The following is a 54,647-nucleotide window of genomic DNA, read 5'->3' as shown; positions in this document are numbered from 1 at the left end:
TAGCTCTCGACGTGAAAAAAGCCCTGCGCCTTGTGAGGCCGGGCTTTGCCGTGTCGTAAAGGATCAACCACTGTGAGGCAAGGAGACAAAGGGCCCCTTGCTTTGGGCCCATTTGGCGGGCACGAACCCGGCGATGAGCACCCCGCCCCGTTCGCCGGCCGGAATCTTCGACCGCCCTTATCTGCTTCTCGTCCTCACCCAATTGCTCTGGGCCGGCAATATCGTGCTCGGACGTGTCGCCGCCGGCGAGATTCCGCCGTTGATGCTCGCCTTCCTGCGCTGGTCGATCGCTGCGGCGATCATCCTTCCGATCGCCTGGCCGCGCATCCGGCGGGACTGGCCGGTCATCAAGGCGAACGCTCCTCTATTGCTGCTTCTGTCGGCCACGGGCATCGCCGCCTACAACACGCTCGCCTATTGGGGCCTCAATTACACGACGGCGCTCAACATCCTGCTGCTGCAGTCGATCGGTCCGCTGATCGTCGCGCTCTGGAGCTTCGCGCTCTTTCGCGAACGCCTGACCAACGGCCAGCTCTTCGGCATCCTCACCTCGCTGTTCGGCGTGGTGACCATCATCTGCCACGGCGACTTCACCCATCTCGCGTCGCTGACGTTCAATGTCGGCGATCTGATGAATCTCGTCGCCCTGTCGATATACGGCGTCTACACCGTGATGCTGCGCAAGCGGCCGAAGATGGACCATGTCGGCTTCCTGGCGATCACGGTCGCCGGCGGCGCGCTGATGCTGGCCCCGATCGCCGCTCTCGAATTCGCCTCGGGCGCGCGCATGGACGTCAATCCCGGCACGCTATCGATCGTCTTCTATGTCGGCATTTTCCCGTCGCTCGTCGCCTATACGATGTTCGTCCGGGCGGTCGATCTCGTTGGCGCCAATCGCGCCAGCCCGTTCTTCCACCTGATCCCGGTGTTCGGGGCGATCCTGGCGATCGTCTTTCTGGGAGAGGATTTCCAGCTATTCCACGCGATCGGATTCGCGCTGGTGATCAGCGGTGTCGTGATCGCGACGCTGAAAGCCAAAAGGCCTTTGGCAGACCAGCCAGTCTGAGAACGGCGTTCGCTGGCGGGTTGCAGACTTGATCAGAAAACCAGCGGCCTCGCCTGGCGCACCTGCGGCAGCGCCCTCACCTGCTCCATGACCGAGTCCGGCACGTCGCCGTCGATCTGAACGAGGGCGATCGCGTCTCCGCCCGGCGAGTAGCGGCCGAGCGCGAAGGTCGCGATGTTGACGCCCGCCTCTCCGAGCAGGCTCGCGAAGCGGCCGACGAAACCCGGCTTGTCCTCGTTCGCGACGTAGATCATCGACGGCGCGAATTCGGCATCGATTTTTATGCCCTTGATGTCGATGATGCGCGGCTTTCCGTCGGCGAACACGGTGCCCGAGATCGAGCGCTCCATGTTCTCGGTCACGACCGTCAGGGTCATCAGCGCATCGTAATCGCTGTCCGCCTCGCTCGTCGTTTCCTCGATGACGATGCCGCGTTCCTTGGCGACGACTGGCGCCGAAACGACGTTGATGTCGGCCAGCATCGGCCGCAGCAGTCCGGCGATCGCGGCGGAGGTCAGCGCCTTGGTGTTCATCGCCGCGACCTCACCCTGATAGGTGATCCGGACGCTGCTGATCCCGGTATCGGTCAATTGCCCGGCGAACGAGCCGAGCTTCTCCGCCAGCAGGATGAAGGGCCGGAGCTTCGGCGCCTCTTCGGCCGAGATCGAGGGGAAGTTCACCGCATTGGTGATCGCGCCGCGCACCAGATAGTCCGACATCTGCTCGGCAATCTGCAGCGCGACGTTCTCCTGCGCCTCCATGGTAGAGGCGCCGAGATGCGGCGTGCAGATCACGTGCGGATGGCCGAACAGCGGGTTCTCGGTCGCAGGCTCGGTCGAGAACACGTCGAATGCCGCGCCCGCGACATGGCCGCTGTCGAGCGCCTTGCGCAGAGCCGCCTCGTCGACGAGGCCGCCGCGCGCGCAATTGATGACACGCACGCCCTTCTTCGTCAGCGCGAGATTGTCGACCGAGAGGATGTTCTTGGTGCGATCGGTCAGCGGCGTGTGCAGGCTGATGAAGTCGGCGCGGCTGAGGAGCTCCTCGAGCTCGACCTTCTCGACGCCGAGATCCTCCGCCCGTTCGAACGACAGGAACGGATCGAAGGCGATCACCTTCATCTTCAGCCCGATCGCGCGATCCGAAACGATCGAGCCGATATTGCCGCAACCGATGATACCGAGCGTCTTGCCGGTGATTTCGACGCCGAGGAAGCGCGTCTTCTCCCATTTGCCGGCCTGGGTCGACTGGTCGGCGGCGGGAATCTCGCGTGCGATGGCGAGCAGCAGCGCGATCGCATGCTCGGCGGTCGTGATCGAATTGCCGAACGGCGTGTTCATAACGATCACGCCGCGCGCGGTCGCGGTCGGAATGTCGACATTGTCGACGCCGATGCCGGCGCGGCCGATCACCTTGAGCTGGCCAGCCTGGGCCAGCACCTTGGACGTGACCTTGGTCGCCGAGCGGATGGCGAGGCCATCGTAATTGCCGATGATCGCGGCGAGCGCGTCGCGATCCTTGCCGAGGTCCGGCTGGTAATCGACCTCGACGCCCCGGTCCTTGAATATCTGGACCGAGGCCGGAGAGATTTTGTCGGAGATCAGAACCCGGGGCATGAGCGCGCCTTCAAGCGGCGCGGCTCAGCGCCGCCTTTGCCGAAACGAACGCCCAGTCGAGCCAGGGCAGCAGAGCTTCCAGATCGGCCGTCTCGACCGTCGAACCGCTCCACAGACGAAGACCGGCCGGCGCATCCTTGTAGGAGCCGATGTCGTAGGCGACCTGCTCGACCTCGAGGATCGAGACGATCTCCTTGCAGAAGGCGGCCTGCGCCTCCGGCGGAAGGCTCGTCACCTGCGGATCGACGACCATCAGGCAGAGCGCCGTGTTGGAACGATTGGCCGTCTCGGCACCAAGGAAGTCGATCCACGGGGTACGTTCCACCCAATCGGTGACGACCTTGCAGTTCGCGTCGGCGCGGGCCCGCAGCCCCGCGAGACCGCCGATCGACTTCGCCCAGTGCAGCGCGTCGATATAATCTTCGGTCGCCATCAGGCTGGGCGTGTTGATCGTCTCGCCCTCGAACAAGGCCTCGATCAGTCTGCCGTTCTTCGTCATGCGGAAGATCTTCGGCAGCGGCCAGGCCGGCTTGTAGCTCTCGAGACGAGCGACGGCGCGCGGCGACAGGACGAGCATGCCGTGCGCGGCCTCGCCGCCCATCACCTTCTGCCAGGAGAAGGTCGTGGCATCGAGCTTGGCCCAGTCGAGTTTCTGCGCGAAGGCGGCCGAGGTGGCATCGCAGATCGTCAGACCCTTGCGGTCGGCGGCGATCCAGTCCGCATCCGGGACGCGAACGCCGGAGGTCGTGCCGTTCCACGCGAAGACGACGTCGCGGTCGCAATCGACCTTGGAGAGGTCGGGTAGCTCGCCGTAGGGCGCGGTCATCACGCGCACATCGTCGATCGGAAGCTGTTCGACGACGTCGGTGACCCAATCGGCGCTGAATGCCTCCCAGGCCAGCACGTCGACGCCGCGCTCGCCGAGCATCGACCACAGCGACATCTCGACGGCGCCCGTGTCGGACGCCGGAACGATCGCAATGCGGTAGTCGGCGGGAATTTCGAGAATTTCTCGCGTCAGATCGATCGCCTGTTTCAGGCGGGATTTACCGATCTTCGAGCGATGGGAGCGCCCAAACGGCGCATTTTGGAGAACGTCAACGCTCCAGCCGGGGCGTTTAGTGCAGGGTCCGCAAGAAAAACGCGGATTAGCCGGCCGACGGCCGGGTACATCATTTATCATCACCCTATCCTTCCAGATAGATGCCCTTCGTTGGGGAAGGGTGTCCCGCTGAACAAACTGAAGCGGGGGATGACGAAAGTCAAGAATACTTCTGAACTGTCCCGGAAACGAAGAAAGCCCGGCACAAGGCCGGGCTTTTCGGAACAGTGATCGACCGCTCAGTCGAAGGTGTAGCGCACGCCGAGCTTGATGTCGTGCGAAGCGATGTCGTTCCAGTGGAACGAGTTCCCGGGCGTGGGGTTGCTGCCGTCCGGAGCCAGGAGGTCTTCAGTCTGGGCATCGCCCATGTAGAGGAAGCGATAGGCCAGATCGACAGTCCAGTTCTGGCTGAGTTCAAACGCCAGGCCGGCATGCAGGGCCCAGGCGAAATTCCAGGTCGCGGTGTCGTCGCTGAGCCCAATCGCGCCGTTGATCGGATTGTAATCGACGAAATCCGAAATCTCGATTCGGGCGGCGCCGATACCGGCACCGAGATACGGCGTCATGATTCCGTACGACGGGAGATCAACATAGGCGTTCGCGAGCAGTACCCACTCGCTCTTGTCGCCGGTGAAGGTGTTCGCGCCTTCGCTGCCGGGATTGGTCGTCGTATCGAAGTCGTAGCTATCGGTGCCGAAGAAATCGGACTTGCCGCGATATTCCGCCGTGAAGTCGGTCCGGAACCATTCGTTGAACTGATAACCGAAACCGATGCTGATAAACCAGGACGGGTCCCACTGGCTATCGTGAAGGTCGACGAATGACGTCGGGCTGGTAACGGTGTCCCAGTAAGGACTGTCGATATCGTCCGAAACCTGATGGCTGGCGCCGATATCACCGCGTAGATACCAGCCGCCCGCGGCGACTTCGATCGGTGCCGGCTCGATATATTCAGGCATGTCGGCGGCGTGCACCACCGGGCTCAGCAGAACGACGCCGAGCGCCGCTCCCGCGAAGATTTTGGACTTTGACATAGCTCCCGTTCCCTTTCCCGAGCCGCGGATGTCCCGCGAGCGGCCGGATCGACTTGAAAGGGAATATCAACGCTAAGTCTTAAAAGCCGATTAACCTTAACGACGGCCGCAAATTCATAGGTTAACGATAGTTAACTATATAAGCGGTAGAAAGTATTGGACGTCCAGTTCAGGCGGCAACGCTGGAAAGCGCGCCGATGACATCATCGACAACGGTCTCGACGAGATCTCGATCGTCGCCTTCGGCCATCACGCGAATCACCGGCTCGGTGCCGGACGGACGGATGACCAGGCGCCCCTCGGTGCCGAGCCGCCGCGTCGCCGCCTCGATGGCGGAGACGACATGCGCCTGCTCCAGTGGCTTACCGGAGCGGTAGCGGACGTTCTTCAGGATCTGCGGCAGCGCTTCGAAAAGATGGCAGGACTCGGAAGCTGGCTTGCCCGTCTTCTTGACCATCGCGAGCGTCTGCAGCGCCGCCAGAAGGCCGTCACCGGTCGTTGTGTAATCGGACAGGATGATGTGACCGGACTGCTCGCCGCCAAGATTGTAGCCCTGCTCGCGCATGGCCTCGGAGACATAGCGGTCGCCGACCGGCGTGCGCACAAGATTGAGGCCCAGGCCGTGCAGGTAGCGCTCGAGCCCGAGATTGGACATCACGGTCGCGACGATACCGGGCTTCGACAGCCGGCCGTCCTCGGCCCAGCTCGTGGCGATCACCGCCATCAGCTGATCGCCGTCGATCACATGGCCCTTTTCGTCGACGAGGATCAAACGGTCGGCGTCGCCATCCAGCGCGATGCCGATATCGGCGCGAACCTCCCTCACCTTCTGGCAGAGAGCGGCAGGTGCGGTCGAGCCAACATCGCGATTGATGTTGAAGCCGTCAGGATCCGCACCGATCGTCACGACGTCGGCGCCAAGCTCCCAGAAGGCAGCGGGCGTGACTTTGTAACCTGCGCCATTGGCACAATCGACGACGACACGCATGCCCTCAAAGCTGATGTCGCGCGACAGAGTGCGCTTGGCGAATTCGATATAGCGGTCGTGCACACCCTCGATACGGCGGGCACGGCCGAGGTCCGCGGACTTGGCGAGACGCGGGCCGAGATCGGCGTCGAGCAGGGCCTCGATCTCGAGTTCGATCTCGTCGGAGAGCTTGTAGCCGTCGGGGCCAAACAGCTTGATGCCGTTATCGTCGTAAGGATTGTGCGAGGCGGAGATCATCACGCCGAGATCGGCGCGCATCGACCGCGTCAGCATCGCGATCGCCGGGGTCGGCATCGGGCCGACCTGAAGAACGTCCATGCCGACGGCGGTGAAACCGGACACCATCGCAGTCTCGATCATGTACCCCGACAGACGGGTATCCTTGCCGATGACGACGCGGTGGCGATACTCGCCGCGATTGAAGATCAGGCCGGCGGCCATGCCGACCCTCAGTGCGAGATCGGGCGTGATCGGCGGGGTGTTCGCGCGACCGCGAATGCCGTCGGTACCGAAATATTTGCGGGTCATCCCTGTCTCTCAACCGTCATGATTTGACGCCGGTATAGCCCATTATGAGGGGGTCATGGTTCAAGAATCGTGAGCGTTCGTTACGGCAGGGAGAGTTGCGTGGATAAAAGGACCGAGAAGGAGAAGATGCTTGCGGGCGATTTCTATCGTACCGACAGCGCGTTGTTCGCCGAGCAGATGAAGAGCCGCGCGGCGATGGACCGTTATAACGCCACCCCTGCTCAGGAAGGGGAACTGCGCTGTGCCCGGCTGGCTGAACTGATGGGCACTTCGAACGGCGCGACCGTCCGCGCGCCGGTCTATGTCGACTATGGCTGGAACGTGCATCTCGGCGAAGGCGTCTTCCTCAATTTCAATTGCGTCCTGCTGGACGTCGCCGAAATCCGCATCGGCGCGAAGACCCAGATCGGCCCGAACGTCCAGATTCTGACTGCCGATCACCCGCGCGATCCCCAACAGCGCCGACAGGACCTCGAATTCGGCCGGCCGATCACGATCGGTGCCAATGTCTGGATCGGCGGCGGGGCGATCATCCTCCCGGGTATCACCGTCGGTGACGACGCGATCATCGGCGCCGGCGCCGTCGTGACCCGTGACGTGCCGAAAGGCGCGACGGTCGCGGGCAATCCGGCACGGGTGTTGCGTAAAGCATGACGATGCATGTGAGAGCCGCTTTGCCTGGCGAAATCCCCGCGCTGGCCAAGCTCTGGTACAACGGCTGGCAGGATGCCCATGCGGCGCTGATGCCGGCCGAACTGACACGTCTCCGCACCGAACAAAGCTTCGCGGAGAGATTGGCCGCGGCCCTGCCCCGCATCCGCGTCGTCGGCCCGGAAGGCGCGCCGATCGGCTTCGCGATCGTCAAGGACGACGAGCTTTATCAGCTCTTCGTCGCGGCCGATGCGCGGGGAAAGGGCGTCGCCGTCACGCTGATCGAAGACGCCGAGACACGGTTGGCCGCAAGCGGCGTAGAAACGGCTTGGCTTGCCTGCGCCATCGGAAACGAACGCGCGGCTCGCTTCTACGAGAAACGCGGCTGGCGGCGGATCGGGACATTTTCCAACGAGATCGAAACGTCTGAAGGACCATTCAATCTGGATGTCTGTCGCTACGAGAAGCGGCTCGGCACCCTTTCCTCAGGGGAAAGGGCCGACACACACCGGCAGGTGTGAGCGGGGTGAGGGGTACACCCTCTCGATAGGCCCAACCCCTCACCCGGCCAAAGCTGCCGCTTTGCGCCGACCTCTCCCACTGGGAGAGGCGACCCCCCAAAAAACAAAAAGCCCGGCCGAAGCCGGGCTTTTCTCATTTCTACCGCGTCAGGCCTGCGGCTGCGGCTCGAGACCCGTATCGGGCTTCGGCCGCGGCCGGCTCTTGCCGACGGTCGGCACGGCTGAACCGCGCGGGGTCGGCGGCTCGTCCGCGGCATCGCGCACCGGCGGCTTGCCACCAATCAGGCCGACAATCTCGTCGCCGCTGAGGGTCTCGTATTCGAGCAGGCCCTTGGCGAGGATTTCGAGCTGGTCGCCCTTTTCGGTCAGCACCTGGCGAGCCGTCGCATAGCCCTCTTCGACGAGGCGCTTCACCTCGGCGTCGATCTTGCGGGAGGTCTCTTCCGAGATGTGCTGCTGCTTGCCCATGCTGTAGCCGAGGAAGACCTCCTCGTTGTTGTCGCCGTACATGACGGTGCCGAGCTCGTCCGAGAAGCCCCACTGCGTGACCATCGCGCGGGCGAGCTTGGTCGCCTGCTGGATGTCCGAAGCGGCGCCCGAGGTCACCTTGTCGTGGCCGAAGATGATCTCTTCCGCCACGCGGCCGCCCATCAGGATAGCCAGGCGCGAGGTCATCTGCTCGTAGCTCATCGACAGCTTGTCGCGCTCCGGCAGCTGCATGACCATGCCGAGCGCACGGCCGCGCGGAATGATCGTCGCCTTGTGGACGGGATCGGTCGCCGGCACGTTCAGCGCCACGATGGCGTGGCCGCCCTCGTGATAGGCCGTCAGCATCTTTTCCTGCTCGGTCATGACCAGGGTGCGGCGCTCGGCGCCCATCATGATCTTGTCCTTGGCGTCCTCGAACTCCTGATGCGTGACCATTCGCTTCGACCGGCGGGCCGCCATCAGGGCTGCCTCGTTGACGAGGTTCATCAGGTCGGCGCCCGAGAAGCCCGGAGTGCCGCGCGCGACCGTCTTGAGGTCGACGTCCGGCGCCAGCGGCACCTTGCGGACATGCACTTTCAGGATCTTCTCGCGGCCCATCACGTCCGGGTTCGGCACGACAACCTGGCGGTCGAAGCGGCCCGGACGCAGCAGCGCCGGGTCGAGAACGTCCGGACGGTTGGTCGCGGCGATGATGATGATGCCTTCGTTGGCCTCGAAGCCGTCCATCTCGACAAGGAGCTGGTTGAGGGTCTGCTCGCGCTCATCGTTGCCGCCGCCGAGGCCGGCGCCGCGATGGCGGCCGACCGCGTCGATCTCATCGATGAAGATGATGCACGGGGCGTTCTTCTTCGCCTGTTCGAACATGTCGCGGACGCGGGACGCACCTACGCCGACGAACATCTCGACGAAGTCCGAGCCCGAGATCGTGAAGAACGGCACGTTCGCCTCGCCGGCGACGGCACGCGCGATGAGCGTCTTACCGGTACCGGGAGGGCCGACGAGCAGCACGCCACGCGGAATACGGCCGCCGAGACGCTGGAACTTCTGCGGGTCGCGCAGGAAGTCGACGATCTCGTGCAGGTCTTCCTTGGCTTCATCCACGCCCGCGACGTCCTCGAACGTCACGCGGCCATGCGCCTCGGTCAGGAGCTTCGCCTTCGACTTGCCGAAGCCCATGGCCTTCCCGCCCGCGCCTTGCATCTGGCGCGACAGAAAGACCCAGACGCCGATCAGCGCGATGAACGGCAGCCAGTTCAGGAGGAGCGCCAGGAACCACGGCATGCTCTCCTGCGGCGGACGCGCGGTCACCCCGACGCCCTTGTTGTAAAGGCGGTCGACGAGGCCCGGATCGCTCGGGGCGTAGGTCTGGAAGCTCCGGCCATCCGTATAGGTGCCGGTGATGTTCGGCCCTTCGATCACCACGTCGCGAACACGCGAATTATCTACTTCGGTGAGAAGCTGGCTGAACGAAATCTCATTGGTCGCAGAGCGCTGTCCGGGATTCTGGAACAGCGTGAACAAAGCGAGCAGCAGCAGAACGATGATCACCCAGAGGGCGAAGTTCCGGTAATTCGGATTCATCATGAGCCTTTCGGGGCGGCGCTCCCTAGAGCGTCCGGGCGGGACAGTCCCGACCGGAAATGTAAGGTTCCTCTCCGTCCTTCACAAGAACAGATAGAGCCGGCCGGTTTTCCGGCTACTGATATCCATCAAACCACAAAATGGTTTCCTGAAGGCTCACACAGTTTCTCGACGTGGCGGCGCTGTGGAAATCACCAGTTGACCTTTGCTGACTGCGACGCGCGCTCCGCCGAGCGTCCGCCCCAGGGATTTCCCCGCCTGGAGAGCATCACGAACGGCGTCGAACAGCGCTTCGCCCCGTTTCAGGCGCTCGGACGTCCCGTCGCCGTGCTTCCCGACCGCCCTCAGCATCATCCGCAGTCCGATCTCCTCCGGCAGAGCGAGGAATGACGCGCCGTCGATCCGCGTCTGCGCCGGCCCGCTCATCGCCAAACCGGCCCAGACATTATCGACGGCCTGCTCGATCGCGACATCGGCCCGCGCCATCCGGCGCGCCAGCACCGCCAGCCGCTCGGCGGTCAATCCCTCGCGGTCGAGTACGTCGCGGCCCGCTCTCAGGCGGGCGCGCGCGAACCTCGGATCGGCATTGCTGGCATCCTCGCTCCAGGACACGCCCGCCGCGTCGCAGGTCGCGATCAACCGCGTTTTCGGAACGCCGAGCAGCGGCCGGACATGGATCAGATCGCCGCGCGCGCTCACCGGCCGCATCCCGGCCAGCCCGGCGGGGCCCGACCCAGCAGCCAGCCGCATCAGCACGGTCTCCGCCTGATCGTCGAGCGTATGAGCGGTTACGAGATGCAGGGCGCCGATCTCGGCGGCGTATTCCATCAGCAATCGATATCGCGCGGTGCGGGCCGCTTTCTCGATAGAGGAAACGGGCTTGGCGCCCGTCCAGCGCAGCGTCCGATGGTCGATGCCGAGTAATCTTGCGAGCGCCGCGACCTTTTCCGCTTCGTCTCCGGACTCCGGCCGCAGCCCGTGATCGATAGTTGCGGCGCAAAGTCGCAACCCCCGATTGCTGGACCATCTGGCGAGGAGAAGCAGGAGGGCGGTCGAGTCCGCGCCGCCCGAGACTGCGGCGAGCACGCCGACGGACCCTTCGAGCGGCTGAAAAAGCGCAGCCGCCTCCTCTTCGGTCACCGGTCCGCCGGGGCGCGGCACTGCGCCTCCTTCGGAATCAGGCAAGGCCATGCTGTTGGTCACGGAATTGCCGCTGTCGCCCCGACACAGTCATCAGGCACATCCCTTACTTTTATCTGTTGCCGGAAAAAGTTGCGCATGACCTTTCAGTGGAGTGGAACCGGCGGCATGGCCCCTCATTATACGTTCGGCGCTGCGAGAGTACGGGCCGCTCGCAGTCTTATGCCCTGTTTCGGAAAGTAAGTCCTTTGCGTCGTCGCGACCTCATCCTCGGAGCCGCTGCGCTCCCATTTGGTGCGGGCCTTTTCGCACAACTCGCCGAAATCCCGCTCGCGCAGACGGGAGACGCCGCGCCGTTCAACGCCTCCCAGGTTCGCCAGATCGCGCGCGACATGGCGTCGAAGCCCTACAAGGCGCCCGATACCGGCCTGCCGGACGAACTCAAGGACCTGCCCTACGACCGCTATCGCGATCTCCGCTTCGTTCCGGAGCGGGCGATCTGGCGCGGCGAGGGCCTGCCTTTCGAGGTCCAGCTCTTTCACCGCGGCTTCCTCTATTCGAACCGGGTCGACATCTTCGTCGTCGCGGAGGGGCAGGCTCGCCCGCTCGTTTATTCGCGCGACCTGTTCACCTTCGGCCAGGTCACCCCGCCGCCGCCGAACGTCAATCTCGGCTTCGCCGGCTTCCGTCTGCATGGCCCGATCAACCGGCCGGACTATTACGACGAGATCGCCGCTTTCCTCGGCGCGAGCTATTTCCGTTCGCTCGCCAAGGGCCAGGGCTACGGCCTGTCCGCGCGCGGCCTCGCCATCAACACGGCGAGTCCCGAAGGCGAGGAATTCCCGGTCTTCCGCAGCTTCTGGATCGAGCGCCCGGCGAAGGGCACCTCGTCCATCGTCGTGCACGCTTTGCTGGATTCCAAGTCGGCGTCTGCCTCCTACCGCTTCACCATCCGCCCGGGCGACACCACGATTTTCGACGTCGAGATGGCGATCTATCCTCGCCAGGACGTCGAACAGGCCGGCCTCGGTCCGCTGACCAGCATGTTCTTCTTCGGTCCGAACGATCGTTCGGACGTCGACGACTTCCGTTCGGCCGTGCACGATTCCGACGGCTTAGCGCTCTGGAACGGCCGCGGCGAACGCCTCTGGCGGCCGCTGACTAATCCGAACCAGCTGCAGATCAGCGTCTTCGGCGACGCCAATCCGCGTGGCTTCGGGCTGATGCAGCGCCACCGCAATTTCTGGGATTTCGACGACCTCGAAGCCCGCTACGAAAAGCGGCCGTCGCTCTGGATCGAGCCGATCGGCGACTGGGGCGAAGGCGCGGTCTACCTCGTCGAGATTCCCACCAAGGAAGAGATCCACGACAACATCGCCGCGTTCTGGAGGCCCAAGGAACCGCTCCGCAAAGGGGCGGAATACCTCTACAACTACCGCATGCACTGGTGCGGACCCAATCCGTTCGACCAATCGGATCTCCTGACCTTCCACGACACGCGCATGGGTGCCGCGGGAGACAACCGCCTGTTCGTGATCGACATCGCGGGCGCCAGGATCAAGGACCTCCAGCTCGACGATCAGGTGAAGCCGGTCATCTCCGCAAACCCCGGCAAACTCAGCAATGTCGTGTTGCAGCCGAATTCCGAAACCGGCGGCTGGCGGCTGAGCTTCCAGCTCGATCCCGACGACGAGCCGCTGGTTGAAATGCGCGCCCAGCTTTTCCGCGCCGATCAACCGCTCTCGGAAGTCTGGATCTATCGATGGACGGCGTAGCCGAGACACAGACCGCATTGCCGGTCGGCTTCCGCGCACTTCCGGACGAAACCAATCTGGAAATGCCGGTTCAGTCGCTTTGGCAGCGGCCGCCCCGCAACGGAAAGCCGGCATCCTGGCCGCGGCTCGCCGGCCTGCGCCGCTTATTCGTGATAACGACGGCGCTCATCCTGTCGGCGGCGGGCGCCTACGAGATGTATCTCGTTCTTAGCGTCGCCGGACTGACCTTCCTCGAGCACCTCGTCCTCGTCACCTTCGTGATCTTGTTCTCCTGGATTGCGTTCTCGTTCGCGAGCGCACTGCCCGGCTTCTTTTCGCTGCTCAGGCGTGGCGGCTGGCGTCTCGGCATCAATCCTGATGCTCCGCTCCCCGAACTGACGGCGAAGATCGCCCTTCTCCTGCCGACCTACAACGAGGACCCGTCCCGCACGATGGCTGGCCTGCAGGCGATCTACGAGGATCTCCAGGCCGCCGGCCGGCTCGAACACTTCGACATGTTCATCCTCAGCGACACGACCGACGCAAACGTCTGGGTCGAGGAGGAGGCCGCGTTCCTCGCACTTCGCGACCGCACCGGCGGGCACGGACGCATCTTCTACCGCCGGCGCCACAAAAACGTGGAGCGCAAGGCCGGCAACATATCGGACTGGGTGAAGCGCTTCGGCGGCGCCTACGAGACGATGATCATCCTCGACGCCGACAGCGTCATGACCGCCGACGCGCTGGTCCGGATGGCCTCCGCGATGGAAAACCACTCGGATGTCGGCCTGATCCAGACCCTGCCGATCATCGTCAACGGCTCGACTTTGTTCGCCCGCCTCCAGCAATTCGCCGGCCGTGTCTACGGCCCGCTGATCGCCCACGGCATCGCCTGGTGGCACGGTTCGGAAGGCAATTACTGGGGCCATAACGCCGCGATCCGGACGAAGGCTTTCGCCGAACAGGCCGGCCTGCCGCACCTGAGCGGCCGCACGCCGTTTGGCGGCCATATCCTCAGCCACGACTTCATCGAGGCGGCTCTGATGCGCCGGGCGGGATGGGCGATCCACATGATCCCGGGCCTCAAGGGCTCATACGAGGAGAGTCCGCCCTCGCTTACCGACGTCGCGATCCGCGACCGGCGCTGGTGCCAGGGCAATCTGCAGCATATCGGCGTTCTGCCGGCACGCGGCCTGCACTGGGTCTCGCGCCTGCATCTTCTCGTCGGCATCGGCTCCTACATCACCGCGCCGCTCTGGTTCCTGTTTCTCGCCACCGGCATCCTGATCTCGCTGCAGGCGCGCTTCATCCAGCCCGACTATTTCGGCGAGGGCTTCACGCTCTTTCCGAACTGGCCGGCCCAGGACCCCGTGCGAGCAGCGTGGGTGTTCGTCGGCACAATGGCGATCCTGCTCCTGCCAAAGCTCATGAGCTATTTCACGCTGCTCACCCGGCCGGACGATCTGAGAGGCTCGGGCGGCGCCGTCCGCTCCTTCTTCAGCATGCTGCTGGAGACGCTCATTTCCGGCCTGATCGCGCCGGTGATGATGCTGATCCAGTCGGTCGCCGTGGTCGAAATCCTGATCGGCAGGGACGCCGGCTGGAAGCCGCAGCGCCGCGACGACGGCTCGATCTCGTTCCGCGAGGTCGTCCGGTCCTATGTCTGGCACACCCTCTTCGGCATCCTGACCGCCGTCGGCGCCTACGCGGTCGCGCCGTCCCTCTTCCTCTGGATGACGCCGGTCATTGTCGGCATGGTCCTGGCGATCCCGCTTGCGGCACTGACCGCCACGCGCGGCATCGGCATCGGCCTTCGAAAGGCCGGCCTGTTCCTGATCCCGGAAGAAACCCAGCCACCGCGGGCGCTCGTCCGCGCGCGGGAACTGAGCGCTCAGCTGCAAGGCGCGGAAAACCCCGGCGCCGTGCGCCTTCTGGCCGCTGACGAACGCCTTCTCGAAGCCCATCGCGCGATGCTGCCGCCGCGCAGCACGCGCAAGACCGGCGGCATCAGCGGCGATCTCGCGATCGGCCTCGCAAAGCTCGACGAGGCCGAGGGCGAAGGGCTGGACGTTGCGCTCAGTGACCTGACGGCGAAGGAATTCGCGGCGCTGCTCGCGGATTCGCGGGGCGTCGACCGGCTGGTTGCGCTGGCGCGGGGGTGAAATGCCTCTCCCGTTTACGGGAGAGGTCGACTCGCGAAGCGAGCGGGTGAGGGCATGTGTGAGGCAACGAGCATCGTGCTGGCCCTCACCCCGGTCGTCTGACGACGACTCGACCCTCTCCCGCTTCGCAGGAGAGGACTAGCATCCCAATTTCTGCATTTCCCTGTCGGACTGCCCCTTCGCGCCCGACCGCGGATATTTCCGACCGAGCTCCATCAGGGTCGCGCAGGCCTGTTCCTTCTGGTTGATCGCGCCGAGCGTCTGGCCGAGGCGCAGCATGCTATCGGCAGCACGCGAAGCCTGCGGGTAGTCGGTCACGACCTTCAGGTACGGCTCGATCGCATCGTTGTGCTGGTTGCGCTGGTAATAGCTTTCGCCGAGACCATAGAGCGCGTCGGGCACGCGCTTGTCGTTCGGAAATGTCTGCAGGAAGGAGCGGAACTGGGTTTCCGCGAACTCGTAGTCCTTGCGCTGCAGAAAACCCGCTCCGAGCGAGTATTCCTCGTCCGGGCTGCCGCTCGCCGTCAGCGAAGCGATCGACCCGCCCGGCCCGCCTCCCGGTCCGGCCGGCGGCTGTTGCGGTGCGCCGCCCGGTTGGAAATCGGGCGCGAGCACCATCGGCGCGCCCGGTTCCTGCGCCAGTGGGCCGGGCTGGCCCGTGACGGGACCACCCGTCGGACCGGTCGGGAGTTGGCCGAGATTCTGCGGGCCGGGAGCAGGCTGGCTCGGATCGGCGGCGCCCATCTGCACGCCGGCGCTCGGCCGGGTTCCGGCCGGAGGGCCGAGCGGCTGTTGCGGCGGGCGGGCATCGGTCTGGCGCGGCGGCTGGCCGGCCTGCGCACGCCCGGGAACTCCCGGTCCGCCCTGCAATGCCTTCACCTGATCCTGAAGCTGGCGGATCTGGAACTGATATTCCTCGTTCCGTCCGGTCAGCTGGCGCACCTGCTCCTCGAGCCGGTTGATGCGCAGCGACATGTCGGACGCGTTCTGGGCGAACGAGCCTTGCGGCAAGACAAACGAAAAGCCGGCAATGCCTGCTGCGAGAAGAAGGGAACGGGCGCGGATCATATGCGGACGGTCTCTGACGAGGATTGCCTGATTAAGCAGTCAGTTCGGGCTGAATTACGATTTAGTGTTCATGCTCTCGTTCAGCAAACGAGAACGGCGCGCCGATGGTTCGGCGCGCCGCAAACTCACCCAGCCAAGGTCGAGTTCGGATCAGCTCGACGGGCCGCCGAGGACGGTTACGGCGCGACGGTTCTGCGACCAGCAGGAGATGTCGTCGCAGACCGCGACCGGGCGCTCCTTGCCGTAGGACAACGTACGCATGCGGCCCGGGTTCACGCCGCGCGAAGCGAGATAGTCGCGGGCAACCTGACCACGGCGTGCGCCAAGCGCGAGGTTGTACTCACGCGTGCCGCGCTCGTCAGCATGTCCTTCGACCGTGATCTGATATTTCGGATAGCGCTGCAGCCACTGGGCCTGCTTGTCGAGCGTCGCCTGGGCGGTCGAGGTCAGGTCCGTGGAATCGGTTTCGAAGAATACGCGGTCGCCGACATTGACTACGAAGTCCTGCTGGCTGCCCGGAGGGCCACCGGCGCCGCCGCCGGCTAGATCCTGGTTGGTCTTCGATGCGCACGCCGAGGCGAGAAGCCCCAGTGCGATGACGGCGGCGATTGAAACGCCGCGGGAGGTACGCTGAAAACGCCACATAGCGGAAAACTCCTCACGTCCTTGGCCGGACTGACCATGCATAACCTTTGAGTGGTTAAGCGAAGGTTCCGTTAAGTGCATTTCTTCAATCCCGCTTCACCCTGTCCGTCCTGATTGACGGCCCGCCGTTAGCCGCACGGAGTGAGCGCCAAAAGTGGCGGGAAGGCGACAAAACTGATGCCTTTCGGCAACACTTCACGCGAACCCCCATCGCGGAACACGCAGAAACGCCGGGCATCGGATCAATCGCCGCGACTTTGCCGGGCAGGCAACGGGCCTGCCCGGGCAAGTGATCAGCGGCCCGCCTCGATGATAAGATTGAACGGCGTCTCGATCGCTCGACGCACCCTTCCAAGCCCTGCCGCCTTCAGCACGTCTTCGAGCTGACGCGGCCCTGCCTGCGCGCCCAGAACATGGGTGCCGTTCTCCGAAATGGCGTGGGCGCAGCACAGCGTGGTCGAAGCAGCATAATAGAGGCGACCGATCGGATTGATGTTGTCCTCGACACCATCCCGCGCAAAGGGCTCGACAAGCATGAGTTTGCCATCCTCCGCCAGGGCGCTTGCCGCGTGCCGCACCGCATGGACTGGCCGGCCCATGTCGTGCAAGCAGTCGAAAAAGCAGATCAAATCGTAGTCCCGCTTGGCGTAGCCGTCGGCCGGTGCGGTTTCGAAGCTCACGCGATCCCCGACGCCGCTATCGTGCGCGACTTTCCGGGCGGTCGCGATCGACTCCTCATGAACATCGAAGCCCCAGAATCGACTTTTCGGGAAGGCCTTGGCCATCAGAACGGTCGAATGGCCATGCCCGCATCCGACATCGGCCACTTTGGCACCCCGTTCGAGCTTCTCGGTAACACCGGTCAGCGCTGGCAGCCATTCCTTGACGAGGCTGGCGCCATAGGCATTGCGGTAGAAAGCGGCGACGCCGCAGAAGAGCCGCTCGTCATGCTCCCCCCAGCTCACGCCGCGCCCCGCCTTGAAGGCTCCGCGCGACTTCGCCTCATCGGCCCACATTGAGGCAACCACCTCCCAGGCGTGCGGCAGGAAGACCGGGCTCGAATTGTCGGCGAGGATAGCTGCCTGCTCGGGAGTCAGCTCGTAGGTAGCCGAGGTCGGATGGTAATCGACATACCCGCCGGCCACTTGCGAATTGAGCCATTCGCGGACGTACCGCTCCGCGCAGGCGCTTCGCCGGGCGACCTCCACGGAACTCAGGGGCCCTGCGCCTGCCATGACTTTGTAAAGCCCGAGCTTGTCGCCGAGACTCACCATGACGCCGCCGTATCCGGCCGAAAGATCCCCGAAAAGACGCTCGACAAGAGTGTTGAGCTTCTGCTGATTGATAGTCATTGCATTCTCCGTCTTCGCACGGCGCCCCGAGCGCCGAACTCGACGGGAAGATGCTCGCTTGCCATTCGTCTCGTGAGTGCGAGACTGGTCAAAAGCAGTTCTTTCGTGCCAAGGGGCGCGCACTATGCCGGGTCAGACGCGGCCGTTGCATGTCAGCCTCGTGGCCATACCCGATGCCGTCATATCGACGCTCACCGGCATCTATGACGTACTGGGCTCGTTTCGCATGCTGGACGGCGAGCCATCGATCCCGGTCGAGCCGCCCTTCACGATCGAGATCGTCGCAACCCGAAGCGGCAGCGTGCCCCTGGCGAGCGGGATACCTGTGGAGGCCCATCGCGCGGCCTCGGATGTCGACGCGACCGACATCATCATCGTGCCCTCGGTCCTGCTCGGGGTCGAGGGCTGGAAGGTCGGCCGCTATCCGGAACTCATCCAGTGGGTTCGGCAAAGGCATGCGCACGGTGCGCTGCTATGCTCGGCCTGTTCGGGCGTGTTCCTACTCGCCGAGACCGGTCTGTTCGATGGCCAGGACGCGACGGTCCACTGGGGCTATGCCGACGCGTTCGCAAGGACGTTTCCGAACATCCCCGTTCATCCTGAGCGCGTTCTGGTCGTCTCCGGAGCGCGCGAGGAACTCATCACATCTGGCGCCTCGATGACCTGGCACGACCTTATCGTGTATCTGATCGCACGGCATGTCGGCGCGACTGCCGCGCAGACCGTGGCGCGGTTCTTCGCGCTGCAATGGCACCATGACGGACTCGCGCCCTACATCGTTTTCCAGGGCCGAACGGATCATGGCGATGCCGCCATCGCGAATGCGCAATCCTGGCTCTCGACGCACTTTTCGGTCGCGAGTCCGGTCGAGGAAATGGTGCGCTGCTCTGGAATCGCCGGTCGCACGTTCAAACGGCGGTTCAAGGAAGCGACGGGTTTTGCCCCCATCGACTATGTTCAGCGACTGCGTATCGAGGACGCCAAGCGCCGACTCGAACGTACAAATGCACCTGCCGACGAGATCAGCTGGCAGGTCGGTTACGAGGATGCGGCGTTCTTCCGGCGGCTCTTCAAGCGAATGACCGGACTGACGCCAGGTGCGTATCGCCGGCGCTTCCAGGTCCCTGTATTTGCCCGGACTCCCGGCACCTGAATATCCGTCTCAAAGCGGAGCGGTCCGTTCGCGCGGGCAGCCCGCGGCGGTTGGCTCCTTTAGTTCAGCGGCGGCGACCATGCCGGGTCGGATGCGAAGGCCTGCGTCTGTACCGCCTGCTCGTTATAGCCGGTGAGGTCGATCGAATAGAGCTTCGGACCGCCGCCCTGGTCGCGGAAGAACATCAGCACGCGGCCGTTCGGCGCCCAGGTCGGGCCCTCGTTGTGGAAGCCTTCCGTCAGCAGACGTTCGCCCGAGCCGTCCGGACGCATGACGCCGATGGCGAAGCGGCCCTGATACTGCTTGGTGAAGGCGATGTAGTCGCCGCGCGGCGACCAGACCGGCGTCGAATACGAGCCCTCGCCGAACGAGATGCGGTTGGCGCCGCCGCCGCCCGCGCTCATCACGTAAAGCTGCTGCCTGCCGCCGCGATCGGATTCGAAAACGATCTGGGAGCCGTCCGGCGAAAAGCTCGGGCTGGTGTCGATCGCCGCATCGTCTGTCAGTCGCGTTGTCTGCTTCGAACGCAGGTCCATCGAATAGATGTTCGAATTGCCCTGGTTTTGCAGGCTCAGCACGACACGCGAGCCGTCCGGCGAGAAGCGCGGCGCGAACGTCATCCCGGGGAAATTGCCGACCAGCGAGCGCTGCCCGTTTTCCAGATTCAGAAGGTAGACCTGCGGATTGCCGCCGGCGAAAGACATGTAGGTGATCTGCTGCGACGACGGGCTGAAGCGCGGTGTCAGCACGAGATCGTCGCCGCGCGAGAGATAGCGCAGGCCGTAGCCGTCCTGGTCCATGATCGCGAGGCGCTTGATCCGCTTGTTCTTCGGTCCGCTCTCCTCGACGAAGACGATGCGGGTGTCGAAATAGCCCTTCTCGCCGGTCATGCGCTCATAAATGGCGTCGGCGATCTTGTGCGCGATGCGGCGCCAGTTATTGGGGTCGGCTCCGAATTGCTGGCCGATCATCTGCTGGCCGCCGAACACGTCCCACAGGCGGAATTCGGCACGGATATTGTTGCCGCTGCGGCTGACGCCGCCGGTCACCAGCGCCTGCGCATTGATAATGCGCCAGTCGCCGAAGCGGGGCGGCTGGTTCATGTTGGTGATCTGCTCGATGAAGGCCTGCTTGGCGATCGGCGCGAACAGGCCCGAGCGCTTGAGGTCCGCCTCGACCAGATTCGAGATGTCCTGCGCCATCTGGTCGCCGAGGAAGTTCGTGACCGCGATCGGGATTGGCTGCAGCTGACCCTGATTGATGTCGACGCGAACCTGCGCCTGCGCCGCCCCGACGGGCAGAAGCGCCAGACCGGCTAGAGCGAGACATCTCAGTAGTTGAGCGGCAAAGGGCATGAGTGGACCTGATCGAGATTGAAAGGGGGCGAACCGTCGGGGCCCGCCATTACGCATCCGGCAGCTTGAAGTCGAGGATCACGCTCTTCCAGAGGTTATAGTCCTCCGGCGGCAGCCGCAGGGGCCGCGTCGGCTGGGTGCAGCTGTTCACCGCGCGCATCGCACTTTCCGCGAATGCCTGGAACGCCGGGTTGGCCGAGCTTCCCTGAAGTGAAGGCTGGCCGATCAGGACGCCCTGCGGCGTGAGTTCGAACTGGATCGTCGCCATCAGGTCGCGCATGCCCTGCGTACCGACCGGCGGGCTCCAGCACTGATAGAGCTGTTCGCGGATCATGTTGCCGAGCATGGTGGCGCGCGTCAGCGCGAGCTGCGAGGCCTGGCCGTTCGAAATGCCGGCCGTGGTAATGCTCGCCATCTGCGGCGCGGCCTGGGCGACGCGGCCCGGATCGCGCTTGTCGATCATGGTCGCGATCTTCGACGGATCGAATTTCGGCTGCGGCTTGGGATCGGGCTTCTTCTCGACCTTCTTCGGCGGGTCGGGCTTCTTCTCGACTTCCTTCTTGATCAGGTCGTCGAGCTTGGCTTGGCTCTTCTCGTCGACCTTCTTCTCCGGCTTCGGCGTCTCAGCCGGCTTGGGAGCGGGCGTCGGCACCGGAGGTGTCTCGGCCTTCTTCGGCTCTTCCTTCGGCGGCTCCGGCGGCGGCGTTTCGGCCTTCTTGGGCTCGGGCTTCGGTTCGGGCGTCTCGACCTTGGCCGCATCCGGAGGAGGAGGCGGAGCGTCGACGTTTTCCTTGGCTTCCGGCGCGGCAGGACGCGGCTCGGGCGTCACGGCGGCGATCTTCTTGGCCTCGACCTTCGGCGTGTTCTCGACCTTCTTGGAGGTCCGGTCGCCCTTGGTCAGCGCATCGTATTCGGAGGGGCTCAGGACCTCGACGGCAACCGATTCGAGCGTCGGATCGAAGGGCTTCGCGGTCGTGAAGCCGATGACGGCATAGGCGATCACCCCCGCATGCGCGACGGACGACACGACCATCCCTGTCCGCTGCTTCGTCACCCCCGTCAGCTCCCCTGCTCTACCTCGGTCACCAGTGCCACGCGACGGAACCCGGCGGCGGAGATGGTCCCCATCACCTTCATCACCTGTCCGTAATTCACGTTGCGGTCGCCCCGCACATAGATACGTTCTTCATACCCCTGCTTCGTGATCGCATTGAGGCGAGGCACGATATCGTCGATCGCAACCTTGGTTTCCTGCAGGAATATCTCGCCGTTGTTGTTCACCGTGATGGTGAGAGGCTCCTTTTCCTCGTTCAGCGAGGGAGCCTGGGTCTGCGGCAAATCGATCGGCACGCCGACGGTCAACAGCGGCGCCGAGACCATGAAGATGATCAGAAGCACGAGCATCACGTCGACGAGCGGCGTGACGTTGATCTCGCTCATCACCGCCGCGCGACGTCCGCCGCGCCGGCCTCGCCTGCGCCCGCCTCCGCCGCCCTTTGGGAGTGCGCCCGCGCCCATTCAGCTACCCGTCCGTTCGTCGATCTGGCGCGACAGGATCGCGGAGAATTCGTCCGCGAAGCCTTCGAGCCGGTTGGCCTGCTTCGAAACTTCGGACGAGAACTTGTTGTAGAAAATCGTTGCCGGAATGGCGGCCACGAGGCCGAGCGCGGTGGCGAACAGCGCTTCCGCGATACCGGGCGCCACCACCGCAAGCGAGGTGTTCTTCGAGGCCGCGATCGACTGGAAGCTGGTCATGATACCCCAGACCGTGCCGAAAAGACCGACGAACGGGCCGGCGGAACCGACCGTCGCGAGAACCAGCAGCCTCGCCTCGAGCCGCTCCAGCTCGCGCTGGATGGTGACGTCGAGCACCTTCTCGATGCGCATCTGCAGGCTCGCGACCGCCTTGCCGCCACCCTCGAAGCTGCGCTTCCATTCCCGCATCGCCGCCACGAACAGAGCCGGCATCGAGCTCGTCGGCCGCGGCGCGAGGTTGCGATAAAGCTCCTCGAGGCTCTGGCCGGACCAGAACACCTTCTCGAAACGGTCCATCTGCCGGCGCGTGCGGGCGTAGAGCACAGTCTTGTCGACGATGATCGCCCAGCACCAGACCGACGACACGACAAGGCCGATCATGATCAGCTTCACGACCAGAGCCGCCTGAATGAACAGGCCCCACAAAGACAGGTCGTGAGCCGTGACTGCGGCTACTCCCTGCTGGGCGATAGCTGGGTCCATGAACGACATACCCTCCCGGGACCAGGCTCCGGCCCGGTCGCAACGCAGACAAAATCCGAACGGCTTTGCCGTCCGACGCGGCCCCCGGCGGCAGGCGCCGCCTTCCCGCGCACTCGAAGGGCGCGGCTTGGTCGCTCTTTAATGCGGCCGAACCGTGACAACGGACGCGAAAGCCCCAAGACCTTCATCACTTGTTAAGGTTAATGATCGGTTACCGCGCCAAGATGACTGCGTGCAAACGCAAAAAGGCCGCCTCAAGGCGGCCTTTTGTCGTCATTGTCCGGGAGAACTGGTTTAGGCGTGCTCGCCCGCCTCGTTGGTCGGCGTCTGCCGGCCGCGGCGATCGGCCATGAACTGGTCGAACTCCTGCTTGTCCTTGGCCTGACGTAGGCGCTCGAGGAAATCGCGGAACTCCTGCTCCTCATCCTCCAGGCGCTTCAGCGTCTCGTTGCGGTATTCGTCGAATGCCGCATTGCCGCTGGAGCGATGCCAGTGCCGGGCATTGCGCTTCCAGTCGCCACAGCCGCCCTTCCAGCGGGGAAAGCCCGCAAATTGTCCGCGTCCCATTCGTCCGCTCCCGAAGGCAAAGGCCAGGGTCATCAGACCGATTGGCCACCAAACCATGAACCCAAGCACGACCGCCGCAATCCAGGCGGGCTTGCCAAATTCGTCGAGTTTTGCCGCGATCGGCATCGTGTGATCCTCGTGAATGTTAATCACATTCACATTAATAGGTTTGGACAGGCTGAGCGTCAAGGAGACCCGGGAGGATTATCTTTTGCGCTCGATGCCGAGGCCCTGGAGGTAGACCAGCATCCCAGCCTCCAGCAGATCCTCCGCCGACATTGGGACTTTTCGGCGACCGCCATCCGCGCGCCCGAACAGTGAGGCTATGCCGTGCGTCATCGACCAGATGTGGAGCGCCACCATCAGGGCCGGGGGCCGGCTGTCCTTGGGCGCCAGTTCGACGAGCCGCTCCGCGGCCGAGCGCAGAACGGCGAACGCACGGTCGCCGACCTCGCGAAGCTCGGGCGACCCATCGGTCGGCGTCCCTGCCTCGAACATGGCCGAATAATAGGCAGGCTCGCTCCTCGCGAAGTCCAGATACGCCCTGCCCAGTCGCTCCATCGCCTCGAACGGCTCCGGCTTTCCATCGTTCCAGGCACGCGATAGCGCCGCCTCGAACGTCTCGAAGCCGCGTTTCGCCACATCGGACAGGAGTTCATCGCGGTCGCGGTAATGGCGGTAAGGCGCGGCCGGGCTGACGCCCGCCATCCGCGCCGCGTCCGCGAAGGTGAAACCGCCGACGCCCTTCTCCCCGATCAGGTCGAGCGCCGCGCGCACCAGCGCTTCCTTCAGGTTACCGTGATGATATCCGCGTCCCATGTGAAGGGCTATTACATGAGTCTGGCCCCCGTGTCCCGGGTCGCGAAAGCGAGCCCGGGACCCATACTCCGCAGGATCTCGGCTCCATCATAAGCACCGGGGTTATGGATTCCTGGCTCGGCTTCGCCGCCCCGGAAAACGCTTCTGCAATGCTTGCCTCCGTCATGCTTTCCGGGGATACGCCTCCCATGCGCCCCTTCCTCATCGCCCTCGCCCTCCTCGTCCCGCTGCCCGCATCCGCCCTCGACGGCGGAACGCCTCTGGCCGCCGGTACGTCCCTCTCCCGCGCATCGGTCGCGATCCAGGCCGTCGCCCCGCAGCCGGACGGCAAGGCTCGCTTCTCCGAATGCACCGGCGCGCTCATCGCACCCGATCTCGTCCTCACCGCCGCGCATTGCGTCGACGAGGCAGCGAGCCCCGAGCATGTCGCGGTCTTCTTTTTCGAGGGCTCGAAGGCCGTCCCGCCCTTTGCTCCCGTCGCCGCCATCGTCCGCCATCCGGGCCACACGCGCGGCTGGGCCTTGAGGCCGGGCGACATCGAACAGCGCCAGACCGAGATCGCCGCTGATATGGCGATCCTGCGCCTCCGCGCCCCGGCGCCCCCCGGCCATCCGGCACTCGGCTTCGACACGGCCGGCAAGCCCTCGGCGCTCTCCATTTCCGGCGCCGGCCTCGCTGGTCCAAAGGGCAAATCGGGGACGCTCAAGGGCGTCGCGCTCTCCAACATCAAGCACACCCAGACCGGCGCGGCGCTCGCCTTCGCGACGCCTGACGCGGGTCAGGTCTGCCGGGGCGACAGCGGCGGACCGGTCGTCACCCCGTCCGGAGGCATCTGGGGCGTCTCCGGCGCCATCCTCCGTCCGAAGGAGGGCTGTTCTACGCGGATGGTCGTCGTCCCGGTCGATCCGGCCTCGCCGGGCTTCGTCGCAATGATGCGGATGGCGCGCGGTGGCTAGAGTTCGTGTCCCGGGGCCGCGCAGCGGAGCCCGGGACCCATACTTCGCAGCGCTGCGCTCCGTCTCCAGCACAGGGGTTATGGGTTCCGGACAGCGGCTTCGCCGCTTCCGGAACACACACGCGTGACGAAACCGGCAAATCCTCCTATACGACCGCAAAACAACGAGGAAACGCCACACGATGCCGACCGAATTGCCGGAAGATGCCACGCCCACTCCGACGCCTGCCGAGCTTCCGGACACGCTCTTTCTCGCACCGTCCAGAATGCGCTGGATCTTCACGCTGATCGTCAGCGCGCTCATCATCGCGCTCGACGTCTTTCTGTTGGTCACGCGTGACGCGCAACTCGTCTGGGTCCTGATCGTGCTGTTCGGGATCATGGGTGCCATGGCCGCTGCCCAGCTCATTCCCGGCGGCGCCGGTCTCTGGCTCGACCGCGACGGCTTCACCTATCGCGTCCTGTTCTTCGACCGCCGCCGTCGCTGGTCCGAGATCACAGCCATCGGCTCAGGCTCGGCCGGTCTCCTGCAGATGGTCGGCTATCACAAGGTCGGCGAACCGACGACCAAGCCGCGCGAAGTCCTGCCGGACACCTACGGCATGCAGGCCTACGACCTGGCCATGCTGATGAACCGCTTCCGCGAGCGGGCTTTGGGGTAAATCGGATCCCTCTCCCGAGGGGAGAGGGTCGACTCGCCGGCAGGCGAGCGGGGTGAGGGGTACGCCCTCTCGATAGGTCCAACCCCTCACCCGGCCAAAGCTACGGCTTTGTGCCGACCTCTCCCATTGGGAGAGGCAAAATCACCCCACCCGGTCCCCAACCGAGATCGTCCCGCCCCCGATCACCTCCACGAACACGCCGAGATCGGTGTGCCCGAAGTTCTGCATGATTGCCTTCGGTAGATTGGCATCCCGCTCGGCGGTCTCGGGATTGACGTTCACCGCCCCGCAGCGCGGTGTCCGCGCCAGCCCCCGGAACTTGACGTCGCCGATCGAGAATTCGCGGTCGACCCAGCCGAACTCCTCCCAGGGCTCGAGCCCTTCGAGATAGATGTTTCCCCTGAAGCGCAGAGGATGCAGCGAACGTCCGGTCGCCTCTTCCAGCGCCCTGACCGACGCCATGTTGATGATCGAGATCGACCGCATGAACACCGGCGAAACCACGCTCGCATCGGTGAATTTGTGCGCCTCCGCCTGCACCAGCTTCGGCCTCCCTTTGGTCGCGAGCCCGATATAGCGCTCGAAGAAGGTCTCGACCTCGTCGCGCCCCTCCGCCGTCCCGAGATCGGCCTCGAGCAAAACCGAGCCGTCCTTCTTGATCGTCAGCATGCGCGTGTCGGGATCGAACGAGGTCGCGAGCGCGGCAAGCTCCTCGTTGTTCCGCAGCATCAGGAAATAGCCCTTGTCGAGCGGTTCCGGATGGGCCGGATCGAACTCGGTCGTCCCGAGAGCGATCGCGTAATCGCGGTCGCAAGCGAGGCCGTGATCCGACGTCAGTTCCATCTCGCTCAGTCGCTCGGGCGACAATCCCTTCACGGGATAGCGGAAAAGTTCGGCAACCTTGGCCATGTCAGCCCTCCAGCTCCGCCGCACCTTTCACTGGAGGACGCGGAAGTCGCCATAAGCGCTTTGACGTATTGCGGGATCGGCTATGCCACCTGAGGCCGCCACGCGATCACACCTTCCGTCCGAGCCCGTACCTCGGGCGAAGCCAGGCAGGTGGCGACCGCCTCATAGCCCGGCGCACCCGGATAGGGAGTGACGAGGGTCGGCGGGCTGTGATTGGCCGGGCAGAAGATGATCGCCTCGTCGGGACCGACCACCGCCAGATCGAGGATCGCCGAGGAGCGCGTCATCAGGAAAAGCGAACGGGCGCCGTGTCCACGACGGCGCAGATGGGCGATCAGGGCCTCCTGCGTGGCCTGATCCAGTCCCTGCTCCACCATGTCAACGACCAGAATGGCTGGTCCCTCGGATTCCAGTCCGGCAAGCAAGGCGATCAGAGCCTCCGACACCACGGCGCCGTCCTCGACGAGCCACGCCGATGTCCGCTCGACCCGCGACTTGAGGCCCGGGTCAGCGTCCAGTCGCATCCGAGCCGCCGCGCCGCCGTCAGCCAACCGCTCCAGGCCAAGGAAAGCGGCGTTGGGCAGCGTCTCGGCCAGACGCTGGGCCAGCCGTGTCTTGCCGCTGCCCAGCGGACCGATGATGAAGTTCAGCGCCCGGATGTCCCTCAGTTCGAACCATTCCCCGCCCCACGGCCAGGGAAGGTCGAAGGCAACACGGATTTCGGCGGTCGGGTGCAGCAGGCGAGCCAATTCTCCGGCGGCCGGCGCTCTGCCCTCGGCGAGGTCCGCCCGGAGCTTCCGAACCTTCTCCACCATAGCGACAAGATCGCGGCCCCGCTCTTCCAGCATCGTCTGGTGTACGGCGAGAGCCCGCTCCAGATCCTCCGCGTCGCCGTCGAGCACTCGCGCCACCTGCGCGAGGCTGAGCCCGAGCGCGCGCAAGGCCGCGATCTCCGCCATTCGAGCGACTTCCTCGGGACCGTAGGCCCGCCATCCGGCTTCGGTGCGGACGGGTGTGACGAGGCCACGCTGTTCGTAAAGTCGAAGAGCCTTGGCGGAGACCCCAAGTCGCCGGGCGGCTTCGGAAGGATTGAGGAACTGGGCGGAAGAGCTCACGATTCACCTCGCCGGTTGCTGACCGCCATTGTTATCGAGGCGGCCCCATGGGCCGGGTCAAGCCGCCAGGATCAGCCCGCCAGCTTTTCCCGCACATCCGCCGGCAACCGCGACGGCCGCCCCGTCTCTCGATTGATCGCGGCGCAGGTCACGTCCGCCTGGACCAGCAGGACGCCGCCGCGGCTGATCGTCTGGGCCAGTTTGAGCGACGCACCGCCAAGCGCGCCGATCCGCGTCTCGACGACGATTTCGTCGTCCATTTTGGCCGGCAGCCTGAAGTCGATCTCCATCCGCGTGACGACGAAGACGAGACCCGTCTCCTTCAGCACCTCGCTCTGGTCGACACCCGCCGCGCGCAGAAGCTCGGTCCGGCCGCGCTCCATGAAGCGCAGATAGCTCGCATGATAGACGACCCCGCCCGCGTCGGTGTCTTCCCAGTAGATCCGGATCGGCAGCGAGTGAGCGCTCACTCCTCGCCCCCGTCGAACAGCGGCATCTGGTTTCCACCAACGCTTTGCGGAACCGCCAGCCCGATATGCCTGAAGGCATGCGCTGTCAGAAGCCGGCCACGCGGCGTTCTCTGGATGAAGCCCTGCTGGAGCAGATAGGGCTCGACGATGTCCTCCAGCGCATCGCGCGGTTCGGACAGGGCGGCGGCGACGGTGTCGATGCCAACCGGCCCGCCGCCATAGTTCAGCGCGATGCAGGAGATGTAGCGCCGGTCGAGCGCGTCGAGCCCGGCATCGTCCACCTCCAGCATGCGGAGCGCCTTGTCGGCCACCGACCGCGTGATGGATTCGGCGCCTGCGACATGCGCGAAGTCTCGCACCCGGCGAAGCAGCCGCCCGGCGATGCGCGGCGTCCCGCGCGCACGGCGCGCGATCTCGCGGGCACCGTCCGCGCTCATCTGAACGCCGAGAACGCGCGCGCCGCGCGTCACGATCAGGTCCAGTTCCTCGATTTCGTAGAAGTTCAGCCGGATCGGGATGCCGAAGCGGTCGCGCAGCGGCGTGGTCAGCAGACCCGCGCGGGTCGTCGCCCCGATCAGGGTGAACTTGGCGAGGTCGATCCGGACCGAGCGCGCCGCCGGCCCCTCGCCGATGATGAGGTCGAGCTGGAAATCCTCCATCGCCGGATAGAGCACTTCCTCGACCGCCGGGTTCAGCCGGTGGATTTCGTCGATGAAGAGGACGTCGCGTTCTTCGAGGTTCGTCAGCAGCGCCGCGAGATCGCCGGCCTTGGCGATCACCGGGCCGGACGTCGCGCGGAAATTGACGCCGAGCTCCCGCGCCATGATCTGCGCGAGCGTCGTCTTGCCGAGCCCGGGAGGACCGGCGAACAGCACGTGGTCGAGCGCCTCGCCGCGAGACTTCGCCGCCTCGATGAAGATCGAAAGGTTCGCCCGCGCCTGCTGCTGGCCGATGAAATCGCCGAGCCGCTGAGGGCGCAGCGAGTTGTCGGCGTCGTCCTCGGTGTGCTTTTCGGGGGAGATCAGGGGACGGCTCATTTTTCCCCTCTCCCGTTTACGGGAGAGGTCGACTCGCCGAAAGGCGAGCGGGTGAGGGCAAGTGGGAGGCAATGAGCATCGTGCTGGCCCTCACCCCGGTTGCCTGACGGCAACTCGACCCTCTCCCGCTTCGCAGGAGAGGGGAAAAAGGCCGCCCCACCCCTCACTTCGACAACTCCCGCAGCGCCATCCGGATCAGCACCGCCGTCTCCGCCCCGTCACCCGCCGATCGCATTGCGGCCGATACCGCGCCGCTCGCCTGGATCTGCGGATAGCCGAGATTGATCAGCGCCGATACCGCATCAGCCACCGCACCGGGCGCACGCTTCTCATCGATATCGTCCTGAAGCTGGATCAGCCCCGCATCGACGCTGGCGAAGGCCGGCGCCTTGTCCTTCAGTTCGGCCACGATGCGCGCCGCGACCTTCGGACCGACGCCCGGCGCCCGCGCCACCGCCGCCCGATCCTGCAGCGCGATCGCATTGGCGAGGTCCGACGCCTTCAGCACGCCAAGCACAGCCAGCGCCACTTTCGCGCCGACGCCCTGCACGGTCTGCAGCAGCCGGAACCATTCGCGCTCAATGTCGGTCATGAAGCCGAACAGCCGGATCTGGTCCTCGCGGACATAGGTTTCGATCGCGAGCGAGGCGACCTCGCCCTTCATCGGCAGCGCCGCGAGCGTCCGCGTCGAGCAGTTGACGACGTAGCCGACGCCGCCGACATCGAGGATCACCCAGTCGTCGCCGGTCGAATCCACGATCCCCCGCAATTTGCCGATCATCGTGCCCCCACCGCCAGCTTGAGCGCCGCGCTCACCCGGTGATGCGCGTGCGTGATCGCGATCGCCAGAGCGTCCGCCGCGTCGGCGCCTATCGTGCCCGCCTTCGGCAACAGCACGGCGATCATCGCGCCGATCTGCTGCTTCTCGGCATGTCCCGCACCGACCACCGTCTTCTTCACGAGGTTCGGCTTGTACTCGGCGACCGGGATACCCGCCTGTGCCGGCACCAGCATCGCGATCCCGCGCGCCTGGCCGAGCTTCAGCGTCGACATCGGATTGTTGTTCACGAAGGTCTCTTCCACCGCGGCCTCGTCGGGCGCGTATTCGCGCACGATCGCGGCGAGGCCGTGATGAAGGAAGGCCAGCCGCTCGGCGAGCGACACCTTTTCATCCGGCACCACCTGTCCGCAGCCCACGTAGACGAGGCGGTTGCCGATGGTCTCGATCACGCCCCATCCGGTGCGCCGAAGGCCGGGATCGATGCCGAGAATGCGAATCGGATGTGGGACCATAACGTGAACTAATGCCGGTTCGGCGGTTCACGTCCAGTAAAGCCGGAAGGCTGGTCCGGAAAAGATCGAGGCCGGGCTGTTAGGCCCGGCCTCTTATCCGCGGTTCCGAATGCTAATGGGCTGGGGGTGCACACGGGACCGCGAATCTCACGGTGATTGCGAGACTCGCAGCTTATGCGACCACCGAAACGTCAAATTACCGCGAGGGTAAATAGGGCTAAAGTCCCCTCCTGCAACGCAGGCGCGCGATCAATTCAGTCAAATCAACGGCTTAGGCCGTAATGTGCAACCTGCAATAGGGAGAATTACTGGTTTTGATCTCGATCACGCTGCCGTGAGCTTGGCCAGTACCTCGTCCGAAACCTCGAAGTTCGAATAGACATTCTGCACGTCATCGTCGTCCTCGAGCGAATCAACGAGCTTCAGCATGCTCTGTGCCTTGTCCTCGTCGAGCGCGGTCGTGGTCGAGGCGCGCCACACGGCTTTCGCGCTCACGGCCTCGCCAAGAGCAGCCTCCAGCGCCTTCGCGACCTCGTTCAGATCCTCGAAACCGCAGGTGATGACGTGGCGCTCGTCGTCGGACTGCACGTCCTCGGCGCCGGCCTCGATCGCAGCCTCCAGGATGGCATCCGCCGAGCCGGCCTTCGCCGGATAGACGATCTCGCCGACATGATGGAACATGAAGCCGACCGAGCCCGTCTCGCCAAGCGCGCCGCCGGACTTGGTGAAATAGGAGCGCACCGCGGACGCCGTGCGGTTCCGGTTGTCGGTCAACGCCTCGACGATGACGGCGACGCCGCCCGGGCCATAGCCCTCATAGCGCACTTCCTCGTAGTTCTCGCCCTCGCCGCCCATCGCCTTCTTGATGGCACGCTCGATATTGTCCTTCGGCATGGACTGGGCCTTGGCCTCGTTCACGGCCAGGCGCAGGCGCGGATTCATGTTGGGGTCGGGCATGCCCATCTTCGCGGCGACGGTGATCTCGCGCGCCAGCTTTGAGAACAGCTTGGACTTCTGCGCGTCCTGCCGCCCCTTGCGGTGCATGATGTTCTTGAACTGCGAATGTCCGGCCATGGCGTCCTCTGAGACTTTGGCCGGGTTATAGTGTCATGGACCGGGCCTCGCCAAGCCTCTCTCGACCGCGCTTCCTCGCAGGATGAATCTAGGCCGCGGACTCTCCGGATGCGAGTAGCGAAGAGCTTGATGGCGGCAGACGACCCCTTCTAGGTTGGACGCATGACAGTCAAACGGATGGACAACATAGGAATCGTCGTCGAGGACCTCGGAGAGACGATTGCTTTCTTTCGCGAGCTCGGCCTTGAGCTCGAAGGACGGTCGACGATCGACGGAGAATGGGCCGGACGTGTCACCGGGCTGGATGATCAGCGCGTCGAGATCGCCATGATGCGCACGCCGGACGGCCACGGCCGCCTTGAGCTGTCCCGCTTCCTCACGCCGCCGACCGTAGCGGATCATCGCGACGCCCCGGTCAACGCTCTAGGCTATCTCCGCGTCATGTTCGCAGTGGACGACCTCGACGAAACGCTCGGAAGGCTCCGCAATCGCGGCGCTCAGCTCGTCGGCGAAGTCGTCCAGTATCAAGACGTATATCGGCTCTGCTACATCCGAGGGCCTGAAGGGCTCCTCATCGGCCTCGCCCAGGAACTCACCTGAGCGTCCAAAGGGTGGATGGTTAGACTAGCGCCCGCGATGCAGCCGCACATGCAGCCGCACATGCAGTGCGTGGACCTTCTCGGCGAGTTCGGGAACCGGCCCCTCGACGATCACGTCGGGCGCGACCTCGCGGACCGAAAGCGGCCGCACAGGTCCCGGCGGCACGCCGAGTTCGTCGAGCCAGCCCACGAGTTGCTCCGTCGACGAGGCGTAGACGATGCGGCGAAGACCGACCCAGGCATGGGCCGCGGAACACATCGGGCAGTGCTCGCCCGACGTATAGACCGTCGCGCCGGCCCGCTCCTCCGGTGACATGTGGGTCGCCGCCCAGCGCGCCAGTTCGAATTCCGGATGCCGGGTCTGGTCGCCGCCCGCCGTGCGGTTGCGGTCTTCCTGCCTGACGCTGCCCTCGGCATCGACGAGCACCGAGCCGAACGGCTCGTCGCCGGCGTCGAGCGCTTCCTCGGCCAGTTCGACGCAACGGCGCAGGATACGCAGATCGTCTTCGGTCATGTGCGCTTCCTCGATCAAGATCTGCCCACTTACCAGAAAGCCGGCTCGACCGGCTCGAGTCGGGCACCAATCCTGACCGGCGAGATCTTCACCGCCAGCCCCGTCGCATCGTCGGTCTCCACTGCGAAGCCGCACACCGTCGCCGCGGCCATCGCCGGTTCGAAGCGGCTCGACGGGATCTTCCGCACGAAACGACTGATCGGCTCCTCCTTTTCCATGCCGAGCACGGAATCGTAGTCGCCGCACATGCCCGCATCGGAGAGATAGGCCGTGCCACCGTTGAGGATCTGGTGGTCTGCCGTCGGCACATGCGTGTGCGTTCCGACCACGAGACTCGCGCGGCCGTCGACGAAATGGCCGAAAGCCTGCTTCTCGCTCGTCGCCTCGGCATGGAAGTCGATGACGATCGCATCGCACGCGACACCCAGCGGGCAGGCCGAAAGCTCGGCCTCCGCCCGGGCGAACGGATCGTCGAGCGCGTCCATATAGATGCGGCCCATCAGGTTCATCACCAGCACCCGGCGTCCGTCCCGGATCTCGATCAGCGCCGAACCGCGCCCCGGCGTGCCGGACGGGAAATTCGCCGGGCGGATCAGCCGCTCGGCGCGCTCGATGAAGACGAGCGTCTCGCGCTGGTCGAAGGCGTGGTTGCCGAGCGTCACCGCGTCGGCGCCGGCCGCGATCACCTCGTCGTAGATCGACTCGTTGATGCCAAAGCCGCCGGCCGCGTTCTCGCCGTTGACCACGAGGAGGTCGAGGTTCCAGCGCTGGCGGAGTTTGGGGATGATGTCGATCGCCGCCTGGCGGCCGGACCGGCCGACGAGGTCGCCCAGAAAAAGAATTCGCATAGAGCGAGCTTCAAAGACCTTCGCGGCCCAAATTGCAACGAATGATCTCGTCTTCCGTCACCACGGCGTCGAGCGGAACGTCGTGCAGTTCGCGCGGAACCTCGTCCACTTCCTGCAGCGCGAAGGCATAGCCGATCATCAGCGGGCGTTCGTGGCGGGCCAGCGGTCCGAGCGTCCGGTCGTAATGCCCCTTGCCGTAGCCGATGCGGAAACCGCGCCGGTCGAAGGCCGAAAGCGGCACGACCACGACGTCGGGAACGACTTTCGGCGCTTGCGGATCCGGCTCGCGAATGCCGCCGTACCCCTTCGCCAGGGGATCCTCCTCCCGCCATTCCAGAAACTGCATCGGCCTGGTGGCGGTCACCACACGCGGCAGGGACAATGTCGCGCCGGCCTTCCGCAGTCGCTCCGCCAGCGGCGCCGGCTTCAATTCGCCCAGGATCGGCATGTAGAGCGCCACGATCTCCTTCGAATGCTCGTGGATGACATGCATCGCATGCTCGGCCGCGCGCTCGGCCGCCCGATGCGCCATCCCATCGTCCAAGGCCCTCCGCGCCGCGATCTTGGCGGTGCGGAGCGCCGCCTTCTCGGCTTGCGCGGCGTCGGAATCGGCGGTCATCACCGGAGCCATAACACAATCGGCGCCGGGGTTGCGCGACCGCTCAGAACCTCCCCGTCAGTCCGACGCGGATCGTCCGGCCAGGCGATGGAACGAGGGCCAGGCTGAGCGGCTCGACATAGTAGATGTCAGTCAGGTTCTCGACGCTCAATTCGAACGAGAAATTCTCGTTGATATCGTAGTCGGCGAACAGATCGACCAGCGTGTAGGGCTTCCAATTGATCATCGCGATCAGCGGAGCGGCGCCGGAGGCCGGGGTCTCGGCGGCGGCGGCGCGTGGGCCCGTATGCGAGACGCGGCCGCCGATCGTCAGTGCATCGTCGAACAGCTTCTGCGACAGGGTCAGGGTCGCGTTGTATTCCGGCGGGATGTAGTTGGTCGCGTAATCGGACGCGAGCGAGCTGTTCATGCAGGTCGACTTCGTCCGACAGAATTCGACTTCGGTATAGTAGGTCGCCGCCAGTTCCGCGGTGAAACCGCTCTTCTCGTAACGTCCGGACAGCTCCAGTCCCTGGAACCGGGCCTGCTCGACATTGACGAGCTGCAGGATGGAGCCCGTCCACTTCCTGCTGATGTAGTCGTCGATCGTATTGTCGAAGAACGAGAACTTGATGCCTGTGTGGTCACCTTCCGAGATCAGGCCGTCGCGCAGGACATTGACGCCGAACTCCCAATTATGGGCGCGCTCCGGTCCGAGATTCGGATCGACCACCAGCAGGAAGCCGCCGCTGGACTCCAGCAGCGACGGCAGGCGCGAGGCCTCCTTGTAGCTGCCGAACAACTGGATGCCGTCGAAGGGCGTGACGGTCGCACCGAACGAATAGTCGAAGGCGTCGCCGCTTCGCGGTTCGGACCGGTAGGCGTCGTAGACGAGCTTGTCGGTCGTCCTGAAACGCTGGTAGCGCAGTCCGTTATCCAGAGTGAGCCAATCGGTCGGAGACCATTGCGTGAAGCTGAAGCCGCTCGCCTGCCAGCGCTCGCCCTCGCGCGGCGGCGGTATCCACCAGGTCGAGTCCTCGGTCGGCCCCGTCGCCTCCTCGAGATAGGATCCGCCCAGCTGGACCGAGACCTCGCCGAGCCCGGTATCGAAGACCGACGTATTGGTGACGTCGGTACCGGTCATGTCGACCCATTTTCCGACGCCCACGAGGCCGGTATTGCTCTGCCGACTGTACTCCTCGAGCGACGTCCGGAAGGCATTCCATCGCAGATCGATTAGATTGGTCGTCGATGGATCCCAATGATAGCGCGCGGTCACGCTGTTGAGTTGGGAGTTCGACAGGATTCCCTGATAGACGGTCTGCGTCGGGCTCGTCAGTCCGGTCGGGTAAGTCTCGCCGAACTCGCTTTGCGAGTAGGAATAGCCCAAGTCGAGCGTGTGCCCGTCGCCAAGTTTGAGCTTTCCCTTCAGCAGGGTGGATTCGGTGTCGCTGGAGGTATTCAGGACCTCCTCCCCCGGCAGATAGGGCGTCAGTCCGGCTGACGGATAATAGTGCTCGTAGGTCTGGCAGCCGGCGCCGCCGCAGATCGTCTGCGGACCGACGTCCTTCGCCGCTCCCGAGCCGTTCTCGCCGGCGTGGTAATTGCCAGCGATCCTGCGCGAATAGCCGGCGACGAAATCGATGATGTCGCTCCGCCCGGCGATGACGGCGCTGCCGGACCCGGAGGTCGGATCCAGGACGCCCGGCCTCTCGATGTCGTCGCTCGTGAAGCCGGTGCCCAGCGGGTTCATCTGACTACGCTTGCCGTCGACCGGTTCCGTCGTGTTGGTCCCTTGACCGAACTTGACCCGGCCGCCGAAATCCTTGCCGTCGAGCAGGATGTCGTCAGGGGTGATCGTGCTCATCCGCACGATGCCGCCGATCGCCCCGGTTCCGCCGGCGCCGAAGCTCGGTCCCTTCTCGATTTCGATACCGCCGATGAAATCCGGATCGATGAAGGTGCGGCTGCCGACGCCCTGGTAGCCGCGATAGACGGTCGTCACGTTCTGCGCGCCATCCACCGTCACCGGAACGCGCCCAACGCCCTGCATGCCGCGAATGTTGACGTCGACGGCGCCGCTGTTGCGGTTCTCGCCCGATAGCACGCCGGGAGCGTTCTTGAAGATGTCGCCCGGCGAGGTGCCGCGGAAACGCTCGATCTGCTCTTCCGAGATATAGCTGACCGACCCCGGCGTCTCGTAGGGCAAATCTTTTGGCGACGATCCCTTGCCGCCTCCCGTCACGGTGATCGTCTCGAGCTGGATGGTCTCGCCATTGCCTCCGGTGCTCGTCCCCGCCAGGCCTACCCTCGGGTCGATCACCGTTACAGTATTACCGCCGGCGAATTCGGCAACGAGGCCGGTGCCGGCAAGGATCGCCCGCAACGCCTGCTCCGGTGTCATCTCGCCGCGCGCGCCGGGCGATGTCACGCTCCGCGTCGTCGCTCCGCGCGTCAGCACCTGGATGCGTGTCGTCCTTGCGAAGGCGCTCATGGCGCTGTCGAGGCCTTGCGGCGGGATCGAAAAGGCGCGGACGGCGGAATCCGTCTCCTGCGCGAGGACCTCGGCCGGCGCCGCGACGACGGCAGCCGCGCTCGCTCCCAGAAGACCCGCCGCGAGGACGCGGCAAGCCGCGCTCCTTCCGAACACGCGCGAACGACCGCGCAACGCATGACGCACCATAACCCCAGCCCCGTACACCCGCGCCGGACTCGGCGCTTTCAAGGGACAGGACGCGCGATATGCGGAAAACCCCGGAGGGGTCCCGATTTTTCAGTGCAGCAGGACGAGGAAGGGCGTGATTTCGCGCGCGCCGATGCCGAGCACGCTCCGCAGTGCCTGGGGCACCGTCTCCGGCCGGTCGATCTCGAACGTGCCGGAAACCCGGAGATCGGCGATACGCGGGTTGAGGATGAATATCCGTCCGGCGCGATAGCGGTTCAGTTCCGCGACGACGTCCGCCAGCCGCTCCTGGCTGAACACGATCTGGCCGTCGCGCCACGCCAGCGCGGTCTTCGGATCGGCCTCGAATGCCGAAGAGATCCTGCCGTTTCCGAACGCGACCTTCTGGCCGGCGGCGACGCGTACCGGAGCCTTTCCGTCCTCGCGGCTGACATCCACCAGGCCGTCCTCGACGACCACTTCCGCACGGTTGTCATTGCGCACGCTGAACGCGGTTCCGATGTCGCGGATCTCGGCGCCGTTCGCGATAACGACGAACGCGCGGGGATCGGCGGCGATCGTGAAGAAGGCCTCGCCGCGGCGAACGTCCACGCGCCGCTCGCCGCTCTCGAAATCGAGATCGAGGGCGGTGTCGCTGTTCATCTCGACGCGGGTTCCGTCGGCAAGGACCACCGCGCGCCGTTCGCCGGAAAGCGTGACGTAGTCCGCGCCCCAGCGATCCAGGAATGCCGGCCCCTGCACCACGATGACGGCGGCGAGGCAGGCCGCTGCCAGACCGCCGACTGTCGCGCGGAACCGCCGCGTGCCCCGGGAGCCCGCTGTCCGGTCGGCTGCCCTGTGCGGCCGCGCGGCGTAGGCTCGTGCGGGTTCCTTCAGCGATTCCATCAGTTGAAGCACGTCGCGCCAGGCTTGCTCATGACGCTCGTCGTGGGCCAGCCATGACGAGAACTCCGCCCGGTCGGCATCCGAGGCGTCGTCGGCTTTGAGGCGGAATAACCAAGCATTGGCCTCCGCGAAGAGCGCGTCGTCGTCCTCCCGCTGCGTTTGGCGAGTCATGCTTCGTCCGGCCGTTCCGAATAGATGTCGCGCTCGCGCACGCCGCCTCTCTATAAGGACGCGCCGTCGACCGAAATCCCCTGCGATTATTTTTCGTTGGAACGTTCGGCTGCCCGCACATGCTGCCGGCATTGCAGCACAGCCTGCCGAAGATGGTATTCGACGGTCCGCGTCGAGACACCAAGGGCCGCCCCGATCTCGCGGTAGGATCTGTTCTCGACATGGAACATCAGGAAGATCGCCCGGGTTCGCGCCGGCAGCGCCTCGATCGCGTCGCGAAGCGCCCGCTGGTCCTCGTCGGCGATCATGGCCGCGTCGGCAAGCGGCCCGGAACACGCGACGTCGACGCCGTCGTCGTCCTGCGCCATCCACCTTCTGCGCGTGACCAGACGGCGAATATGGTCGCGCGCCAGATTGGCCGCGATCGTGAAGAGGAATTTTCGCGGATTGTCGAGCTCCGCCTTGGCCGGCATGCGCGCGAGACGCAGAAACGCCTCCTGCGCCAGATCGGCGGCCGCGCCCGGATCGTCCACGCGCCGCCGCAGGAACGTGTCGAGCTCGCGGCTGTGATCGACAAACAGGCTCTTTAGATCCACGCCCATGAACGGCAGCTCCGGCCCGCAATGCGGGACATGCACGAAGCTCCCTTAGTGCAGCCTGAATTACGCTGCAACATCAATAACTTATACGAATTCTAAAGAGTCCCTGGCAAAAACCGGAAAACGCTTGTCGCGACGTTGGATAGGCGAAAGTTTAGAATCCACCCGATCAAGCGCGGTTTAGACGAGGAGAGAAAGCGCGGAGCCACCGAAGCCGTCGGATTTTTCGATCCCGGGAACCTACCTAAGTAGGTGGGCGCCATGTGCCTAAGCCCAGGGGCGAAGGCAGGGACAGCTCCCGTTGAGATCGATAAGGCCCCGGGAATACAGTTTCCTAACCAACCCAGCAGCACCGCTCGCTTAACTTAGGTCGTCGTGGCCGTTCGCGCCAGAGAGATCGGTGCGATGGGTCTGCGACCTCAGGTCCGCCGCGAGGACTTCCAGACGTTCGGAAACCCGGTCGAGCAGCTTCGCCGCCTCGTCCTGCTCCGCTTCGTTCGCCGCAAGCGCATTGTCGTCGGCGTTCCGGAGACGCTCGATATCGCCCTCCAGCGCCTTGATCCGGCGCCGCGCTTCCGCCAGTTCGTCGGCCACCACGATCGACGCCATCACCGTCAGCCGCATGTCACCGATTTCGCCGAAACTTTCGCGCATATCGGCAATCTTGCCGTCGATCTGCTCCGCCAGGCCTTGGAGATGGGGTTCCTGACCATCGTCGCAGGCCATCCGATAGCTTTTACCGGCAATCAAGAGGTTTACCTCGGCCATGGGACGTTCTCCTGACCTAGGCGTGAGGCTGTTCGGACAACACGTCGCGTATCGTCTCCATCGCGGTATCAAGTCGCCGGGCGACATCGCGATTGACGGTTTCGAGACGAGATGCCCGCGCGTTCAACGCGTCGAGTTCTTCGGCCATGCGTGCGCGGTCGTCGGAGAGAAGTGCTATCTCGCTCTCGTGGTCGGCGCCTGTTCGCCGTGCCGCGAGAATGCGTGTTGCAGCCCCCTCCACCGCACCGACGGCTGTCTCAAGCCGTCGGATCGCCGCCGCGAGTGCGGTGTCCCTCATACGCATACACTCCCCTGCCGCCGCCATGGGGTTTCTGACCGCAGAAAGCGGCTGAATTCAGATTATGGAGGGTCAAAAAAACGCACGTCAATCGGCGCGGTTCCGCAATTCAGCTCCGTTTTCGATGCACTGGCCTTTTTTGCTCCTCTCGACTACCTCTTCGCGCATGCAACTCACCGCCGTCGGTCGACCCGCTTGACCGGTTTCTCCCGGAACGCGCCTTCGGCAAACTTCAGATCCGCAACTGAAAGACCGCGCCTATGACCTCTCGCGAAACTCATGATCGCATGGCCAACGCATTGCGTTTCCTTGCAATGGACGCGGTCGAGAAGGCCAAGTCCGGCCATCCGGGCCTGCCGATGGGTGCCGCCGACGTCGCGACGGTCCTGTTCACCCAGTTCCTGAAGTTCGATCCGAAGGACCCCCACTGGCCGGACCGCGATCGTTTCGTGCTCTCCGCCGGCCACGGTTCGATGCTGCTTTACGGCCTGCTTCATCTTGTGGGTTACGACAGCGTCTCGATCGAGGACATCAAGAATTTCCGCCAGCTCGAATCGGTTACGCCCGGCCATCCGGAGAATTTCAAGACGCTCGGCATCGAGACGACCACCGGTCCGCTCGGCCAGGGCCTCGGCAACGCCGTCGGCATGGCGCTCGCGGAACGCCTGCTGAACGCCGAGTTCGGCGACGACATCGTCGACCACCACACCTACGTCCTGTGCTCGGACGGCGACCTGATGGAAGGCATCAGCCAGGAATCGATCGCCATCGCCGGCCATCTCAAGCTCAACAAGCTGATCGCCTTCTGGGACGATAACGGCATCTCGATCGACGGCCCTCTGACCTTGTCCGACTCGGTCGATCAGGTCGCCCGCTTCAAGGCCGCGAACTGGAACGCCTTCCACATCGATGGCCACGACCCGGAAGCGATCGCCAACGCGATCAGGACCGCCCAGGCCAGCGACAAGCCGACCCTGATCGCCTGCAAGACGACGATCGGCTTCGGCGCGCCGACCAAGGCCGGCAAGTCCTCCGCCCACGGCTCGCCGCTCGGCAAGGACGAGATCGAGGCGACCCGCAAGGCGCTGAACTGGGAGTACCCGCCCTTCGAACTGCCGAACGACGTGCTCGATTTCTGGCGCGGCGCGGGCGAGCGCGCTCAGGGCGACCGCAGCAGCTGGCTCAACCGCCTCGCTTCGGCCGACGTCAAGAAGCGCGAAGAGTTCGAGCGCCGCACCAACGGCATCCTGCCGGCCGATCTCGGTTCGGCCTTCCAGCGCCTGAAGGACCGGCTGATCGCCGAACCGCAGGAGGTCGCGACCCGCAAATCCTCCGAGCTCGTCCTCGACGCCATCGCCGACACGATCCCGGAACTCCTCTCCGGCTCCGCCGACCTGACGCCGTCGAACAACACCAAGGTCAAGGCGTTCAAGGAAGTCACGCCCGGTGATTTCGCCGGTCGCTATATCCATTGGGGCATTCGCGAGCACGGCATGTGCGCCGCGCTGAACGGCATCGCGCTGCACGGCGGCATCATTCCGATGGGCGCGACCTTCCTCGTCTTCTCGGATTATTGCCGCCCGTCGATCCGCCTCGCCAGCCTGATGGGCCAGCGCATCATCTACGTCTTCACCCATGACTCGATCGGCGTCGGCGAGGACGGCCCGACCCATCAGCCGGTCGAGCATGTCGCGGCGCTCCGCGCGATCCCTCATCTCCTCGTCTTCCGTCCGGCCGATACGATCGAGACGGCGGAGGCCTGGGAACTGGCGATCCGCCACACCGACCGCCCGAGCCTGCTTGCGCTGACCCGCCAGAACCTGAAGCAGGCACGCCTCGAACCGGCCGCGAACCTCACCGAGCGCGGAGCCTACGAGATCCGCGCCTCGAAGAACGGCGAAGCCGAGATCTCGATCTTCGCGTCGGGTTCGGAAGTCTCGCTGGCCATCGAGGCATACGAGAAGCTCTCGGCCGACGGCATCGCCACTCGAGTCGTCTCGGTCCCGTGCATGGAGCTGTTCGACGAACAGGACGCCGGATACCGCGCTTCGGTCATCGGAAACGCAAAAGTGAAGGTGGGCGTCGAAGCGGCGATCCGGATGGGCTGGGACCACATCATCGGTCTCGACGGCATCTTCGTCGGCATGCCCGGTTTCGGTGCCTCCGGCCCCGCCAACCAGGTTTACGAACATTTCGGAATCACGACGGACGCGGTTGTTTCTCTGGCGCGGAAACGTTTGGGCCGCTAAGGAAATTCAGCAAATCTGGTCAGGAGGATATGACATGGCGGTTCGGGTAGCGATCAACGGTTTCGGACGCATCGGACGTCTCGTCCTGCGTGGCATCGTTGAGAGCGGTCGCAAGGATATTCAGGTCGTGGCCATCAACGATCTGGGTCCGGTCGAAACCAACGCTCACCTGCTCCGCTATGACTCGGTCCACGGCAAGTTCCCGGCCAAGGTCACGGTCGAGGGCGAGTTCATCGACGTCGAGGGCCACGGCAAGATCAAGGTCACCGCGATCAAGAACCCCGCCGAACTTCCGCACAAGGAGCTCGGCGTCGACATCGCGCTCGAATGCACCGGCATCTTCACCGCCAAGGACAAGGCCTCGGCCCATCTCGAGGCCGGTGCCAAGCGCGTCCTGATCTCGGCGCCGGGCGACGGCGCCGACCTGACGGTCGTCTACGGCGTCAACCACGACAAACTGACCCGGGACCACGTCGTCGTCTCGAACGCATCCTGCACGACGAACTGCCTTGGTCCGGTCGCCAAGGTCCTCAACGACGCCATCGGCATCGAGCAGGGCTTCATGACGACGATCCACTCCTACACCGGCGACCAGCCGACGCTCGATACCATGCACAAGGACCTCTACCGCGCCCGCGCGGCGGCCATGAGCATGATCCCGACCACGACCGGCGCCGCCAAGGCCGTCGGCCTCGTGCTCCCGGAACTGAAGGGCAAGCTCGACGGCACCTCGATCCGCGTGCCGACCCCGAACGTCTCGGTCGTCGACTTCAAGTTCAACGCCAAGCGCGCGACCACGGTGGAAGAAGTCAACGAGGCGGTGAAGCGGGCCGCTGCCCAGCAGCTCAAGGGCATCCTCGACGTCGTCGACGAAAAGCTCGTCTCCTCCGACTTCAACCACAACCCGGCCTCGTCCTCGTTCGCGCTCGACCAGACCAAGGTCATGGACGGCACCCTCGTCCGCGTCCTGTCCTGGTACGACAACGAATGGGGCTTCTCGAACCGCATGGCCGACACGGCCGTCGCGATGGGCAAGCTGATCTGACCTCTGCTACACTCGACCGGACCGGCGGGGGACACCACCTATGGCTGAGGCGAGGCGGATCGGTCGGGTATCGGCCGGCGGGACGGATGGCTCGACGCTCGAAAGACGCGTTGAGCGGTTGGAGGAGGATATGGCCGAGGTGAAGACGAGCCTGCGCGGCATCGAAGGTCGGCTTGGCGGAATCGAAGTCAGTCTCGCTCGTCTTGATGGCCGGTTCGACGGCTTCGATAAGCGCCTGCAGATGATACCCAATGTCTGGCAGACCATTGCCATCATGTCATCGATGCTGATCGGAATGGCCGGCATCATCTTCGCGACCGCCAACTTCCTTCGCCCATGAGCTTCAAGACACTCGACGACATCTCCGATCTCGCGGGCAAGCGCGTCCTCGTCCGCGTCGACTTCAACCTGCCGATGGAGAACGGGCGCGTCACCGACGATACCCGTATCCAGGCCGCGCTGCCGACCATCAGGGACCTCACGTCCAAAGGCGGCAGGGCGATCCTGATCGCCCATTTCGGCCGGCCGAAGGGCAAGCGCGACGAGGCGCAGAGCCTCCAGCACATCCTGCCCGACGTCTCGCAGGCGCTCGGCCAGCCGGTCGCCTTCGCGCCGGACTGCATCGGCCCCGACGCCGAGCGCGTGGTCGCGGCGATGAAGGACGGCGAGGTGCTCCTCCTCGAAAACCTCCGCTTCCATCCGGGCGAGGAGGCTGACGACGAGGCCTTTACGAAGGAACTCGCCAAGCTCGGCGATATCTTCGTCAATGACGCCTTCTCGGTCGCGCATCGCTCGGCCGCTTCGGTCGTCGGCCTGGCCAAGCTGCTGCCGGCCTATGCCGGCCGCTCGATGCAGCAAGAACTGGAAGCTCTCGCCAAGGCGCTGTCGCATCCGGAACACCCGGTCGCGGCGGTCGTCGGCGGCGCCAAGGTTTCGACCAAGATCGACCTGCTGTCGAACCTCGTCGGCAAGGTCGACACTTTGATCATCGGCGGCGGCATGGCCAACACCTTCCTCGCCGCCCAAGGCATGGATGTCGGCAAGTCGCTCTGCGAGCATGATCTCGTCGGCACCGCCAACGACATCCTGAAGACGGCGAAAGAGAAGAACTGCCGCATCGTCCTGCCGATCGACGTCGTCGTCGCCAAGGAATTCAAGGCCCATGCCTCGAACCAGGCCGTTCTGGCAGAAGGCGTCGCCAAGGACGAGATGATCCTCGATGCCGGCCCGCGCAGCGTGCTCGAAGTCTCGAAGCTCCTCGAACATACAAAGACCCTCGTCTGGAACGGCCCGTTCGGCGCCTTCGAGCTGGAGCCGTTCGACCGCGCCACCGTCGCCGTGGCGAAAAAGGCCGGCGCGCTGACCAAGGAGGGCAAGCTTCTCTCGGTCGCCGGCGGCGGCGATACGGTCGCGGCGCTCAACCATGCTGGCGCGGCCGACGACTTCACCTACATCTCGACCGCCGGTGGCGCATTCCTTGAATGGCTGGAAGGCAAGCCCCTCCCCGGCGTGGAAGCCCTGCGCCGGCAATGAGGACGATCCTGATCCTCGCGTGCCTGGTCGTTGTCGTCGCCTGGTTCGCGGGCGGCCGGGACTGGCTCTACGAGCGGATGGAGACCGGCCGCTGTCTCGACGGCGGCGGCACGATGGAAAACGGTGTCTGCGTCGGGATGCGCGACACCAAGTGACACGCTAGTCCGGAGAGACCGACAATGGCCCGCATCACGCTGCGACAGCTCCTCGATCACGCCGCCGAATACGGCTACGGCGTCCCGGCCTTCAACATCAACAACATGGAGCAGGCGCTGGCCATCGGCGCCGCCGCCGACAAGCTCGACGCTCCGGTCATCATCCAGGCCTCGCGCGGCGCCCGCTCCTACGCCAACGACATCATGCTGGCGAAGATGATCGACGCCCTCGTCGAGATCTATCCGCACATCCCGATCTGCATGCATCTCGACCACGGCAACAACGAAGCCACCTGCGCCACCGCGATCCAGTACGGCTTCACCTCGGTCATGATGGACGGCTCGCTGAAGGCCGACGGCAAGACCGCCGCCGATTACGAGTACAATGTCGGCATCACCAAGCGCGTCGCCGACATGGCGCACTGGGCCGGCTGCTCGGTCGAGGGCGAGCTTGGCGTGCTCGGCTCGCTGGAGCACGGCGGCGGCGAGCAGGAGGACGGTCACGGCCTCGAGGGCACCGTCTCCCACGACCAGCTCCTCACCGATCCCGACCAGGCGGTCGATTTCGTCGCCAAGACCAAGGTCGACGCGCTCGCGGTCGCGATGGGCACCTCGCACGGCGCCTACAAGTTCTCCCGCAAGCCGGACGGCGCGGTTCTCGCAATGAACGTCATCGAGGAGATCCACCGCCGCCTGCCGACGGTGCATCTCGTCATGCACGGCTCGTCCTCGGTGCCGGAGGACCTGCAGGAGATCATCAACCGCTACGGCGGCCAGATGAAGCCGACCTGGGGCGTCCCGGTGGAAGAGATCCAGCGCGGCATCAAGCACGGCGTCCGCAAGGTCAACATAGACACCGACAACCGCATGGCCATCACCGGCGCCATCCGGAAAGTGTTCGCCGAGAATCCCTCGGAATTCGACCCGCGCAAATACCTCAAACCCGCCACAGACGCGATGCAGAAGCTCTGCATGGAGCGGCTGGAACAGTTCGGCACCGCCGGCAACGCCTCGAAGATCAAGGTCATCCCCGTTGGCGTCATGGCCCAGCGCTATGCCAAGGGCGAGCTTGATCCGCGCATCGAAGGTGTCAAAGTAGCGGCCGAGTAATTCGGGGTCACATGAGGCAGCGGGCGGCATCAACGGCAATCTGGCGGCGGGCGCTGATCGCGCTTGCCTGCTCGCTGTCGCTGGCGCTCGTCACGCTCGGCGTCGGCTATCAGCGCGGCATGGTCGCGCAGAAATATGTCGAGGCGATCGCGCTTTCGGCCTCCACCGGCCAGCCCTGCCCCGTCACCGGCCCGGCCACCACTGTCTGCCCCTTCGCCGGCCTCACCGCCACGGCGGAACACGAGACCCAGGACCTTCGCCGTCCCTCCGTCTCTTCGCAGGCGATCCGCCTCACCCTCCTGAGCGTGGTGCCGCCCGCCTCGCTCGGCGGCGCCGTGCCGTTCCGCCCTCCCAGAGAAGCCTGACCTCACCCGTCAGTACCCCCTTTCTCTGGAGCTTCATTCGATGACCAGCACATCCGGGCGCGTCCTCACGCGCCGCCTGTTCCTTGCCGGCATGGCCGGCACGCTTGCCGCCTGCCAGCAGACCACCGCCTCGGGCTCCAAACCCGCGGCGGCCCTGCCGACGAAATACGCCGCGCTCTATTCCCCGCTGCCGAACGAGCGCTTCCCCATCCCCGGCGTCCCGGCGAACGCCATCAAGCCCGCATTCGTCCGTCAGCAGGTGACCTATGCGACGGCCGAACCGCCGGGCACGATCATCGTCGATCCGGGCGCGAAATACCTCTATCTCGTCGAGGAAGGCGGCACCGCCATGCGCTATGGCGTCGGCGTCGGCCGCGAGGGTTTCGGCTGGAACGGCTCGGCGAACATCGCCCGCAAGGCCGAATGGCCGCGCTGGACCCCGCCGGCCGAAATGATCGTCCGCCAGCCCGAACTCGCCGAATGGAAGAACGGCATGGACGGCAGCCTGTCGAACCCGCTCGGCGCCCGCGCGCTCTACCTCTACCAGGGCGGCCGCGACACGCTCTACCGCCTGCACGGCACCAACGAGCCGCGCTCGATCGGCAGCAACGTCTCCTCAGGCTGCGTCCGCCTGATCAATCAGGACATCATCGACCTGTATCAGCGGACACCGGTCGGAACGCGTGTCGTGGTGCTGGGGACTGCTGGGGTGGCGAGCGCGTGAGGTGATGGGGATGGCCGGCCGGGTGTGTAAGTGCCCGGCCAGCCACATGCGGAAACCGCAGATCTGCATCAGACAGTCAGTCCCCGTCAGCGGATGCGAAGCGATCCCTCTGCAGCTGGGACAAAACTTGATCACCAATCCGTGGCGACTATGGTGAGCACAAATGGGAAATGGGAACTGTGCATTTCGCAAAAGGCATATCGGAATCGAGCCGTTAGCCGTTTAGGGAAAGAGACGATTAACCATAATTTTACAAAGTTCGCGTTTTGTTCTTATGTTCGCTATGATTCGGCTCGCGGGACGGAGGTCGGTATGGCACCTGATGAGCTAGTGCTTGCCTTGTTGAAGGCGATGCCACACAAAAAAATCGACGGTAAGAAGCGTCTCCAGAAGCTTGCCTATCTAATGGCGAGCGCAGGCGTCGATTGTAACATTCAGTTCGACCTAAGGGACTATGGTCCCTTCAGTGTGGAGATTGCTCAGGCTGCTGACTACCTAACATTCTCTGGCCTTATTGAAGAGGACGAGCAGCAGTTGGGAGACAACAATTTCTTTATGACGTCCTACAAGTTGATCGAGTCGATACCCACTCGACCCGAACTTTCTCATGACCATGTAAAAGCGTTGGCTGCCCTCGCCAAATACACAACAATTCAGCTTGAAGTTGCTGCGACATATTTATTTTTTAGGAATCGCGGGTTAGACGAAGAGACTGCTCGACAACGCACAGTCGCAATGAAACCCGCCAAGGCTTCTCCGGCAGTTCTCGCGAAGGCTCCAGAGATCTTAGGCCATCTTCCTCACTAAGGTAATATGGACAAAGATCAGAGAATTCGCGATCCGATTCATAATTTGATCGCCTTCTCTACGAAGAGACCCGAAGACGTAATGCTTTGGGAACTCGTACAGACGGCCCCAGTGCAGCGCTTGAGGCGGATTAAGCAGCTCGGATTCTCTGAGTTCGTTTATCCAGGCGCAACTCATACTCGCTTTTCGCATGTGCTTGGTGCGATGCAGATGGCTCGAAGAATGCTGGACGTTTTCGAACGCAACCAGCAACTTCCTGCGGACGACCACCCTCGGCGCCGCCTGGCAACTCTTGCAGCCGCACTACTTCACGATGTGGGCCACGGCCCCTATTCGCACGTCTTTGAAGAAGTATCCTCGAAACTAGAGCTCAATCAATCGCACGAAGCCTACACGCTTGAAATAATACGAAAATCAAGAACCGCAGAGATTTTAGATAAAAATAACATTCTTGATGAGACTGCCCTTTTCTTTGAACAAGAATCTGGAAACGATCCATATCAAACGATAATCTCTTCTCAACTAGACTGCGATCGACTCGATTTTCTAATGCGCGATCGCTATTATACTGGAGTTCGATCCACCGCGATTGACCTTGAGTGGCTACTGGACAGCCTGAAGATATCGAAAATATGCGTCGATCCAATCGAGGGAATCTACGAATATTCGTTCGTTGTTCAGAAGAAGGGCGTCAGCGTTGTCGAAGAATTCGTGCTTTCATATATGAAAATGTATCAGAATATTTATTTTCATAAGACGACGCGCGGTGTACAGCACATGGCTTCTGACATCATCTACAAGACAGTATCGGAAGTCGATCAACAATTTAATTCGATTAATTCACACCCACTTATTACCTTCTTTAGAAATAAAGATAATCAAGCCCTGGATAATTATATGAATCTAGATGATTCTTCCGTTTTGTCATTAGTGAAATTGATAGCAGACGCCAATAATCATCCCGCGAATGCGCTGGCAAATCGATACCTAAATCGAGACACTTACAAATGCTTGGATCTACCTTCTTCCGAGACAGGAGAAATAAGACGCGAGAAAGCTTCGAAATTCATTGAAGCTTTGAGAAGCGAAAACATCGCATTCTTCGCGGATCGCCTCCCGGGAAAAGCTTACAAGCAATATGACGTTATGGATCGAAATTTCTTAAAGAATATTATGGTTGAGGCTGACGGTGAGCACGAACCTCTAGGTCGCGTTAGCCAGCTAGTTCAAGCAATACCAGCAAAACCGACGAGGATATATTTCGATTGCTCAAAAGATAGAGACCGAGCGAAGTCCATTCGAGATAAAATGGGTTGAAATTAGTTTCCTCCCCGCTTCGCGAGCCCAGCATGCTCATGCAGCGGGGCAATCAGTTCGCAACTTGACGATCAGCCCGCCAAGTCGCCCAATCTCGATTGGACGCTCACCGACAACTCCCGTTTGAACCTTCCCGTCCGTCCCATCGACCAATGGTCATCGGGGCAGGCAGCCGGGCTTTCCGAAGCCCCCGCCCCCAGGAAGGAAACGGACCATGTCGCTGAAAACCGTCACCATCGCTGTCGTCGCCGCTTCGCTGGCGCTCGGCACCGCCGCTCCGGCCTTTGCCGGCTGGAATGGCCCGAACGAATTCCAGAACAAGCCGAACCCGAAGTTTCCGGGCCCCGGCCCGAAGGACTTCAAGGCGCCGCCGAAGAAGGCCGGCCCGAAGCCGCATCACCACGGCCCCGCGTTCGGCGCGCTGATGGGCGTCGGAGTTCTCACCGCCGCCGCCATCGCCGCCTCTCAGGATGACGAGGAGTGCTGGCAGGAGCGGCGCAAGGGTGGCCGGATCGTCACCGTCTGCGTCGAGGATTGAGCCTCGCCTCAGGCGCCTGGCGTCACCCGCCCCACCCGGCGTGACCCCGGCATCCTGCGGCCTCTCCCGCGCCCGGAGAGGCCGCCTCGTATTGCGAGGCGGCTACCCCACCCGCTCCCACAATTCCGCGCCCTCGTTCCCGACCTTGTTCACCGCCGTGGACACGGTCCACATCTCCATCTCTTCCGCCGGCAGCGGCTTCATCAGCGCGGTCGCGTCCTCGCCCGAGAGCCAGAGGTCCCAGTCCTCGTGCGGCACGATCACCGGCATGCGGTCGTGCAGCGGGGCGATGAGTTCGTTCGGCGCGGTGGTCAGCACGGTGAAGGTGCGCACCCATTCGCCGGTCGCCGGGTCCTTCCAGTTCTCCCACAGCCCGGCCAAAGCCATCGGCTCGCCGCCCTTCAGCGCCAGCGCATAGGGCTGCTTCACCTTGCCCTCGCGCTTCCACTCGTAGAAGCCGTCGACCGGGATCAGGCACCGCCTCCTCTTGGCCCAGGCACCGCGGAAGGCGGGCTTGGTGGCCACCGTCTCGCAGCGGGCATTGATGAGGCTCGCGCCGACCTTCAGGTCCTTGGCGAAATGCGGGACAAGCCCCCAGCGGATCAGGTCGAGCGAGTTCTCGCCGGCCTCGTGGTTGCGGCGCACCACGGCGAGCTTGTCGGTCGGCGCGCCGTTCCAGCGCGGCGGCGCGTTGAAGAGATCGCCCTGGGGCGCCTTGAACAGCCGCCGCATGGCCTCATGGGGCATGGTTTGAACGACGCGTCCGCACATGGATGAGAAATCGCCGTTCGGAACGACGTGCGCAAGGCGGATTGCACCTGGCGCTCTCCGGTCAGTTCCCCTGCATCCGCCACAAATCGATCACCAGCGCCGACACCACGCCCAGGCTCATGATCGACACCGCGACCAGGAACACATTCTTCGCGTGGTTGTAGACCCGCCGCTCGGTCGAGCGGAGATCGAGGAGGCGCGCCAGCGCGTAGATCTGCAGCACCACGCCGACGGACAGCAGCAGGATGATCGGCGCGTCGATCGGCTGGGTCGGCAGCGGGTTGCCGGCCCATTGCGACATGAAGCCGAGCGAGAACGCCAGGAAGATGCCGACCACCGTGACGGTGCCGTTGCGGAAGACCGGCTCGACCGGCGGCTCGCTGTCCGAAGTGCTCACGGGTCGCCTCCCGGGCGGCAGCGCATCCAGAACGTGCGCGGCGGCATCATAAATCCGGCACGCCGCCGACCGAAATCCCCCATCGCACGTTTCCGGACCGCGCCTAAATGTCGGAAACCTCGCCGACCGCGCGGCGTTGGTCCTCGGGGACGTCAATGCGAGCGGAGCCATGAGCAAGCATCTGAAGCAGAGAGAGCCAAACGATTCCGATCTGAAGGGCAATCCGATGATCGGCGGCTCGAAGGGTGTCACCATGGCCGGCGTCACGCCGGACGAACTGGCGGACGCACAGGGCGAGACCACGATCGAGGGCGATGTCGAGAACGACACCAATCCGCAAGGCGGCATCGACAAACCCGACGCGCTGAACAAGCGCCAGCCACGCTGAGGAGATCATCATGCAGGGCGGAAAGACACACGAGCAGCAGCTGAGGACGCTGGAACGCAAGGACGACATGCCCGACGAACGCCGGCTCGCCGACGAGCGCCAGCAGGTGGGCCGCGACGCTCCAATGCCGCGCCCTAACGACGGCGACGCCCGCCAGAGCGAGTTCGCGGTCAGCCGGGGCGGCGTCAATCAGGAGAGCCGCGATCACAACAAGCACAATCGCGGTGGCCAGGAGGGACACAAGCCACAGCAGCACAGCCCGGCCGAGGAGAAGCACTAGGGCGGCGGCTCTCCCGCGCGCAATAAAAGGAGCGCGTCGTGCCCAGCGTGCTGCTAGGCTCGGCGCCTTCAACGAAGAAGAACTTTGCGAGGACACGCCAATGCCCGAATTCGTCATCGAGAGGAACATGCCCGGCGCCGGCTCCCTGAGCCCCGAGGAGCTGAAGGCCGCCTCGCAGACCTCCTGCAATGTGCTGCGCGAGCTCGGTCCCGACATCCAGTGGGTCCACAGCTACGTCACCGACGACAAGCTGTTCTGCATCTATCGCGCGCCGGACGCCGAGATCATCCGCGAGCACGCGAAACGCGGCGGCTTCCCGGCCGACGCCGTGCTGAAGGTCCACCGCGTGATCGACCCCGTCACGGCCGAGTGAGACCCGTCCCGGTCCGGGTGGGCGAAGCCCATACCGAGAACGGGGCCCAGCGTTCCTCGGCGGCGCAGCCGCCCTTTATCTATCGAGCGCCTGCGGCGTACATAAACGCTGGGCCCCGGATCGGCGCGCTTCGCGCACTTGTCCGGGGAACGGGAAAGCCCGCGACGCCGTCATCCTCCGGCTCGACCGGACCCATAGAGCGCCTGCCAGATGGCATGGATCCTCCGGTCAAGTTGGAGGATGACGAAGAAAGCGAAACACCACCTCCCCCGCTTGACACCGCCCATCCGTCGCATACAACCAATGGCAAGGGGTCATTCGCGATCACCCCGTGAGGCGGCAGCCGAACATCGCGTTCCACCTCCCCAACAGGGATGGACGCCATGCCGTCGAATACCGAAATCACCACGTCCCAATTGTCCCGTCTGATCGGCCAGCCGAGCGCGCCGATCATCGTCGATGTCCGCCTTCCCGAGGACGTCGCGGCCGACCCGCGCACCCTGCCGGGCGCGGCACCGAGGGATCATTCCACCGTGTCGCTCTGGGCGCCCGAACTGACCGGAAAGTCCGTCGTGGTCGTCTGCCAGAAAGGCCTGAAGCTCAGTCAGGGCGCGGCCGCCTGGCTTCGGCACGAAGGCGTGCCGGCCGAAACGCTGGAGGGCGGTTTCGAAGCCTGGCGGAATGCCGGCGGGCTTCTTGTCGACACCAAGAACCTGCCGAAGCGCGACGAGCGCGGACGCACCGTCTGGGTCACCCGTGCGAGGCCGAAGGTCGACCGCATCGCCTGCCCCTGGCTGATCCGCCGGTTCGTCGATCCAAGCGCGGTCTTCCTGTTTGTCGCCGCCGGCGAGGTCATGTCGGTGGCCGATCGGTTCGCGGCGACGCCGTTCGACATCGAGGGCGTCTTCTGGAGCCATCGCGGCACCCGCTGCACCTTCGATACGATGATCGATGAGTTCGGCCTCAAATCCGAAGCCCTTGAACGGCTGGCGCTGATCGTGCGAGCCGCCGACACCGCCCGCCTCGACCTGTCTCCGCAGGCGTCCGGCCTGCTCGCCGCCTCACTCGGGCTGTCGCGCATGTTCCGCGACGATCTCGAGCAGCTCGACGCCGGCCTTCTCCTCTACGATGCGTTCTATCGATGGAGCCGCGACGCGGTCGAGGAGACCCACAACTGGCCCTCTCCCTCGAAAGCGTGAGGGAGGCCGGCATGACCATCACTTCCACCGCCGCCGAAGAGGCCGTCTCGGTTCCGGAGAAACCCACCCTCGCCGAGGCCACCAGGGTCTGGGCCAGGATCGGCTTCCTCAGCTTTGGCGGTCCCGCCGGCCAGATCGCATTGATGCACCGCGAGCTCGTCGAGGAGCGCCGCTGGATCGGCGAACAGCGTTTCCTGCACGCGCTCAACTATTGCATGCTGCTGCCCGGCCCCGAAGCCCAGCAGCTCGCCATCTATATCGGCTGGCTGATGCATCGCACGCTCGGCGGGCTCATCGCCGGAATACTGTTCGTCGTGCCCGGCGCGCTGGTGATGCTGGGCTTGAGCGTTCTCTACGTCTTCTACCGCCACGCCCCGCTCGTCGACGCCGCCTTCCTCGGGGTCAAGGCCGCTGTCCTCGCGATCGTGGTCGAGGCCGTGCTGCGGATCGGCAAGCGCGCACTCAGGAACCGCGCGATGGTCGCCATCGCCGTCGCCGCGTTCCTCGCGATCTTCGTCCTCCGCATCCCCTTTCCGCTCATCATTGCGGCTGCCGGCCTCGTCGGCTGGATCGGCAGCCTCAAGGCCCCCGAGCTCTTTTCCGGCAACGGTCACAAGGGTTCGGGGCCGGACATCGTCGGCGTCGTCGATCGCATGTTCGAGCGGGGCGAACTCCAGCACGCCCAGCCGTCGCGCCGCCGGGCGCTGACTGTTCTCGCGGTCTGGCTCCCCATCTGGCTCGGCCCCGTCGCTTTGCTCTGGCTGATCACCGGATCCCACAGCGTCTGGACTGAGATCGGAACCTTCTTCAGCTCGATGGCGGTCGTCACCTTCGGCGGCGCATACGCGGTTCTTGCCTATGTCGCGCAGGCCGCCGTCGATGGCTTCGGCTGGCTCGCGCCGGGGGAGATGGTCGACGGGCTCGGCCTCGCCGAGACGACGCCCGGTCCGCTCATCCTGGTGCTGCAGTTTGTCGGCTTCCTCGCCGCGATGCGCGATCCGGGCACGCTCGATCCCATCGCGGCGGCGTGCCTCGGCGCCTTACTGACCATCTGGGTCACGTTCGCCCCCTGCTTCCTCTGGATCTTCCTCGGCGCGCCCTATGTCGAGTCCCTTCGCGGAAACCGCGCGCTGTCGGCCGCTCTGTCCGCGATTACGGCGGCAGTCGTCGGCGTGGTGATGAATCTCGCACTCTGGTTCGGCATCCATGTCGTCTTCCGGGAGGTCCGGAGGTTCGAGATCGCGGGAATCGGCCCAGACCTCCCCATCCTGTCCTCTGTCGACTGGTGGGCGCTGGCCCTGTCGGCCGTCGCGGCGTTCGTCTTGTTCCGGCTGCGCCTTGGCATGCTGCCGACCCTGGGGATCTGCGCCGGACTGGGCCTGTTGCTGGGCCTTTAGTCGCAGGGGCTGCTGTCCTCTCATTTCCGACCGGATTTGGGGCCATCTGTGTTTCGTTTCACACGAACGTGGCCCCGTTCTTGCTCCGCTGCGAACGCGCCCCGCATGAGCGGACGCGAAACGCGACACAGGAATCCCGAATGCTGGTACTCGCCCTCTCCGTCTGCCTCGCCCAGAGCCCGGACACCTGCAAGCAGGTGCAACTCACCTTCGCCGCGGATAATGCGACGCCCTTCCAGTGCATGCATTACGGCCAGCCGGAGATCGCGAAGTGGAACGTGCTCCATCCGGAATGGACGGTCCGGAAGTGGAGCTGCGTCCCCGCCGACCGGATGCCGCGCGACATCTGAGCCCGCGTCCGGTCCGGGTGCGGCGCACCTGCATCCCGAGAAACGGGACCCAGCGTTCCTCGCGGCGAAGCCGCCAATTCTATTGAGCGCCTGCGGCGCACTCATGCGCTGGGCCCCGGACTCCACCACGCCCTCATGCCCGGGCGAAACCGCGGGCGCCGGGCTGGATTGCCGGGACAAGCCCGGCAATGACGGCGAGTTGAAAGCCTCATCCTGAGCCGGACTCGCGAAGCGAGCCGTGTCGAAGGATCGCCGCACACTCCGAGCCTGCCGCCATCCTTCGACACGATACTGCGCATCCGGCTCAGGAAGGCCCAACCCATTCTCCGTCATGCCAAGGCT

General features: G+C 64.4%; 58 protein-coding genes and 1 other RNA gene. 26 read left to right on the top strand and 33 right to left on the bottom strand.

The genetic code is table 11. The annotated features are described in order from the left end of the window. Window positions 1-133 precede the first annotated feature (133 nt). Complete coding sequence (locus ACFPFW_RS00295; RefSeq protein ID WP_114955579.1) at window positions 134-1,066, top strand: DMT family transporter; 933 nt, start codon at window positions 134-136, stop codon at window positions 1,064-1,066. A 32-nt stretch (window positions 1,067-1,098) separates the two neighbouring features. Here the strand turns inward: ACFPFW_RS00295 and serA are convergent, their stop codons facing one another. The 4 genes from serA to glmM all read right to left on the bottom strand — a co-directional run bounded on the left by serA (window position 1,099) and on the right by glmM (window position 6,334). Next, a complete protein-coding gene (gene serA, locus ACFPFW_RS00290; RefSeq protein WP_114955242.1) occupies window positions 1,099-2,682 on the bottom strand; it encodes a phosphoglycerate dehydrogenase in 1,584 nt (527 codons plus the stop codon). A gap of 10 nt (window positions 2,683-2,692) precedes the next feature. After that, window positions 2,693-3,865, bottom strand: a complete 1,173-nt coding sequence (locus ACFPFW_RS00285) for a phosphoserine transaminase (protein ID WP_114955241.1) — start codon at window positions 3,863-3,865, stop codon at window positions 2,693-2,695. 158 nt (window positions 3,866-4,023) lie between these two features. Next, the gene (locus ACFPFW_RS00280) at window positions 4,024-4,818 is read right to left on the bottom strand and encodes an outer membrane protein (protein ID WP_114955240.1); all 795 of its coding nucleotides are present in this window, start codon (window positions 4,816-4,818) and stop codon (window positions 4,024-4,026) included. A 169-nt stretch (window positions 4,819-4,987) separates the two neighbouring features. After that, a complete protein-coding gene (glmM, locus tag ACFPFW_RS00275) occupies window positions 4,988-6,334 on the bottom strand; it encodes a phosphoglucosamine mutase (protein ID WP_114955239.1) in 1,347 nt (448 codons plus the stop codon). A gap of 126 nt (window positions 6,335-6,460) precedes the next feature. Between glmM and ACFPFW_RS00270 the strand changes: the two genes are divergently transcribed. Then, window positions 6,461-6,988, top strand: coding sequence for a sugar O-acetyltransferase (locus tag ACFPFW_RS00270; protein ID WP_114955578.1), 528 nt, complete (start codon window positions 6,461-6,463; stop codon window positions 6,986-6,988). Then, window positions 6,985-7,506 carry a GNAT family N-acetyltransferase gene (locus ACFPFW_RS00265; RefSeq protein ID WP_379768919.1) on the top strand — a complete coding sequence of 174 codons (522 nt, stop codon included), beginning with the start codon at window positions 6,985-6,987 and terminating at the stop codon, window positions 7,504-7,506. Before ACFPFW_RS00270 ends, ACFPFW_RS00265 begins: the two co-directional genes overlap by 4 nt. Before the next feature lie 147 nt (window positions 7,507-7,653). On the opposite strand, the gene ftsH is transcribed toward ACFPFW_RS00265, so the two are convergent. Both ftsH and tilS read right to left on the bottom strand, forming a co-directional pair. Beyond that, a complete protein-coding gene (ftsH, locus tag ACFPFW_RS00260) occupies window positions 7,654-9,576 on the bottom strand; it encodes an ATP-dependent zinc metalloprotease FtsH (RefSeq protein ID WP_114955576.1) in 1,923 nt (640 codons plus the stop codon). Window positions 9,577-9,732: 156 nt separating this feature from the next. Further along, window positions 9,733-10,737 carry a tRNA lysidine(34) synthetase TilS gene (gene tilS / locus ACFPFW_RS00255; protein WP_162799546.1) on the bottom strand — a complete coding sequence of 335 codons (1,005 nt, stop codon included), beginning with the start codon at window positions 10,735-10,737 and terminating at the stop codon, window positions 9,733-9,735. A gap of 227 nt (window positions 10,738-10,964) precedes the next feature. On the opposite strand from tilS, the gene ACFPFW_RS00250 reads away from it, so the two are divergent. Together ACFPFW_RS00250 and mdoH are read left to right on the top strand one after the other, a co-directional pair. Further along, a complete protein-coding gene (locus tag ACFPFW_RS00250; RefSeq protein WP_114955237.1) occupies window positions 10,965-12,491 on the top strand; it encodes an OpgD/OpgG family glucan biosynthesis protein in 1,527 nt (508 codons plus the stop codon). Continuing rightward, window positions 12,479-14,632 (top strand): glucans biosynthesis glucosyltransferase MdoH, encoded by a 2,154-nt coding sequence (gene mdoH / locus ACFPFW_RS00245; RefSeq protein ID WP_114955236.1) that lies wholly within the window; start codon window positions 12,479-12,481, stop codon window positions 14,630-14,632. The genes ACFPFW_RS00250 and mdoH overlap by 13 nt, the downstream gene beginning before the upstream one ends. 138 nt (window positions 14,633-14,770) lie before the next feature. On the opposite strand, the gene ybgF is transcribed toward mdoH, so the two are convergent. The 3 genes from ybgF to ACFPFW_RS00230 all read right to left on the bottom strand — a co-directional run bounded on the left by ybgF (window position 14,771) and on the right by ACFPFW_RS00230 (window position 17,697). Beyond that, window positions 14,771-15,700 carry a tol-pal system protein YbgF gene (gene ybgF, locus ACFPFW_RS00240; RefSeq protein ID WP_114955235.1) on the bottom strand — a complete coding sequence of 310 codons (930 nt, stop codon included), beginning with the start codon at window positions 15,698-15,700 and terminating at the stop codon, window positions 14,771-14,773. Window positions 15,701-15,850: 150 nt separating this feature from the next. Continuing rightward, window positions 15,851-16,345 carry a peptidoglycan-associated lipoprotein Pal gene (gene pal / locus ACFPFW_RS00235; protein ID WP_114955234.1) on the bottom strand — a complete coding sequence of 165 codons (495 nt, stop codon included), beginning with the start codon at window positions 16,343-16,345 and terminating at the stop codon, window positions 15,851-15,853. A gap of 293 nt (window positions 16,346-16,638) precedes the next feature. Then, the gene (locus ACFPFW_RS00230) at window positions 16,639-17,697 is read right to left on the bottom strand and encodes a class I SAM-dependent methyltransferase (protein WP_114955233.1); all 1,059 of its coding nucleotides are present in this window, start codon (window positions 17,695-17,697) and stop codon (window positions 16,639-16,641) included. A gap of 124 nt (window positions 17,698-17,821) precedes the next feature. Between ACFPFW_RS00230 and ACFPFW_RS00225 the strand changes: the two genes are divergently transcribed. After that, the gene (locus ACFPFW_RS00225; RefSeq protein ID WP_114955232.1) at window positions 17,822-18,850 is read left to right on the top strand and encodes a GlxA family transcriptional regulator; all 1,029 of its coding nucleotides are present in this window, start codon (window positions 17,822-17,824) and stop codon (window positions 18,848-18,850) included. A gap of 59 nt (window positions 18,851-18,909) precedes the next feature. Here ACFPFW_RS00225 and tolB read toward each other — a convergent pair whose 3' ends face one another. The 6 genes from tolB to ACFPFW_RS00195 all read right to left on the bottom strand — a co-directional run bounded on the left by tolB (window position 18,910) and on the right by ACFPFW_RS00195 (window position 23,829). Continuing rightward, window positions 18,910-20,205, bottom strand: coding sequence for a Tol-Pal system beta propeller repeat protein TolB (tolB, locus tag ACFPFW_RS00220; protein WP_114955231.1), 1,296 nt, complete (start codon window positions 20,203-20,205; stop codon window positions 18,910-18,912). A gap of 49 nt (window positions 20,206-20,254) precedes the next feature. After that, window positions 20,255-21,259, bottom strand: coding sequence for a hypothetical protein (locus tag ACFPFW_RS00215; protein ID WP_162799545.1), 1,005 nt, complete (start codon window positions 21,257-21,259; stop codon window positions 20,255-20,257). A 5-nt stretch (window positions 21,260-21,264) separates the two neighbouring features. Next, entirely contained in the window at window positions 21,265-21,723 is a 459-nt protein-coding gene (gene tolR / locus ACFPFW_RS00210; protein ID WP_114955229.1) for a protein TolR, read from the bottom strand. Then, the gene (tolQ, locus tag ACFPFW_RS00205; RefSeq protein ID WP_114955575.1) at window positions 21,724-22,443 is read right to left on the bottom strand and encodes a protein TolQ; all 720 of its coding nucleotides are present in this window, start codon (window positions 22,441-22,443) and stop codon (window positions 21,724-21,726) included. A 294-nt stretch (window positions 22,444-22,737) separates the two neighbouring features. Next, window positions 22,738-23,136 carry a DUF2852 domain-containing protein gene (locus ACFPFW_RS00200; RefSeq protein ID WP_114955228.1) on the bottom strand — a complete coding sequence of 133 codons (399 nt, stop codon included), beginning with the start codon at window positions 23,134-23,136 and terminating at the stop codon, window positions 22,738-22,740. A gap of 78 nt (window positions 23,137-23,214) precedes the next feature. Beyond that, the gene (locus ACFPFW_RS00195) at window positions 23,215-23,829 is read right to left on the bottom strand and encodes a TetR/AcrR family transcriptional regulator (RefSeq protein ID WP_114955227.1); all 615 of its coding nucleotides are present in this window, start codon (window positions 23,827-23,829) and stop codon (window positions 23,215-23,217) included. A gap of 188 nt (window positions 23,830-24,017) precedes the next feature. On the opposite strand from ACFPFW_RS00195, the gene ACFPFW_RS00190 reads away from it, so the two are divergent. Both ACFPFW_RS00190 and ACFPFW_RS00185 read left to right on the top strand, forming a co-directional pair. Then, window positions 24,018-24,785: a trypsin-like serine protease gene (locus tag ACFPFW_RS00190; protein ID WP_114955574.1), complete on the top strand. Its 768-nt coding sequence runs from the start codon at window positions 24,018-24,020 to the stop codon at window positions 24,783-24,785. A gap of 181 nt (window positions 24,786-24,966) precedes the next feature. Then, complete coding sequence (locus tag ACFPFW_RS00185; RefSeq protein WP_114955226.1) at window positions 24,967-25,446, top strand: hypothetical protein; 480 nt, start codon at window positions 24,967-24,969, stop codon at window positions 25,444-25,446. A 141-nt stretch (window positions 25,447-25,587) separates the two neighbouring features. Here the strand turns inward: ACFPFW_RS00185 and ACFPFW_RS00180 are convergent, their stop codons facing one another. The 7 genes from ACFPFW_RS00180 to ACFPFW_RS00150 all read right to left on the bottom strand — a co-directional run bounded on the left by ACFPFW_RS00180 (window position 25,588) and on the right by ACFPFW_RS00150 (window position 31,344). Further along, window positions 25,588-26,355 (bottom strand): MOSC domain-containing protein, encoded by a 768-nt coding sequence (locus ACFPFW_RS00180; protein WP_114955225.1) that lies wholly within the window; start codon window positions 26,353-26,355, stop codon window positions 25,588-25,590. Between the two features lie 80 nt (window positions 26,356-26,435). Then, a complete protein-coding gene (locus ACFPFW_RS00175) occupies window positions 26,436-27,470 on the bottom strand; it encodes a MerR family transcriptional regulator (RefSeq protein ID WP_114955224.1) in 1,035 nt (344 codons plus the stop codon). Between the two features lie 71 nt (window positions 27,471-27,541). Beyond that, complete coding sequence (gene ybgC, locus ACFPFW_RS00170) at window positions 27,542-27,940, bottom strand: tol-pal system-associated acyl-CoA thioesterase (protein ID WP_114955223.1); 399 nt, start codon at window positions 27,938-27,940, stop codon at window positions 27,542-27,544. After that, window positions 27,937-28,977 (bottom strand): Holliday junction branch migration DNA helicase RuvB, encoded by a 1,041-nt coding sequence (gene ruvB, locus ACFPFW_RS00165; RefSeq protein ID WP_114955222.1) that lies wholly within the window; start codon window positions 28,975-28,977, stop codon window positions 27,937-27,939. Before ruvB ends, ybgC begins: the two co-directional genes overlap by 4 nt. Window positions 28,978-29,140: 163 nt before the next feature. After that, window positions 29,141-29,758 carry a Holliday junction branch migration protein RuvA gene (ruvA, locus tag ACFPFW_RS00160; protein ID WP_114955221.1) on the bottom strand — a complete coding sequence of 206 codons (618 nt, stop codon included), beginning with the start codon at window positions 29,756-29,758 and terminating at the stop codon, window positions 29,141-29,143. Beyond that, window positions 29,755-30,270, bottom strand: a complete 516-nt coding sequence (gene ruvC / locus ACFPFW_RS00155; RefSeq protein WP_114955220.1) for a crossover junction endodeoxyribonuclease RuvC — start codon at window positions 30,268-30,270, stop codon at window positions 29,755-29,757. Before ruvC ends, ruvA begins: the two co-directional genes overlap by 4 nt. Window positions 30,271-30,594: 324 nt before the next feature. Further along, the gene (locus ACFPFW_RS00150) at window positions 30,595-31,344 is read right to left on the bottom strand and encodes a YebC/PmpR family DNA-binding transcriptional regulator (RefSeq protein WP_114955219.1); all 750 of its coding nucleotides are present in this window, start codon (window positions 31,342-31,344) and stop codon (window positions 30,595-30,597) included. Window positions 31,345-31,506: 162 nt separating this feature from the next. Between ACFPFW_RS00150 and ACFPFW_RS00145 the strand changes: the two genes are divergently transcribed. Beyond that, the gene (locus ACFPFW_RS00145; RefSeq protein ID WP_114955218.1) at window positions 31,507-31,944 is read left to right on the top strand and encodes a VOC family protein; all 438 of its coding nucleotides are present in this window, start codon (window positions 31,507-31,509) and stop codon (window positions 31,942-31,944) included. 24 nt (window positions 31,945-31,968) lie between these two features. Here ACFPFW_RS00145 and ACFPFW_RS00140 read toward each other — a convergent pair whose 3' ends face one another. From ACFPFW_RS00140 to ACFPFW_RS00100, 9 genes are all read right to left on the bottom strand, one after another. Continuing rightward, window positions 31,969-32,457 carry a nucleoside deaminase gene (locus tag ACFPFW_RS00140; RefSeq protein ID WP_114955217.1) on the bottom strand — a complete coding sequence of 163 codons (489 nt, stop codon included), beginning with the start codon at window positions 32,455-32,457 and terminating at the stop codon, window positions 31,969-31,971. A gap of 29 nt (window positions 32,458-32,486) precedes the next feature. Then, window positions 32,487-33,305: a TIGR00282 family metallophosphoesterase gene (locus tag ACFPFW_RS00135; RefSeq protein ID WP_114955216.1), complete on the bottom strand. Its 819-nt coding sequence runs from the start codon at window positions 33,303-33,305 to the stop codon at window positions 32,487-32,489. Window positions 33,306-33,315: 10 nt separating this feature from the next. Then, window positions 33,316-33,924 carry a 5-formyltetrahydrofolate cyclo-ligase gene (locus ACFPFW_RS00130; RefSeq protein WP_162799544.1) on the bottom strand — a complete coding sequence of 203 codons (609 nt, stop codon included), beginning with the start codon at window positions 33,922-33,924 and terminating at the stop codon, window positions 33,316-33,318. Between the two features lie 43 nt (window positions 33,925-33,967). Beyond that, complete coding sequence (locus ACFPFW_RS00125) at window positions 33,968-36,586, bottom strand: TonB-dependent receptor (protein ID WP_114955214.1); 2,619 nt, start codon at window positions 36,584-36,586, stop codon at window positions 33,968-33,970. Window positions 36,587-36,676: 90 nt separating this feature from the next. Then, window positions 36,677-37,642, bottom strand: a complete 966-nt coding sequence (locus ACFPFW_RS00120; protein WP_162799543.1) for a FecR family protein — start codon at window positions 37,640-37,642, stop codon at window positions 36,677-36,679. A gap of 86 nt (window positions 37,643-37,728) precedes the next feature. Continuing rightward, the gene (locus ACFPFW_RS00115; protein ID WP_114955212.1) at window positions 37,729-38,244 is read right to left on the bottom strand and encodes an RNA polymerase sigma factor; all 516 of its coding nucleotides are present in this window, start codon (window positions 38,242-38,244) and stop codon (window positions 37,729-37,731) included. A 195-nt stretch (window positions 38,245-38,439) separates the two neighbouring features. Further along, a non-coding RNA gene (gene ssrS, locus ACFPFW_RS00110) (6S RNA) lies at window positions 38,440-38,597 on the bottom strand. Between the two features lie 4 nt (window positions 38,598-38,601). Then, window positions 38,602-39,009, bottom strand: a complete 408-nt coding sequence (locus ACFPFW_RS00105; protein ID WP_114955211.1) for a cell division protein ZapA — start codon at window positions 39,007-39,009, stop codon at window positions 38,602-38,604. A gap of 16 nt (window positions 39,010-39,025) precedes the next feature. Continuing rightward, complete coding sequence (locus ACFPFW_RS00100) at window positions 39,026-39,307, bottom strand: DUF4164 family protein (RefSeq protein WP_114955210.1); 282 nt, start codon at window positions 39,305-39,307, stop codon at window positions 39,026-39,028. 260 nt (window positions 39,308-39,567) lie between these two features. On the opposite strand from ACFPFW_RS00100, the gene tkt reads away from it, so the two are divergent. The 11 genes from tkt to ACFPFW_RS00045 all read left to right on the top strand — a co-directional run bounded on the left by tkt (window position 39,568) and on the right by ACFPFW_RS00045 (window position 49,150). Next, entirely contained in the window at window positions 39,568-41,556 is a 1,989-nt protein-coding gene (gene tkt, locus ACFPFW_RS00095) for a transketolase (protein WP_114955209.1), read from the top strand. A 34-nt stretch (window positions 41,557-41,590) separates the two neighbouring features. Further along, window positions 41,591-42,601 carry a type I glyceraldehyde-3-phosphate dehydrogenase gene (gene gap, locus ACFPFW_RS00090; protein ID WP_114955208.1) on the top strand — a complete coding sequence of 337 codons (1,011 nt, stop codon included), beginning with the start codon at window positions 41,591-41,593 and terminating at the stop codon, window positions 42,599-42,601. A gap of 130 nt (window positions 42,602-42,731) precedes the next feature. Then, window positions 42,732-42,941, top strand: coding sequence for a hypothetical protein (locus ACFPFW_RS00085; RefSeq protein WP_114955207.1), 210 nt, complete (start codon window positions 42,732-42,734; stop codon window positions 42,939-42,941). Further along, window positions 42,938-44,134: a phosphoglycerate kinase gene (locus tag ACFPFW_RS00080; protein ID WP_114955206.1), complete on the top strand. Its 1,197-nt coding sequence runs from the start codon at window positions 42,938-42,940 to the stop codon at window positions 44,132-44,134. The genes ACFPFW_RS00085 and ACFPFW_RS00080 overlap by 4 nt, the downstream gene beginning before the upstream one ends. Then, window positions 44,131-44,289, top strand: a complete 159-nt coding sequence (locus tag ACFPFW_RS00075) for a hypothetical protein (RefSeq protein ID WP_162799541.1) — start codon at window positions 44,131-44,133, stop codon at window positions 44,287-44,289. Before ACFPFW_RS00080 ends, ACFPFW_RS00075 begins: the two co-directional genes overlap by 4 nt. 24 nt (window positions 44,290-44,313) lie before the next feature. Beyond that, entirely contained in the window at window positions 44,314-45,399 is a 1,086-nt protein-coding gene (fba, locus tag ACFPFW_RS00070; protein WP_114955205.1) for a class II fructose-bisphosphate aldolase, read from the top strand. Between the two features lie 11 nt (window positions 45,400-45,410). Beyond that, the gene (locus ACFPFW_RS00065) at window positions 45,411-45,764 is read left to right on the top strand and encodes a hypothetical protein (RefSeq protein ID WP_114955204.1); all 354 of its coding nucleotides are present in this window, start codon (window positions 45,411-45,413) and stop codon (window positions 45,762-45,764) included. 40 nt (window positions 45,765-45,804) lie between these two features. Then, window positions 45,805-46,488 (top strand): L,D-transpeptidase, encoded by a 684-nt coding sequence (locus ACFPFW_RS00060; RefSeq protein ID WP_114955203.1) that lies wholly within the window; start codon window positions 45,805-45,807, stop codon window positions 46,486-46,488. 312 nt (window positions 46,489-46,800) lie between these two features. Beyond that, window positions 46,801-47,295, top strand: a complete 495-nt coding sequence (locus ACFPFW_RS00055) for a hypothetical protein (RefSeq protein ID WP_114955202.1) — start codon at window positions 46,801-46,803, stop codon at window positions 47,293-47,295. A gap of 6 nt (window positions 47,296-47,301) precedes the next feature. Further along, window positions 47,302-48,612, top strand: coding sequence for an HD domain-containing protein (locus tag ACFPFW_RS00050; RefSeq protein WP_114955201.1), 1,311 nt, complete (start codon window positions 47,302-47,304; stop codon window positions 48,610-48,612). 214 nt (window positions 48,613-48,826) lie between these two features. Then, window positions 48,827-49,150, top strand: coding sequence for a hypothetical protein (locus ACFPFW_RS00045; RefSeq protein ID WP_114955200.1), 324 nt, complete (start codon window positions 48,827-48,829; stop codon window positions 49,148-49,150). Window positions 49,151-49,252: 102 nt separating this feature from the next. Here ACFPFW_RS00045 and ACFPFW_RS00040 read toward each other — a convergent pair whose 3' ends face one another. Both ACFPFW_RS00040 and ACFPFW_RS00035 read right to left on the bottom strand, forming a co-directional pair. Beyond that, complete coding sequence (locus tag ACFPFW_RS00040; protein ID WP_114955199.1) at window positions 49,253-49,921, bottom strand: SOS response-associated peptidase; 669 nt, start codon at window positions 49,919-49,921, stop codon at window positions 49,253-49,255. Window positions 49,922-49,982: 61 nt separating this feature from the next. Further along, the gene (locus ACFPFW_RS00035; RefSeq protein ID WP_114955198.1) at window positions 49,983-50,318 is read right to left on the bottom strand and encodes a hypothetical protein; all 336 of its coding nucleotides are present in this window, start codon (window positions 50,316-50,318) and stop codon (window positions 49,983-49,985) included. Window positions 50,319-50,487: 169 nt separating this feature from the next. Here ACFPFW_RS00035 and ACFPFW_RS00030 point away from each other — a divergent pair, with 169 nt between their 5' ends. The 6 genes from ACFPFW_RS00030 to ACFPFW_RS00005 all read left to right on the top strand — a co-directional run bounded on the left by ACFPFW_RS00030 (window position 50,488) and on the right by ACFPFW_RS00005 (window position 54,305). Continuing rightward, window positions 50,488-50,706: a hypothetical protein gene (locus tag ACFPFW_RS00030; protein WP_114955573.1), complete on the top strand. Its 219-nt coding sequence runs from the start codon at window positions 50,488-50,490 to the stop codon at window positions 50,704-50,706. A 10-nt stretch (window positions 50,707-50,716) separates the two neighbouring features. Next, the gene (locus tag ACFPFW_RS00025; RefSeq protein ID WP_114955197.1) at window positions 50,717-50,986 is read left to right on the top strand and encodes a hypothetical protein; all 270 of its coding nucleotides are present in this window, start codon (window positions 50,717-50,719) and stop codon (window positions 50,984-50,986) included. A 100-nt stretch (window positions 50,987-51,086) separates the two neighbouring features. Next, entirely contained in the window at window positions 51,087-51,359 is a 273-nt protein-coding gene (locus tag ACFPFW_RS00020) for a DUF4242 domain-containing protein (RefSeq protein WP_114955196.1), read from the top strand. A gap of 383 nt (window positions 51,360-51,742) precedes the next feature. Next, complete coding sequence (locus ACFPFW_RS00015) at window positions 51,743-52,558, top strand: chromate resistance protein ChrB domain-containing protein (RefSeq protein WP_114955572.1); 816 nt, start codon at window positions 51,743-51,745, stop codon at window positions 52,556-52,558. 11 nt (window positions 52,559-52,569) lie between these two features. Next, the gene (chrA, locus tag ACFPFW_RS00010) at window positions 52,570-53,955 is read left to right on the top strand and encodes a chromate efflux transporter (protein WP_114955195.1); all 1,386 of its coding nucleotides are present in this window, start codon (window positions 52,570-52,572) and stop codon (window positions 53,953-53,955) included. 140 nt (window positions 53,956-54,095) lie between these two features. Next, on the top strand, window positions 54,096-54,305 hold the full coding sequence (locus tag ACFPFW_RS00005; protein WP_114955194.1) for a hypothetical protein: 210 nt from the start codon (window positions 54,096-54,098) through the stop codon (window positions 54,303-54,305). The last annotated feature ends 342 nt before the right edge of the window (window positions 54,306-54,647 follow it).

Origin of the sequence: Flaviflagellibacter deserti (assembly GCF_042652085.1) — a bacterium.
Taxonomy (GTDB): Bacteria; Pseudomonadota; Alphaproteobacteria; order Rhizobiales; family Methylopilaceae; genus Flaviflagellibacter; species Flaviflagellibacter deserti.
This window is presented reverse-complemented; position numbering and strand designations above follow the sequence as displayed.

Coding starts and splice junctions, on each gene's coding strand:
- ACFPFW_RS00295 (WP_114955579.1), top strand. CDS start 134: ATGAGCACCCCGCCCCGTTCGCCGGCCGGAATCTTCGACCGCCCTTAT.
- serA (WP_114955242.1), bottom strand. CDS start 2,682: ATGCCCCGGGTTCTGATCTCCGACAAAATCTCTCCGGCCTCGGTCCAG.
- ACFPFW_RS00285 (WP_114955241.1), bottom strand. CDS start 3,865: ATGATAAATGATGTACCCGGCCGTCGGCCGGCTAATCCGCGTTTTTCT.
- ACFPFW_RS00280 (WP_114955240.1), bottom strand. CDS start 4,818: ATGTCAAAGTCCAAAATCTTCGCGGGAGCGGCGCTCGGCGTCGTTCTG.
- glmM (WP_114955239.1), bottom strand. CDS start 6,334: ATGACCCGCAAATATTTCGGTACCGACGGCATTCGCGGTCGCGCGAAC.
- ACFPFW_RS00270 (WP_114955578.1), top strand. CDS start 6,461: ATGCTTGCGGGCGATTTCTATCGTACCGACAGCGCGTTGTTCGCCGAG.
- ACFPFW_RS00265 (WP_379768919.1), top strand. CDS start 6,985: ATGACGATGCATGTGAGAGCCGCTTTGCCTGGCGAAATCCCCGCGCTG.
- ftsH (WP_114955576.1), bottom strand. CDS start 9,576: ATGAATCCGAATTACCGGAACTTCGCCCTCTGGGTGATCATCGTTCTG.
- mdoH (WP_114955236.1), top strand. CDS start 12,479: ATGGACGGCGTAGCCGAGACACAGACCGCATTGCCGGTCGGCTTCCGC.
- ybgF (WP_114955235.1), bottom strand. CDS start 15,700: ATGATCCGCGCCCGTTCCCTTCTTCTCGCAGCAGGCATTGCCGGCTTT.
- pal (WP_114955234.1), bottom strand. CDS start 16,345: ATGTGGCGTTTTCAGCGTACCTCCCGCGGCGTTTCAATCGCCGCCGTC.
- ACFPFW_RS00230 (WP_114955233.1), bottom strand. CDS start 17,697: ATGACTATCAATCAGCAGAAGCTCAACACTCTTGTCGAGCGTCTTTTC.
- ACFPFW_RS00225 (WP_114955232.1), top strand. CDS start 17,822: ATGCCGGGTCAGACGCGGCCGTTGCATGTCAGCCTCGTGGCCATACCC.
- tolB (WP_114955231.1), bottom strand. CDS start 20,205: ATGCCCTTTGCCGCTCAACTACTGAGATGTCTCGCTCTAGCCGGTCTG.
- tolR (WP_114955229.1), bottom strand. CDS start 21,723: ATGGGCGCGGGCGCACTCCCAAAGGGCGGCGGAGGCGGGCGCAGGCGA.
- tolQ (WP_114955575.1), bottom strand. CDS start 22,443: ATGGACCCAGCTATCGCCCAGCAGGGAGTAGCCGCAGTCACGGCTCAC.
- ACFPFW_RS00200 (WP_114955228.1), bottom strand. CDS start 23,136: ATGCCGATCGCGGCAAAACTCGACGAATTTGGCAAGCCCGCCTGGATT.
- ACFPFW_RS00195 (WP_114955227.1), bottom strand. CDS start 23,829: ATGGGACGCGGATATCATCACGGTAACCTGAAGGAAGCGCTGGTGCGC.
- ACFPFW_RS00190 (WP_114955574.1), top strand. CDS start 24,018: ATGCGCCCCTTCCTCATCGCCCTCGCCCTCCTCGTCCCGCTGCCCGCA.
- ACFPFW_RS00185 (WP_114955226.1), top strand. CDS start 24,967: ATGCCGACCGAATTGCCGGAAGATGCCACGCCCACTCCGACGCCTGCC.
- ACFPFW_RS00180 (WP_114955225.1), bottom strand. CDS start 26,355: ATGGCCAAGGTTGCCGAACTTTTCCGCTATCCCGTGAAGGGATTGTCG.
- ruvB (WP_114955222.1), bottom strand. CDS start 28,977: ATGAGCCGTCCCCTGATCTCCCCCGAAAAGCACACCGAGGACGACGCC.
- ruvA (WP_114955221.1), bottom strand. CDS start 29,758: ATGATCGGCAAATTGCGGGGGATCGTGGATTCGACCGGCGACGACTGG.
- ruvC (WP_114955220.1), bottom strand. CDS start 30,270: ATGGTCCCACATCCGATTCGCATTCTCGGCATCGATCCCGGCCTTCGG.
- ACFPFW_RS00150 (WP_114955219.1), bottom strand. CDS start 31,344: ATGGCCGGACATTCGCAGTTCAAGAACATCATGCACCGCAAGGGGCGG.
- ACFPFW_RS00145 (WP_114955218.1), top strand. CDS start 31,507: ATGACAGTCAAACGGATGGACAACATAGGAATCGTCGTCGAGGACCTC.
- ACFPFW_RS00140 (WP_114955217.1), bottom strand. CDS start 32,457: ATGACCGAAGACGATCTGCGTATCCTGCGCCGTTGCGTCGAACTGGCC.
- ACFPFW_RS00135 (WP_114955216.1), bottom strand. CDS start 33,305: ATGCGAATTCTTTTTCTGGGCGACCTCGTCGGCCGGTCCGGCCGCCAG.
- ACFPFW_RS00130 (WP_162799544.1), bottom strand. CDS start 33,924: ATGACCGCCGATTCCGACGCCGCGCAAGCCGAGAAGGCGGCGCTCCGC.
- ACFPFW_RS00125 (WP_114955214.1), bottom strand. CDS start 36,586: ATGGTGCGTCATGCGTTGCGCGGTCGTTCGCGCGTGTTCGGAAGGAGC.
- ACFPFW_RS00120 (WP_162799543.1), bottom strand. CDS start 37,642: ATGACTCGCCAAACGCAGCGGGAGGACGACGACGCGCTCTTCGCGGAG.
- ACFPFW_RS00115 (WP_114955212.1), bottom strand. CDS start 38,244: ATGGGCGTGGATCTAAAGAGCCTGTTTGTCGATCACAGCCGCGAGCTC.
- ACFPFW_RS00105 (WP_114955211.1), bottom strand. CDS start 39,009: ATGGCCGAGGTAAACCTCTTGATTGCCGGTAAAAGCTATCGGATGGCC.
- ACFPFW_RS00100 (WP_114955210.1), bottom strand. CDS start 39,307: ATGAGGGACACCGCACTCGCGGCGGCGATCCGACGGCTTGAGACAGCC.
- tkt (WP_114955209.1), top strand. CDS start 39,568: ATGACCTCTCGCGAAACTCATGATCGCATGGCCAACGCATTGCGTTTC.
- gap (WP_114955208.1), top strand. CDS start 41,591: ATGGCGGTTCGGGTAGCGATCAACGGTTTCGGACGCATCGGACGTCTC.
- ACFPFW_RS00085 (WP_114955207.1), top strand. CDS start 42,732: ATGGCCGAGGTGAAGACGAGCCTGCGCGGCATCGAAGGTCGGCTTGGC.
- ACFPFW_RS00080 (WP_114955206.1), top strand. CDS start 42,938: ATGAGCTTCAAGACACTCGACGACATCTCCGATCTCGCGGGCAAGCGC.
- ACFPFW_RS00075 (WP_162799541.1), top strand. CDS start 44,131: ATGAGGACGATCCTGATCCTCGCGTGCCTGGTCGTTGTCGTCGCCTGG.
- fba (WP_114955205.1), top strand. CDS start 44,314: ATGGCCCGCATCACGCTGCGACAGCTCCTCGATCACGCCGCCGAATAC.
- ACFPFW_RS00065 (WP_114955204.1), top strand. CDS start 45,411: ATGAGGCAGCGGGCGGCATCAACGGCAATCTGGCGGCGGGCGCTGATC.
- ACFPFW_RS00060 (WP_114955203.1), top strand. CDS start 45,805: ATGACCAGCACATCCGGGCGCGTCCTCACGCGCCGCCTGTTCCTTGCC.
- ACFPFW_RS00055 (WP_114955202.1), top strand. CDS start 46,801: ATGGCACCTGATGAGCTAGTGCTTGCCTTGTTGAAGGCGATGCCACAC.
- ACFPFW_RS00050 (WP_114955201.1), top strand. CDS start 47,302: ATGGACAAAGATCAGAGAATTCGCGATCCGATTCATAATTTGATCGCC.
- ACFPFW_RS00045 (WP_114955200.1), top strand. CDS start 48,827: ATGTCGCTGAAAACCGTCACCATCGCTGTCGTCGCCGCTTCGCTGGCG.
- ACFPFW_RS00040 (WP_114955199.1), bottom strand. CDS start 49,921: ATGTGCGGACGCGTCGTTCAAACCATGCCCCATGAGGCCATGCGGCGG.
- ACFPFW_RS00030 (WP_114955573.1), top strand. CDS start 50,488: ATGAGCAAGCATCTGAAGCAGAGAGAGCCAAACGATTCCGATCTGAAG.
- ACFPFW_RS00025 (WP_114955197.1), top strand. CDS start 50,717: ATGCAGGGCGGAAAGACACACGAGCAGCAGCTGAGGACGCTGGAACGC.
- ACFPFW_RS00020 (WP_114955196.1), top strand. CDS start 51,087: ATGCCCGAATTCGTCATCGAGAGGAACATGCCCGGCGCCGGCTCCCTG.
- ACFPFW_RS00015 (WP_114955572.1), top strand. CDS start 51,743: ATGCCGTCGAATACCGAAATCACCACGTCCCAATTGTCCCGTCTGATC.
- chrA (WP_114955195.1), top strand. CDS start 52,570: ATGACCATCACTTCCACCGCCGCCGAAGAGGCCGTCTCGGTTCCGGAG.
- ACFPFW_RS00005 (WP_114955194.1), top strand. CDS start 54,096: ATGCTGGTACTCGCCCTCTCCGTCTGCCTCGCCCAGAGCCCGGACACC.